Here is a 57,406-nt window from a genome sequence, read left to right as displayed (position 1 = left end):
GCGCCCGCCTCGCGCAGCAGGCCGGCGGCGACCGGCGACAGGCCCGCGGCCTTGCGCAGCCGGGTCGACAGGGAATCGCCGGGCCGGGCCGCCGCGAGGCGTCGGGCCAGGGCGTCGGGGGTCAGGTCGGGTCGCAGGTCGACCTGGAGCACCGTCGAACCCTTCGCCGCGATCGCCTCCCGCAGGCGCCGCGACAGGGCGTAGACCGCCCCGCCCTCGATGCCCGCCCCGCTCACCACCGCCTCGCCGCGGACCGCGACGCCGTCGTGGCTCAGGGCGACCCGCTTGAGCGGCGCGCCGGAGAATTTCGTCCGGAACGGCTCGGACCATGCGACCGCGAAGCCGGCATTGGCCGGGCGCAGCGGCGCGACCTCCGCGCCGAGACCTGCGAGAAGCGGCACCCACGCCCCGTCGGAGCCGAGGCGCGGCCAGCTCGCGCCCCCGAGCGCCAGCAGGGCGGCGGCGGGGCGGAGGCGCAGCCGGTCGTCCGGATGCTCGACGATCAGGGCGTCGCTCTCCAGGCCCACCAGCCGGTGGCGCACCCGGATCCGCACGCCGAGCCGGTCGAGGCGGGCGAGCCACGCCCGCAGCAGCGGCGACGCCTTGAAGCTCTCGGGGAAGACCCGCCCGCTCGACCCCACGAAGGTCGGCTGCCCGAGATCGGCCGCCCAATCCCGCAGCGCCTGGGGCGGGAAGGCGGTCACCGCCGCGTCGAGGCTGCCGGGCGGGTGGTAGCGGCCGAGGAACGCCGGCAGGGGCTCGCTGTGGGTCAGGTTGAGACCGCCTCGGCCGGCGATCAGCAGCTTGCGGCCCGGCGAGGGCATGCGCTCGTAGACGGTGACCGCGCGCCCGGCCACGGCCAGGACCTCGGCGGCCGCGAGCCCGGCGGGGCCGCCGCCGACCACCGCGATCCCGCCCTTCCGCCCATCGTCCCGCTCACTCGGCATGCGCCCGCAGAGCCGCAGCCCGCCCGCCTGTCAAGCGCGATGCAGGGCCCGACCGGGGCGCATCGGGGATCGATCCGCCGGCCGCCCTTGATTCGCCCCCTTCTGCCGCTTAACTCGCCGGCATCGGCTGCGGGCCCCTCTGGCGGACGCTCTGCGTGAGCGTCCGTGATGTCGGAGCCGATGCTTTCCGCCCCGGAAGGAGCATCAGGTCCCGCGCATGAGCGATCTCTTGACCATTGAATGGCTCGGCAAGCCGCTGTGGATGTGGCTCGGCTTCCACGTCCTGATCGCGGCCCTGCTGGCCTTCGATCTCGGGCTGCTGCACCGGGATAAGGAGCACGAGATCGGGGTGCGCGAGAGCCTGGGGCTGACGGGCTTCTACCTCGCCCTCGGCCTCGCCTTCGGCGGCTGGGTCTGGTGGTATCTCGGGCCCCAGGCCGGCGAGGAATACGTCACCGGCCTCGTGGTCGAGAAGTCGCTGTCGATGGACAACGTCTTCGTCATCGCCATGATCCTGACGGCGCTCGGTATCCCGCGGGTCGCCCAGCACCGGGTGCTGCTCTGGGGCATCCTCGCCGCCCTGGTGCTGCGCGGCCTGATGATCGGGCTCGGCGCCGCCCTGGTGCATCAGGTGCACTGGGTGCTGTCGCTGTTCGCGGCCTTCCTGATCTACGCCGGCCTCAAGATCTTCTTCTCCGGGCCTGAGGAGGAGAGCGACTTTAGCGACAGCGCCTCGGTGCGCTGGATGCGCAAGACGTTCCGGATCACCCCGGAGTTGCATGGGCAGAGCTTCGCCGTCCGGCTCCCCGACCCGAAGACCGGCCGACGGGTGCTGTGGTTCACCCCTCTGGCGCTGGCGCTGGTGCTCGTCAACGGCGCCGACGTGATCTTCGCCGTCGACAGCGTGCCGGCGATCTTCGCGATCACCACCGACACCTTCGTGGTCTACACCTCCAACATCTTCGCCATCCTCGGCCTGCGGGCGCTCTACTTCGCGCTCGCGGCGATGGTCGACCGCTTCGCGTACCTGAAGACGGCGCTGGCGCTGATCCTGATCTTCATCGGCGCCAAGATCGTGGTTGCCGACACGTTCGGCCTGCTGCACGTGCCGCCGTGGGTGTCGCTGGTGGTCACGCTGGCCCTGCTCGCGTTCGGCGTCGTCTACAGTTTGTGGCGCACCCGGGGCGAGCCCCCGGCCGAGGCCGTCTCCGCGCATCCCCACCGGGCGACGTGACCGGACGGCGACCGGGCTCGCCCCGGTCGCCAAGAAAATTTTGTGCAACGCAAAAGATTATTTCGACCCTCCTTACCACATAATTGCGCGCACCATGCATCCGGCGCATGGCGCGGCCGGAGAATGGGCGGAAGCCTGCGCCCTAAAGGATGCATAATAAGCCGTCCGTCCTCGTGACACGACATTATGCTGCAATGCAGCAACGACAGAGCGCAACGCACAAAACCATGCTTCACTCCGGTCGTCGGCCCCACCAGGCCGCCCGACCCGGAGATGTTCCATGCGCCCGACCCAGATCCTCGTCCTGACGGCCCTCGCCACGGCCGCGCTCGCTCCCGCGGCCGCCACTGCCGACGACGCCCTTCACCTCACACCGCCGCTCTACCGCGATCAGATCCAGGCCGCCCGCGTCGGTCGCGCCGCGCCGAGCACCACGCCGCAGCCGGTGCCGGCCCCTGTGCCGGTCGCCGCCCGCACCGCGCCCGGCGCCCTGGCCTCCGCCCGGTAAACACAACCCGACGCGGCGTCGGGACACCGACGCCGTCCGAGGCTCCGGACCGCCGGTCGCCCCACAGCCCGCGGAGGATCCCGTAACTCCCTGAAGGGCCGCAGCATACCGATATTGGTCGAGGGCAGCGCGCGGCGAGCGTCGCAAGACACTCGCGGCCCGACCGTGCGGAGGGTCCGCGGCAAGTCGTATCCCGGTTCGATACCAGCACGGCGCAACGGCGACGGCTCGCCGAGCCCGCGTACGGCACCTCGCGGTGCGGCGGCTCCGAGCATCCGTCACGACCCGATGCGGAAGCTCCGGGCGGACTCGACAGATCTGCTGGTAAGGTAGACGATGGCGCGGGCGACGGGGCTCGAACCCGCGACCTCCGGCGTGACAGGCCGGCACTCTAACCGACTGAGCTACGCCCGCGCGGGCGGCCGCCTCAAGGGGCTCCGTGGCCCGGCGACGAGGCGGGGTTTATGGGGGGGGCGTGCCGCTGTCAAGCGCGGCCGCGGCGGTTTCCGCGCCGGGTGCGGACTGCGCGGATCCGTCGTGTTGCCGGAGCGCCGGAGGCCCCCATTTCATTCCCGCTGGCGCGTGGTTTGTGCGACGCGCAACGCCATTGTCATGGGGCGGCGGCTCGACTAAGCCTCCGGCCGAACGCAACCTGGCATAAGAACAATTCCACCGGGGACGCCGTCCGGCCTCTGGCCGCCGGCCTCCGGGGGTCTCGCGGGACTTCTTGGCATGACCGGACTGCTGGCGGACTACCTGCCGCTCATCGTGTTCATCGGCGTCGCGCTGTTCATCGCCGCCGCGCTGCTCGTCGTGCCGTTCCTGGTGGCGTACAAGGCGCCCGACCCGGAGAAGCTCTCGGCCTACGAGTGCGGCTTCAACGCCTTCGACGACGCGCGCATGAAGTTCGACGTGCGCTTCTACCTCGTGGCGATCCTGTTCATCATCTTCGACCTGGAGGTCGCCTTCCTGTTCCCGTGGGCGATCACGTTCGGCGACCTCGGCTGGTTCGGCTTCTGGTCGATGATGATCTTCCTCGGCGTGCTGACGGTGGGCTTCGTCTACGAGTGGCGCAAGGGCGCCCTCGAGTGGGACTGAGCCCCGGACCCGCCGCACATCCGACCGTTCTCTGAGGCGCCGATGGCCCTGATCACCGACACACACCGCACCCCGGCGGTCGCCCCCCAGCCGAAGGGGATCATCGACCCGAACACCGGCCGCCCGATCGGCGCCGACGACCCGACCTTCCTGTCGATCAGCGACGAGCTGGCCGACCGCGGGTTCCTGCTCACCAACGCCGACGAGCTGATCAACTGGGCCCGGACCGGCTCGCTGATGTGGATGACCTTCGGGCTCGCCTGCTGCGCCGTCGAGATGATGCAGATGTCGATGCCGCGCTACGATTGCGAGCGCTTCGGCTTCGCCCCGCGCGCCAGCCCGCGCCAGTCCGACGTGATGATCGTCGCCGGTACGCTGACCAACAAGATGGCCCCGGCGCTGCGCAAGGTCTACGACCAGATGCCGGAGCCGCGCTACGTCATCTCGATGGGCTCCTGCGCCAACGGTGGCGGCTACTACCACTACTCCTACTCGGTGGTGCGCGGCTGCGACCGGGTGGTGCCGGTGGACATCTACGTGCCGGGCTGCCCGCCGACCGCGGAGGCGCTGCTCTACGGCGTGCTTCTGCTCCAGAAGAAGATCCGCCGCACCGGCACGATCGAGCGCTGAGGCGGAGCCATGAGCAACGGCATCTCCATCCTGCCCCACACGCAGGCCGAGGGCGGCGAGGCGGCGCTGCGGACGCTGGCCGAGCGGATCACCGGCGCCCTCGGGCCGGCGGTGGTGTCGCACGCGCTGGCGTTCGGCGAACTGACCCTCGTGGTCCAGGCCTCGGACATCGTCTACGCGCTGACCTACCTGCGCGACGATCCGGCCTGCGCGTTCCGCTGCTTCATCGACATCTGCGGCGCCGATTACCCCCAGCGGGACAAGCGCTTCGACGTGGTCTACCACCTGCTCTCGATGCGCCACAACGCGCGGATCCGGGTGAAGGTGCAGACCGACGAGACGACGCCGGTCCCCTCGGTGATCGAGGTCTTCCCGGCCGCGAACTGGTTCGAGCGCGAGGCCTACGACCTCTACGGCATCCTGTTCTCGGGCCACCCCGACCTGCGCCGCCTGCTGACCGATTACGGGTTCGAGGGTCACCCGCTACGCAAGGACTTCCCGCTGACCGGCTTCGTGGAGGTTCGCTACGACCAGGACCAGGCGCGGGTCGTCTACGAGCCGGTGCAACTGACGCAGGAGTTCCGGAACTTCGACTTCCTCTCGCCGTGGGAGGGCACCGACTACGTGCTGCCCGGCGATGAGAAGGCTTGAGGGCGAATAGCGAATAGTGAGTAGCGAATAGGGGGTGATCGTGGAACGACCTGCGATCACGTCCTACAGGGATCTGAAGGTTTGGCAGGAGGCTATGGCGCTGGCCGAGGCATGTTACGGAGAGACGCGGGAATTCCCGCGCGAGGAGATGTTCGGCCTGACCGCACAGATCCGCCGCGCGGCAACCTCCGTCGCCGCGAACATCGCCGAAGGCCATGGCCGCGAGACCGGAGGATCCTTCGTTCAGTTCCTCCGCGTGGCGCAGGGTTCGCTCAAAGAATTGGAAACGCACATCATTCTGTCCGATCGCGTGGGCCTTCTGGCAGCGGCGCGTGCGGAACCGCTTCTCGGGCGTTGCGAGGAGATCGGAAAGATGCTGCGCGCGCTGATCCGCGCGCTTCAGAAACAAGAGGGGAGCCGGTAGGGATCCGATGATGACGCTGCACCCCTACTCCCTACTCGCTACTCGCTACTCGCTTTCCGGCGGAGCCGGCCTATGACCGAGCACAACATCCGCAACTTCGCGATCAACTTCGGGCCGCAGCACCCGGCGGCGCACGGGGTGCTGCGCCTCGTGCTGGAACTCGACGGCGAGGTGGTCGAGCGGGTCGATCCGCATATCGGCCTCCTGCACCGCGGCACCGAGAAGCTGATCGAGCACAAGACCTACGTCCAGGCGACGCCCTACTTCGACCGGCTCGACTACGTGTCGCCGATGAATCAGGAGCACGCCTTCTGCCTCGCGATCGAGAAGCTCGCCGGGATCGAGGTGCCGCGCCGGGCCAAGCTGATCCGGACGCTCTACTGCGAGATCGGCCGGCTGCTCTCGCACCTGCTCAACGTCACCACGCAGGCGATGGATGTCGGCGCGCTCACGCCCCCGCTCTGGGGCTTCGAGGAGCGCGAGAAGCTGATGATCTTCTACGAGCGCGCCAGCGGCGCGCGGCTCCACGCCAACTACTTCCGGCCCGGCGGCGTCCACCAGGACCTGCCGCCCAAGCTGATCGACGACATCGACGCGTTCTGCGATCCGTTCCTCAAGGTGGTCGACGACCTCGACGACCTCGTGATGGCCAACCGCATCTTCAAGCAGCGCAACGTCGACATCGGCATCGTGTCGGTGGACGAGTGCATGGCCTGGGGCTTCTCGGGCGTGATGGTGCGCGGCTCCGGCATCCCGTGGGACCTGCGCAAGTCGCAGCCCTACGAGGCCTACGATGAGATGGAGTTCGACATCCCCGTGGGGAAGAACGGCGATACCTACGATCGGCAGGTGATCCGCATGGAGGAGATGCGGGAGTCGACCAAGATCATGAAGCAGTGCTGCGCCAAGCTGCGCGAGCCCGCCGGCCAGGGACCGATCGCGGCGATCGACGGCAAGTTCGCCCCGCCGCCGCGCCGGGAGATGAAGCGCTCGATGGAGGCGCTCATCCATCACTTCAAGCTCTACACCGAAGGGTTCCACGTGCCGGCCGGCGAGGTCTACGCCGCGGTCGAGGCTCCCAAGGGCGAATTCGGCGTCTATCTGGTCTCGGACGGCTCCAACAAGCCGTACCGCTGCAAGATCCGGGCGCCGGGCTTCGCGCACCTGCAGGCGATGGACTGGATGTGCCGCGGGCACCTCCTGGCCGACGTGTCCTGCGTGCTCGGCACGCTCGACATCGTGTTCGGCGAAGTGGACCGGTGACGTAGAGATGGCAAACCGCAGACTGGCGCCGGCGTCGGAGCAGCCCGAGAGCTTCGCGTTCACCCCCGAGAACACGGAGTGGGCGCAGAACCAGATCGCCAAGTACCCGGAGGGGCGGCAGGCTTCGGCGGTGATCGCGCTGCTGTGGCGGGCCCAGGAGCAGCACGGCGGCTGGCTGCCGCAGAAGGCGATCGAGGCGGTGGCCGACGAACTCGGCATGCCCAAGATCCGCGTGCTGGAGGTGGCGACCTTCTACACGATGTTCGCCCTGGAGCCGGTCGGCCGGTTCTGGATCCAGCTCTGCGGCACGGTCCCCTGCGATTCCTGCGGTGCCCGCGAGCTGAAGGGGATGTTGGAGAAGCGCCTGGGGCCGCCCGGCCACGTCTCGGCGGACGGCAATTTCTCCTGGCTGGAGGTCGAGTGCCTCGGCGCCTGCTGCAACGCGCCGATGGTGCAGATCAACCAGGACTATTACGAGGATCTGACACCCGAATCCCTGTCGAAGCTGATGGACGACCTCGCCGCCGGCCGCCCGGTCAAGCCCGGCCCGCAGGCCGGCCGTCGCGCCTCCGAGCCGGCGGGTGGGGCCGACACGCTCACCGACCCGACGCTGTTCGACGGCTCGCGGGTCGGGGCGTGGCGCAAGCGCTTCGAGGACACGCACAAGCCCGAGGACGCGAATTCCAAGACCGGCGAGGCCGCCTCCAGCGCGCAGCAGGCCGCCACCGCCCCGAAGCCCGCCAAGCCCGACGCCGGGCGGCCGGTGGAGCGCCCGGCCTCCGACGCGCCGGCCCAGCGCGCGGCCGAGGGCAAGGAGCCGGTCAAGCAAGAGGACAATGCCGACGCCGCCGAGCCCCACCGCTCGACGGCCGAGCGCGGGGCCGCGCCGGACAAGCCCGCGGCCGCGGGCGAGGCGGCCCCGGGCGAGCACGGCCACCAGGGCGCGCACGATCGCGACGAGCCCCCGCAGCAGCCGGAAGCATCCGGCGCGAGCGAGGGCGAACTGGCGGCCGAGGCCGAGGCGGCGCGCGTCGCCGGTGCCCTGGCCAAGCTGCCGAAGGACGCCTCGCCGGAGCAGAAGGCCGACGCGGTGGGCACGCGCCCGCCCGGCCTCGACGCCGCGCGGGCCGGGTCACCGGACGACCTCACCCGCATCAAGGGCATCGGTCCGGGCAACAGCCAGCGGCTCAACGGGCTCGGCATCTACCATTTCGACCAGATCGCCGCCTGGACCCGGGACGAGATCGCCTGGGTCGGCACCTACCTCGCCTTCCCGGGGCGGATCGACCGGGAGGACTGGGTCGGGCAGGCCAAGGCGCTGTCGGGCACGGGGCAGTGAGGACCTGACATGCTGTCGGATCAGGATCGCATCTTCACCAACCTCTACGGCGAGCACTCGCCGGGGCTCGAAGCCGCCAAGAAGCGCGGCGCCTGGGACGGGACCAAGTTCCTCCTGGAGATGGGCCGCGACTGGATTATCGAGGAGATGAAGGCCTCGGGGCTGCGCGGCCGCGGCGGCGCCGGCTTCCCGACCGGCCTCAAATGGTCGTTCATGCCCAAGAAGTCGGACGGGCGGCCGCACTACCTCGTCGTCAACGCCGACGAGTCGGAGCCCGGCACCTGCAAGGACCGGGAGATCATGCGGCACGACCCGCATCTCCTGATCGAGGGCTGCATGCTGGCCTGCTGCGCGATGGGCGCGCACGCCTGCTACATCTACATCCGCGGCGAGTACGTGGCCGAGAAGCATGCGCTCCAGGCCGCGGTGGACGAGGCCTACGCCGCCCGGCTCGTCGGCCAGTCGAACGTCCACGACTACCCGTTCGACATCTACGTCCACCACGGAGCCGGCGCCTACATCTGCGGCGAGGAGACGGCGCTTATCGAGAGCCTGGAGGGCAAGAAGGGGATGCCGCGGCTCAAGCCGCCGTTCCCGGCCAACATGGGCCTCTACGGCTGCCCCACCACCGTTAACAACGTCGAGTCGATCGCGGTCGCCGGCACCATCCTGCGCCGCGGCGGCGCGTGGTTCGCGGGCTTCGGCGCCAAGAACAACACCGGCACCAAGCTCTTCTGCGTCTCGGGGCACGTCAACAAGCCGTGCAACGTCGAGGAGGAGATGGGCATCACCTTCCGCGAGCTGATCGACCGCCATTGCGGCGGCATGCGCGGCGGCTGGGACAATCTGCTCTGCTCGATCCCCGGCGGCTCGTCGGTGCCGCTGGTGCCGGCCGAGCAAATCATCGACGCCAAGATGGACTTCGACACCCTGCGCAACCTCGGCTCCGGCCTCGGCACCGCGGCGGTGATCGTGCTCGACAAGTCGGCCGACATCGTCTCGGCGATCACCCGGATCAGCTACTTCTACAAGCACGAGTCCTGCGGCCAGTGCACGCCCTGCCGCGAGGGCACCGGCTGGATGTGGCGGGTGATGACGCGCATGGCGGAAGGCCGCGCCCAGCGCCGCGAGATCGACATGCTGCTCGAAGTCACCAAGCAGATCGAGGGGCACACGATCTGCGCGCTCGGCGACGCCGCGGCGTGGCCGATCCAGGGGCTGATCCGCCACTTCCGCCCGGAGATCGAGCGGCGCATCGACCGCTACAGCGCCAATCCGCACTCCGACCCCGTGCCGATGGCGGCGGAGTGATGTCATGGCCGATCAGCCGGACAACCTGATACTCGTCTTCCTGCGGCGCATCGACGAGAAGGTCGATCGTCTCAGCGATGACATTCGTGAATTGAAAGGCCGCATGGCCGCCGTCGAGGAGAACTTGGCCGGCGTCCATCGGCGGATCGACCGGGTCGAGCTTCGCATCGAGCGCATCGAGCGCCGCCTCGACCTCGCCGATGCCCCGCACTGAGATGACGCGATGACAAAAATCCTCGTCGACGGCACCGAGGTCGATGTCCCGGCCGAGTACACCCTGCTCCAGGCGTGCGAGGCGGCCGGCGCGGAGATCCCGCGCTTCTGCTTCCACGAGCGGCTGTCGATCGCCGGCAACTGCCGCATGTGCCTCGTGGAGCTCAAAGGGGCTCCGAAGCCGGTGGCGTCCTGCGCCTACGCGGTGAAGGATTGCCGCCCCGGCCCGAACGGCGAGCCGCCGGAGGTGCTGACGCGCTCGGGGCTGACGAAGAAGGCCCGCGAGGGGGTGATGGAGTTCCTCCTCATCAACCATCCCCTCGACTGCCCGATCTGCGACCAGGGCGGCCATTGCGACCTGCAGGATCAGGCGATGGCCTACGGCGTCGACTCGACCCGCTACCGCGAGAACAAGCGGGCGGTCGAGGAGAAGCATATTGGCCCGCTGATCCGCACGGCGATGAACCGGTGCATCCACTGCACCCGCTGCGTGCGCTTCCTCGCGGAGGTGGCAGGCGTGCCCGACCTCGGCGCCATCGGCCGCGGCGAGGACATGGAGATCACGAGCTACCTGGAGCAGGCCATGGCCTCGGAGCTCCAGGGCAACGCCGCCGACCTGTGCCCGGTCGGCGCGCTGGTGCACAAGCCGCAGAGCTACAACGTCCGTCCCTGGGAGCTGAACAAGACCGAGTCGGTCGACGTGATGGACGCGGTCGGCTCGTCGATCCGCGTCGACACCCGCGGCCGCGAGGTCATGCAGATCGAGCCGCGGATCAACGAGGACATCAACGAGGAGTGGATCTCCGACAAGACGCGCCACTGCGTCGACGGCCTGCGGATGCAGCGTCTCGACCGGCCGTACCTGCGCGAGAACGGACGCCTGCGCCCCGCCACCTGGAGCGAGGCGTTCGGGGCGATCGCCGCGCGGGTGAAGGCGGCGGATCCGAAGCGGATCGGCGCGGTCGTCGGCGATCTCGCCGGCGTCGAGGAGATCTTCGCGCTGCGTGAGCTGATGCGCGCCCTCGGCACGCCGAACCTCGACTGCCGCCAGACCGGCGCCGGCCTCGACCCGGCCCACGGCCGCGCGAGCTACGTCTTCAACCCGACCATCGCCGGGATCGAGGGCGCGGACGCGATCCTGATGGTGGGCGCCAACCCGCGCACCGAGGCGTCGCTCCTCAACGTGCGCATCCGCAAGCGCTGGCGCATGGCACCGCTCGCGGTCGGCGTGATCGGCGAGGCGGTCGACCTCACCTACCCGAGCCACTACATCGGCGCCGGCCCGGACTCGCTGGCGGCGCTGGCCCGGGGCGAGCACAGCTTCCTCGACACGCTCAAGGCAGCGAAGGCACCGCTGATCATCGTCGGAGCCGACGTGGAGCCCGGCGTGCTGGCCGCCGCGGCGAAGCTCGCCGGGGATCTCGGCGCGGTCACGCCCGAGTGGAACGGCTTCGGCGTGCTCCATACGGCCGCCGCCCGGGTCGGCGCCCTCGATCTCGGCTTCGTGCCGGGGGCGGGCGGCCTGACCTTCGCGGGCATGCTGGAGGCCGGCGCGCTCGATGTGCTGTTCAATCTCGGCGCCGACGAGCGCGACGTCGCCCCCGGCGCCTTCTTGATCTACCAGGGCACACACGGCGACCGGGGCGCGTCGCGCGCCGACGTGATCCTGCCGGGCGCCGCCTACACCGAGAAGAACGCCACCTACGTCAACCTGGAGGGCCGGGTTCAGGCCGCCAATCGCGCCGGTTTCCCGCCGGGCGACGCCCGCGAGGACTGGGCGATCCTGCGCGCCCTGTCCGAGGTGCTGGGCCACCGGCTGCCGTTCGACTCGCTGACCGCGCTGCGCAAGGCGCTCTACGCCGCCCACCCGCACCTCGCGGCGGTCGGCGCGGTAGAGCCGGGCGACGTGGCCGGCGCGGTCGCGGTGCTGGCGGGCCTCGGCGACAGCGCGGGCGGGGCCGCCTTCGCCTCGCCGGTGGCCGACTTCTATCTCACCAACCCGATCGCCCGCGCCTCGCGGGTGCTGGCCGAGTGCTCGCGGCTCGCCCGCGAGCGCGCCGGCCAGGCGCAGCCGCTGGCCGCGGCGGAGTAGGAGCGCCCGATGACCCCGCTCGAGATCCTCGGGACCGTGCTCCTGCTCGTGCTCAAGAGCTTCGTGCTCCTGGCGGCGCTGCTCGTGTTCATCGCCTACGCGCTGCTCGCCGACCGCAAGATCTGGGCGGCGGTGCAGCTCCGGCGCGGCCCGAACGTCGTCGGCCCCTTCGGCCTGTTCCAGTCGTTCGCCGACCTGCTGAAATTCGTGCTCAAGGAGCCGGTCATCCCGGCGGGTGCCAACAAGGCGATCTACCTGCTCGCGCCGCTCGTCTTCGCGATGCTGGCGCTGTCGGCCTGGGCGGTGATCCCGCTCGCCGATGGCTGGGCGATCGCCGACATCAACGTCGGCATCACCTACATCTTCGCGATCTCGTCGCTCGGGGTCTACGGCGTGATCATGGGCGGCTGGGCGTCGAACTCGAAATACGCCTTCCTCGGAGCGCTCCGCTCCGCTGCCCAGATGATCTCCTACGAGGTCAGCCTCGGCTTCGTGATCATCTGCGTGCTGCTCTGCGCCGGCTCGCTGAACCTGACGCGCATCGTGCTCGCACAGGACACGGCGCTCGGCCTGTTCGGCTGGTACTGGCTGTGGCTGTTCCCGATGTTCATCGTGTTCTTCGTCTCGGCGCTCGCCGAGACGAACCGTCCGCCCTTCGACCTGCCCGAGGCCGAGTCGGAGCTGGTGGCGGGCTACATGGTCGAGTACTCCTCGACCCCGTACCTGCTGTTCATGCTCGGCGAGTACGTGGCGATCATGACCATGTGCGCGCTGGGGACGGTGCTGTTCCTCGGCGGCTGGCTCTCGCCGATCCCGTTCGCGCCCTTCACCTGGGTGCCGGGCCTGATCTGGTTCGTGCTAAAGGCGAGCTTCCTGTTCTTCATGTTCGCGATGGTGAAATCCATCGTGCCCCGATACCGCTACGACCAGCTCATGCGGCTCGGCTGGAAGGTGTTTTTGCCGTTGTCCCTCGTGTCGGTGGTGGTCGTGGCCTTCGTCCTGAAGCTCACCGGCCTCGCCCCCGGCGCCTGACGTCACGAGATTTGGAGATCGGAGCATGAAGCTCGATCAGATCGCCAGGAGCCTGCTCCTGAAAGAATTCGTGTCGGGGATGATCCTCGGCATGCGGTACTTCTTCAAGCCGAAGGCGACGATCAACTATCCGTTCGAGATGGGTCACCGCGGTCCCCGCTTCCGGGGCGAGCATGCCCTGCGCCGCTACCCGAACGGCGAGGAGCGCTGCATCGCCTGCAAGCTCTGCGAGGCGATCTGCCCGGCGCAGGCCATCACCATCGAGGCGGGGCCCCGGCGCAACGACGGTACCCGGCGCACCACCCGCTACGACATCGACATGGTGAAGTGCATCTACTGCGGCATGTGCCAGGAAGCCTGCCCCGTGGACGCGATCGTCGAGGGGCCGAACTTCGAGTTCTCGACCGAAACCCGGGAAGAGCTGCTCTACGACAAGCAGAAGCTGCTCCTGAACGGCGACCGCTGGGAGCGCGAGATCGCCCGCAACATCGCGATGGACGCGCCTTATCGCTGAGGCGGGCCGGGGCGCGGTTGTGCCCCCACCGGCCGGGTTCTATAGACGGGGCCGCTCCGGCGGCCCGACGCCACCGTGACAGAAGGGGCCGCGTCAGCGGCCGAGCGCGACCCCCGCATGACCGCAGCAGCCGCCTTCTTCTACCTGTTCGCGAGCCTCGCTGTGGCCTCGGGCTTCATGGTGATCGCCGCGCGCAATCCCGTCGCCTCGGTGCTCTTCCTGATTTTGGCCTTCGTCAACGCGGCCGGGCTGTTCGTGCTGATGGGCGCCGAGTTCCTCGCGATGATCCTCGTGGTCGTCTACGTCGGCGCGGTCGCGGTGCTGTTCCTGTTCGTGGTGATGATGCTCGACGTGGACTTCGCCGCGCTCCGCCAGGGCTTCCAGGACTACCTGCCGATCGGCGGCCTGATCGGCGCGGTGTTCCTCGTCGAGCTGCTGCTGGTGGTGGGCACGTGGAGCATCGACCCGGGCCTCGTGCAGGCGCCGCTGGGCAACGTCGCCTCCGGCGAGAACCTGACCAACGCCCAGGCGCTCGGCCGGGTGATCTACACGGAATACGCCTACTTCTTCCAGATCGCCGGCCTGATCCTGCTCGTGGCGATGATCGGCGCGATCGTGCTGACGCTGCGCGACCGGCCGGGTGTCAAGCGCCAGAACATCACCGTCCAGAACAATCGCACGCAGCAGGCGGCGGTCGAGACGCGCAAGGTGCCCTCGCGGCAGGGCGTCGAGGTCTGAGGCGGGCGGGGGGAATCGAACGATGATCGGCCTGAGCCACTACCTGACGGTCGCCGCGATCCTGTTCACGATCGGCGTGCTCGGCATCTTCATCAATCGCAAGAACATCATCGTCATCCTGATGTCGGTCGAGCTGATCCTGCTCGCGGTCAACATCAATCTCGTCGCCTTCTCGACGCATCTGAACGACATCACCGGTCAGGTCTTCGCCCTGTTCGTGCTGACCGTCGCGGCGGCGGAGTCGGCGATCGGGCTGGCGATCCTGGTGGTGTTCTTCCGCAACCGCGGCTCCATCGCGGTCGAGGACGTGAGCATGATGAAGGGCTGAGGCGTCCCGCTTCGCCCTTCCCCTGAACGCGCGGGCGGCGACGCCGTCCCGCGAGGCCGGACTGCAAGAGCACGATGTATCACGCGATCGTCTTCTTCCCGCTCATCGGCGCCCTGATCGCCGGCCTGTTCGGCCGGCTCATCGGGACGAAGGCCTGCGAGTACATCACCACCTCGCTCCTCGCCTTCACGGCGCTGATCGCCTGGGGCGTATTTCTCGACGGCGGCCACGCCGAGCGGGTGCAGGTGGCGCACTGGTTCTCGGCCGGCGACTTCACGGTCGACTGGGCCTTCAAGGTCGACACCCTGACCCGGGTGATGCTGGTGGTCGTCACCACGGTCTCGACCCTCGTGCACCTCTACTCGATCGGCTACATGGAGGAGGATCCGCACCGGCCGCGGTTCTTCGCCTACCTGTCGCTGTTCACCTTCGCCATGCTGATGCTGGTGACGGCCGACAACCTCGTGCAGATGTTCTTCGGCTGGGAAGGCGTCGGCCTCGCGAGCTACCTGCTGATCGGCTTCTGGTACGAGAAACCCTCGGCCAACGCCGCGGCGATGAAGGCGTTCATCGTCAACCGCGTCGGCGATTTCGGCTTCTCGCTCGGCATCTTCCTCGTCTTCGTCCTGTTCGGCTCGGTCGCCTTCGACGGGATCTTCCCGAAGGTCGACGAGGTCAGCAAGCTGACCTTCCACTTCCTCGGCTACGACTGGAACGCCATGACGCTGGCGTGCCTGCTCCTGTTCATGGGGGCGATGGGCAAGTCGGCGCAGTTCCTGCTGCACACGTGGCTACCGGACGCGATGGAGGGCCCGACCCCGGTCTCGGCGCTGATCCATGCCGCGACGATGGTCACCGCCGGCGTGTTCATGGTGGCGCGCCTGTCGCCGCTGTTCGAGGTCGCCCCCAATGCCCTGATCGTGGTGACGGTGATCGGCGGCATCACCTCGTTCTTCGCGGCCACGATCGGGCTCGTGCAGAACGACATCAAGCGGGTGATCGCCTACTCGACCTGCTCGCAGCTCGGTTACATGTTCGTCGGCCTCGGGGTGGGCGCCTACGCCACCGGCGTGTTCCACCTGTTCACCCACGCCTTCTTCAAGGCGCTGCTGTTCCTGGGCGCCGGCTCGGTCATCCACGCGATGCACCACGAGCAGGACATGCGGAACATGGGCGGCCTGCGCCCCTACATTCCCTTCACCTGCGCGATGATGGCGATCGGCTCTCTCGCGCTGATCGGCTTCCCCTTCACCGCCGGGTACTACTCGAAGGACGCGATCATCGAGGCGGCCTACGCCTCGACCCGCCCGGGCCACACGCTCGCCTTCCTGTGCACGGTGATCGCGGCGTTCTTCACCTCGTTCTACTCCTGGCGCCTGTTCTTCCTGACCTTCGAGGGTCCGGCCCGCTGGGGCGCGCACGCCGCCCACGCGCATCAGGACGCCCACCACGCCGTGCCGGCGGTGGCCCATTCCGTGGCCGCGCACGCGGCCGACGGCCCCCCCGGCCACACCGAGGGCGTCGCCCACGACGACCGCGGCCACGACCTCGAGCCGGCGCACAAGAGCGACGTGGTGGCCGACGATCATCACGGCCACGGGCACCACGGCGACCACACCCCGCACGAGAGCCCGCTGGTGATGACCCTGCCGCTGGCGGTCCTCGCCTTCGGCGCCCTGTTCGCCGGCCTGATCTTCAAGGACCGCTTCATCGGCGAGGGCATGGAGGCGTTCTGGGGCCACGCGCTGGCGCATGGTCCTGAGAACCACATCATGCACGAGATGCACCACGTGCCGGCACTCGTGGCCTATTCCCCGCTGGTGATGCTGACCCTCGGCTTCGTGCTCGCGTGGTGGATGTACATCAAGCGTCCGGAACTGCCGAGCGCGCTCGCTGCCCAGCAACCGGTGCTGTACCGCTTCCTGCTCAACAAGTGGTACTTCGACGAGATCTACGATCGGATCATCGTCCGTCCAACAAAGGACTTCGGCATCTTCTGCTGGCGGACGCTCGACATCAAGATCATCGATGGCTACGGGCCCAACGCCATCGCTTCGCGGGTGCTCGACGTGGCCCGCGGCGCCGTCCGGTTCCAGACCGGCTACCTCTACCACTACGCCTTCGTCATGCTCATCGGCGTGGCGGGCCTGATCAGTTGGTACATGATGTCCGGCTTGCCGAAGGGAACGCACTGATGCTCGGGCTCGGCATCCTCTCCGGGCTGTTGATCGTCCCGCTGTGCGGCGCGGCCTTTCTGCTGACGCTGAACGGCGACGAGGCCACGGTCGCCCGCAACAGCCGCTGGGCGGCGCTGGCCACCACGGTCGTGACCTTCCTGCTCTCGCTGGTGGCGTGGAGCCGCTACGACACAACCTCGGCGGCCTACCAGCTCGTCGAGAGCCACCCGTGGCTCACCGAGACCATCCGGTTCAAGCTCGGCGTGGACGGCTTCTCGATGCCGCTCGTCCTGCTCACCACCCTCCTCATGCCGATCTGCATCGGCGCCTCCTGGGTCGGCATCCAGACCCGGTTGAAGGAGTACTTCGTCGCGTTCCTCGTCCTCGAGACGATGATGATCGGCGTGTTCGTCTCGCTCGATCTCGTCGTGCTGTACCTTTTCTTCGAGGGCACCCTGATCCCGATGTTCCTCATCGTGGGCATCTGGGGTTCGAAGGGGCGGATCTACGCGACGTTCAAGTTCTTCTTCTTCACCCTGTTCGGCTCGGTGCTGATGCTGCTCGGCGTCATCGCCATGTACTGGGAGGCCGGCACCACCGACATCCCGCAGTTGCTGCAGCACCGCTTCCCCGCCCACATGCAGACGTGGCTGTGGCTTGCGTTCTTCGCGGCCTTCGCGGTGAAACTCCCGAAATGGCCACTGCACACGTGGCTCCTGGACGCCCACGTCGAGGCGCCCACCGCCGGCTCGGTGATCCTGGCGGGCGTGCTCCTGAAGATGGGCGGCTACGGCTTCATCCGGATCTCGTTGTCGATGCTGCCGCTGGCCTGCCGCGAGTTCGCGCCGCTGGTGTTCGCGCTGGCCATCTGCGCCATCATCTTCGCCTCGGTGGCGGCGATGATGCAGACCGACATCAAGAAGCTCGTGGCCTACTCCTCGGTCGCCCACATGGGCTTCGTCACGCTCGGCCTGTTCACCATGACCGAGCAGGGCATCCAGGGCGCGTGGTTCCTGATGATCTCACACGGGCTGGTGTCGAGCGCGCTCTTCCTCAGCGTCGGCGTGCTCTATGACCGGATGCATACCCGCGAGATCGCCGCCTACGGCGGGCTGGTGAAGCGCATGCCGCTCTACGCCGTCGCGATGATGGTATTCACCATGGCCAACGTCGGCCTGCCCGGCACGTCCGGGTTCATCGGCGAGTTCCTCGCGATGGTCGGCGCGTTCAAGGCCAACCCCCACGTCGCGTTCTTCGCCGTCTTCGGCATCATCCTGTCGGCCTGCTACGCCCTGTGGGTCTACGCCCGTGTGGTGTTCGGCAAGCTGGAGAAGCCGAGCCTTCGGAACATCAAGGATCTGGACACCCGCGAGATGCTGATGCTCGGACCGTTGGTCGCGCTGATCATCTACTACGGCGTGCACCCGGGACCGATTCTCGACACATTCGCTCCGTCTACCGACGCGCTGATGGTGAGCATGAAGGCGGCCCTGTCCAACACCCAGACCGCGGCGGCCGCGCTGCCGGTCCCGCGCTGAGCCGCCCGATGCCGACCGTTCACTCCGTCCTACCCTCGCTCGCCCCGCTGATGCCCGAGATCATCCTCGGGGTCGGCGTGATGCTCCTGATCCTCTACGGCGCGTGGCGCGGCGAGCGCTCCGCCGAGAGCGTCAGCATCGGCGCGCTGGTGCTGCTCCTCGTCGCCCTGTCCGTCGTCCTGTCCCAGCCCACGCAGGGGCGGATCACCACCCTGTCCGGCGCCTTCGTCTCCGACACCTTCGCAAAGGTGATGAAGACGCTGGTGCTGCTGGGCTCCTCGGCGACGATCCTGCTCGCCCACGACTACTTCCGCCGCGAGCGCATCGAGCGCTTCGAGTTCCCTGTGCTGATCGTGCTGTGCACCATCGGCATGATGGTGATGGTCTCGGCCAACGACCTGATCGCCCTCTATCTCGGGCTGGAGCTGCAATCGCTCGCCGCCTACGTCATCGCCGCGATCCACCGCGACGACGTGAAGTCGACCGAGGCGGGGCTGAAGTACTTCGTGCTCGGCGCCCTCTCGTCGGGCATGCTGCTCTACGGCGCCTCGCTGCTGTACGGCTTCACCGGCACCGTCTCGTTCCCCGGCATCGTCTCGGCGCTGAACGAGAACGCGGGCTTCGGCGCCATGCTCGGAATCGTGTTCGTCGCGGCCGGCGTATGCTTCAAGCTGGCGGCGGTGCCGTTCCACATGTGGACGCCGGACGTCTACGAGGGCTCGCCGACACCGGTCACCGCCTTCTTCGCCTCGGCGCCGAAGATGGCGGCGGTCTCGATGACCGTGCGGGTGTTCATCGGCGCGCTGCCGGACGTAACCGCGATCTGGCAGCAGATCTTCATCTTCGTGGCGATCGCCTCCATGGCGCTCGGCTCGTTCGCGGCCATCGGCCAGCGTTCGATCAAGCGCCTGATGGCCTATTCCTCGATCGCCAACATCGGCTACGCCCTGATCGGGCTCGCCGCCGGCACCGAGCAGGGGATCAGCGGGCTGGTCATCTACATGGTGATCTATCTCGCGATGACGCTCGGCGCCTTCGCGATCATCCTGTCCCTGCGCCGCCGCGACGTGATGTTCGAGTCGATCGACGACCTGTCAGGGCTGTCGCGCACCCATCCGTGGCTCGCCTTCTGCCTCGCGATGATGATGTTCTCGCTGGCCGGCATCCCGCCGCTGGCGGGCTTCTTCGCCAAGTTCTACGTGTTCGCAGCCGCCATCAAGGCGGGGCTGGTGACGCTGGCGGTGATCGGCGTGGTCACCAGCGTGGTCGGCGCTTTCTATTACCTGCGCATCGTCAAGATCATGTACTTCGACGAGGCGAAGGAGCCCTACGAGGCGATGGCGCCGGGCCTGCGCGTGGTGCTCGCCCTGTCGAGCGTCGTGGTGATGCTGTTCTTCCTGGTGCCGGGGCCGCTCGTCGGCGTGGCAGGCCGGGCGGCCAAGTCGCTGTTCTAGAGTGCTCTCCGCCGACGTGGCTGCCGGTTCGGCGCAAGAGGGCACGGCACAGCGGGGACCGTCGGCGTACCGCCTCGGCGAGGCGGCGCGGGCAGGGGGGCATCGCCTCCACGTCCACGACCGCCTCGGCTCCACCAACACGGAAGCGCTGGAGCGGGCGCGCGCCGGCGAGGCCGGCCCGCTCTGGGTCGTGACCCGCAGCCAGGAGGCGGGACGCGGCCGGCGCGGGAACGCCTGGGCCTCGCTCCCCGGCAACCTCGCGGCGAGCGTGCTGTGGCCGGTGCCGCGGGTCGCGCCGGAGCATCTCGCCGAACTCGGCTTCGTGGCGGGCCTCGCTCTGGTCGGCGCGATCGAAGCCGCCTGCGGCACCCTGCCGGACTGGGATGGAGCGGATCCCGCACGATCTGTGCGGCTGAAGTGGCCGAACGACGTGCTGCTCGGTCACGGCAAGCTCGCCGGGCTGCTGCTGGAGGCCGAGACGCTTCCGGGCGGGCGGCGCGCGGTGGTCATCGGCTTCGGCGTCAACGTCGCGGCGGCCCCCGAGGGCTTGCCGGCCAAGCCGCAGCCCACATGCCTCGCCGCGATGGGTTACGCGGGCGGCGCGGAGACGCTACTGGAGCACCTCTCCGACCATCTGGCCGCGCAGGCGCGCGCCTGGGACGGGGGACGGAATTTCTCGCTCGTGCGCGCGCGCTGGCTCGCGCGGGCCGCGGGTCTCGGGTCCGAGATCGCGGTGACGAGCGGCGGGCAGATCCTGCGGGGTCTGTTCGAGACGATCGACGAGGGGGGGCGGCTCGTGATCCTCGGCCCCGACGATAGCCGGCGCATCGTGACCGCCGGCGAAGTGCATTTTGGAACGGCCGCGACGGCGGCGTGATGTTGGACGACGATAGAGATGGTGATGGGTCAGGAGGAGCTGGTCTTCCTGCCGCTCGGCGGCGTGGGCGAGATCGGGATGAATGCAGGGCTCTACGGGTTCGGCCCGGAGAAGGGCCGCAAGTGGATCATGGTCGATTGCGGGATGGGCTTCGCGGGCGAGGAGGCGATGCCTGGCATCGACCTGATGTTCCCCGATCTCACCTTCATCGAGCAGCGGCGCAAGGACCTGCTGGGGATCTTCATCACCCACGCACACGAGGACCATATCGGCGCGATCTCAGAGCTGTGGCCGCGCCTGAAGGTGCCGGTCTACGCGACGCGCTTCGCCAAGAACCTGCTGGAGACGCGCCGCCTCTCCGAGCCCGGCGCGCCGAAGGTCGACCTGCGCGAGATCAAGCCCGGGCGGCGGCTGACGGTGGGTCCGTTCGAGGTGGAGTTCGTGCCCGTCTCGCACTCGATCCCCGAGTCGAACGCGATCGCCATCCGCACCGCGGCCGGCCTCGTCGTCCACACCGGCGACTGGAAGATCGATCCGACGCCGGTGGCGGGCGACGTGACCTCGCCTGAGGCGTTCACGGCGCTCGGCGACGAGGGCATCCTGGCGCTCGTCTGCGATTCCACCAACGTCGTGCGCGAGGGCTTCTCGCCGAGCGAGCGCGAGGTCGCGGCGACGCTGAAGACCCTGATCGCCGAGGCGCCGCACCGCGTGGCGGTGACCACCTTCGCCTCGAACGTCGCCCGCATCCGCGCGGTGGCCGAGGCGGCGCAGGCTTGCGGGCGCGAGGTGATCGCGGTCGGCCGCGCCATGGACCGGGTGATCGACGTGGCCCGCGAGTGCGGCTACCTCGACGGCCTGCCCGAGTTCCGCCGCGCCGATTCGTGGAAGAACATTCCCCGCGACCGGGTGGTGGCGCTGCTCACCGGATCGCAGGGCGAGCCCCGCGCCGCGCTCGCCCGGGTGTCGCGCCGCGACCACCCGGACATCGCGCTCGCCGACGGCGACCGGGTGATCTTCTCCTCGCGCGCCATCCCCGGCAACGAGCGGGATGTGGGCGCGATCATCAACGACCTGATCGAGCAGGGCGTGGAGGTCGTCACCGACCGGACCGCTTTGGTCCACGTCTCGGGCCACCCGCGCCGGGACGAGATGGTCGAGATGTACCGCTGGACCCGGCCCGGCACGGCGATCCCGGTCCACGGCGAGGCGCTGCACCTCGACGAGCACGCGCGCTTCGCCCGGGCTCAGGGCGTGCAGAACGTCGTCAAGGCGCGCAACGGCAGCGTCGTCCGCCTGAGCCCCGGCAAGCCCGAGGTGGTCGATCACGTGAAGGCCGGCCGCCTGTTCAAGGACGGCAACGTGCTGATCGACGATAAGGACCGGGCGATCCCCGAGCGGCGCAAGCTCTCGCAGGCCGGCCTCGTTTCGGTGGCGATCGCGATCGACGAGGACGGGGTGGTGCTGGGCGAGCCGGCGGTGGACATCATCGGCCTGCCCAACCGCGGCCGCTCCGGCGAGGGGCTGATCGACGTGGTGGTCGAGGCGGTCTCGCGCACCCTGTCCGGCCTGTCGCGGGGCAAGCTGAAGGACTCGGAGGGCGTCGAGAAGAGCGTGGACCGCGCCGTGCGTCAGGCCGTCAACGAGGTCTGGGGCAAGAAGCCCGCCTGCCACGTGCAGGTGGTGGAGGTGTGATAGCTTAGGGCTTGTTTCCCTCCCCCTCGCGGGGAGGGGCACCGCGGGGAAGGAAACGAAAAGCATGATCGGGCGGCTCAACCACGTGGCCATCGCCGTGCGGGACCTCGACGCGGCCTGCGCCGTCTACCGCGATACGCTCGGCGCCCGGGTCTCGGAGGCGCTGCCCCAGCCCGAGCACGGGGTCACCGTGGTGTTCGTCGAGTTGCCCAACAGCAAGGTCGAGCTGATGGCGCCGCTCGGCGAGGGCTCGCCGATCGCGGCGTTCGTCGAGCGCAACCCGAACGGGGGCGTCCACCACGTCTGCTACGAGGTCGACGACATCCTCGCCGCCCGCGACCGGCTGAAGGCGCAGGGCGCCCGGGTGCTCGGCACGGGCGAACCGAAGATCGGCGCCCACGGCAAGCCGGTGCTGTTCCTGCACCCGAAGGACTTCCTCGGCACCCTGGTCGAGCTGGAGCAGGTGTGACGCGGCTCGACCACGTCCTGGCGCGCTCGACGCCCGCGACGCTCGCCGCCGTGGCGGCCCTCGTCGCCGCCTTCGTCGCGGCGGCGGTGACCCTGTTCAAGCTGACGGTGGGGGGCGCGCTCGCCCTGTACTTCGTGGTGTGGTGGACGCTGCTCTTCGCGATCCTGCCCCTGCGCAACCATCCCGAGACCCGCCCCGAGCACGTGGTGCCCGGCCAGGATCCCGGTGCCCCGGCCGCCCCGCGGCTGCGGGAGAAGGCGATCTGGACGACGCTGCTGGCCGGCGTGGTCTTCCTCGCCGCCCTGTCCGTCTTCCCCTTAGCGGGCCTGTAACGCGACGCGCGTCGACACGGTCCCCGTCCGCCCGAAACCGGGACGGAGAACAACGTACCGTGAGCCGGGAAGAGGCTCACCGTGCGTTGTTCTGAGCGGCGCCGCCAGACGGGCGCACGCCGGATTCGGAAGGCCTCGCGGACGCAGGCCTGCCGCGGCGGGGGCCGCAGACAATAAAAAAAGCAAGGCCCGGGGCCTTGCTTTCTAAGCTTCAGTGGCTCGACCTTGAATTGTCCTACGCATTAGACTGCGTGGCGGTCGCTTTTCCTCCCGAGACTCGGACCCTGCGCCGCCTCTGCCCGGCGTCGCAAACATCGCGGCACGCTTATAGGAACAACAATTCGTCCTGTCACCGGGTGAGAGCCAAAAATCTGCGCTTTTTTGCCTGGACGCGAGCACAACGCTCTCGGACCGGGCAGGGGCGGACCGGCCGCATCCGCCGTGACCCGGCGGCGCTTGTGTTTTACAAGCTTGCCGTGTTGTGTGCCCCGGCGCCGCGCCCGGGGCCCGGCACCGCCCCCGTTCCAAGATCCGCCATGCGCCTCTCCCGCTACTTCCTGCCGACCTTGCGCGAGACGCCCAAGGAGGCCGAGATCGTCTCCCACCGGCTGATGCTGCGCGCCGGCCTCGTGCGCCAGGAGGCGGCCGGCATCTACGCGTGGCTGCCGCTCGGCCTGCGGGTGCTGGAGAAGGTCTGCGCCGTGATCCGCCGCGAGCAGGACCGCTCGGGCGCCGTCGAGATCCTGCTGCCGACCGTGCAATCGGCCGATCTGTGGCGGGAGTCCGGGCGCTACGACGCCTACGGCAAGGAGATGCTGCGCCTCAAGGACCGGCACGAGCGCGAGATGCTCTACGGTCCGACCGCCGAGGAGATGGTCACCGAGATCTTCCGGGCCAGCGTGCGCTCGTACAAGGATCTTCCGAAGAACCTCTATCAGATCTCGTGGAAGTTCCGCGACGAGGTGCGCCCGCGCTTCGGCACCATGCGCTCGCGCGAGTTCCTGATGAAGGACGCCTACTCGTTCGACTTCGACCAAGCCGGCGCCCGCCACGCCTACAACCGGATGTTCGTGGCCTACCTGCGCACCTTCAGCGGCCTCGGCCTCAAGGCGATCCCGATGCGCGCCGATACCGGCCCGATCGGCGGCGACCTCAGCCACGAATTCATCATCCTGGCGCGGACCGGCGAGAGCGAGGTCTTCTGCGACACCGCCTATCTCGACTTCGAGATCCCGCCGGAGAACGTCGACTTCGACGACGTGGCCGGCCTCCAGGGCCTCGTCGACGCTTGGACCTCGCACTACGCCGCCACCGAGGAGATGCATGAGCCCGAGGCGTTCGCCGAGGTGCCGGAGGGGAACCGGCTGAGCGCCCGCGGCATTGAGGTCGGGCACATCTTCTACTTCGGCACCAAGTATTCCGAGCCGATGGGCGCCAAGGTCGCCGGTCCCGACGGGATCGAGCGGCCGGTCCACATGGGCAGCTACGGCATCGGCCCGAGCCGGCTCGTAGCCGCGATCATCGAGGCCAGCCACGACGAGGCCGGGATCATCTGGCCCGACGCGGTGGCGCCGTTCGACGTGGCGCTGATCAACCTCAAGGTCGGCGATGCCGGGACCGACGCCGCCTGCGCGGAGATCCAGGGCGAGCTGGAGGCTGCGGGCCTCTCCGTGCTCTACGACGACCGCGACGAGCGGCCTGGCGCCAAGTTCGCGACCATGGACCTGATCGGCCTGCCCTGGCAGGTGATCGTCGGGCCGAAGGGGCTCGCCGACGGCAAGGTCGAGCTGAAGCGGCGCGCCGGCGGCGAGCGCGAGAGTCTCGCGGCCGTCGACCTGCTCGCCCGGATCCGGCGCGCCTAAGCCGTGCCCGCGATGGCCGGCGCGGCGCTCGAGCGGCTGAAGGGGGCCGCGTCCGCCTTCCGGGGCGGCACCGCGCCCTTCGCCCCGTTCGAGTGGATCCTGGCCGGGCGCTACCTGCGGGCTCGGCGCCGGGGCGGGGGCGTCTCGGTGGTCGCCTTCTTCTCCGTGCTCGGCATCGCGCTGGGCGTGGCCACCCTGATCATCGTGCTCTCGGTGATGAACGGCTTCCGCGCCGAGCTGCTGTCAAAGATCGTCGGCATCAACGGCCACGTCTTCGCTACGCCGATCGAGAAGACCTTCACCGACTGGAGCGACCTGTCCGAGCGGCTGTCGAAGGTCGCAGGCGTGCGCGCGGCGATCCCGATCGTCGAGGGGCAGGCCTTCGCCTCCTCGCCCTATGGCGGCTCGGGGGTGCTGGTGCGCGGGGTGCGGGCCCAGGACCTCGACGCGCTCGCCTCCGTCTCCTCCTCGATCCGCGGCGGCACCCTGGAAGGGTTCGACGACGGCAGCGGCGTGCTGATCGGCCGGCGGCTCGCCGACGGACTCGGCCTCCAGGCCGGGGACACGATCACCCTCTCGACGCCCAAGGGCGCCTCCACGCCGTTCGGCACCGCGCCGCGGACCAAGAGCTACACGGTGAAGGCGGTGTTCGAGGTCGGCATGACCGAGTTCGACCAGACCTTCGTGTTCATGCCGCTCAGCGAGGCGCAGACCTTCTTCAACCGGGACGGCGACGTCTCGATGATCGAGATCTACGTCGACGATCCAGACCACGTGCTCGACATGCGCGAGCCCCTGGAGATGGCGGCCGAGCGGCCGATCCTGCTCACCGACTGGCGCCAGCGCAACCGCACCTTCTTCGGGGCGCTGGAGGTCGAGCGCAACGTTATGTTCCTGATCCTCAGCCTGATCGTCGTGGTGGCGACCCTCAACATCGTCTCCGGGCTGATCCTGCTGGTGCGCGACAAGTCGAGCGACATCGCCATCCTGCGCACCATGGGCGCCACCCCCGGCACGGTGATGCGGGTATTCCTGATCAACGGCGCGCTGATCGGCGTGGTCGGGACCCTGTGCGGCCTCGGGCTCGGCATCCTGATCACCCTCAACATCAAGCCGATCCAGCGCTTCCTCTTCCCCGGCGCCTGGGACCCGACCGTGCGGTTCCTGGCCGAGATCCCGGCGCAGATGAACCCGCGCGAGATCACCGCGGTGGTGGTCACCTCGCTGCTGCTGTCGCTGGTGGCGACGCTGTACCCCTCCTGGCGCGCCGCCCGGCTCGATCCGGTGCAGGCGCTGCGCTACGGCTGACGCACCGGATGACCGACGAGAGCCAGCCCGCCGGCGCGCAGCCGGTGCCGGCCCTGTTCTTCGCCCGCGTCGAGCGGCGCTATCGGCAGGCGGAGGGCGCGCTGGAGATCCTGCGCGGCGCCGACCTCGCCATCTGGCCGGGGGAGCTGGTGGCGCTGGTGGCGCCGTCGGGCGCCGGCAAGTCGACGCTCCTGCACCTCGCCGGCCTGCTGGAGCGTCCGGACGGGGGCGAGGTCTATATCGGCGGCCGGCCGACGGCGGCGATGGGGGACGCGGAGCGCACCCGCCTTCGCCGCGAGGAGATGGGCTTCGTCTACCAGTTCCACCACCTGCTGCCGGAGTTCTCGGCGCTGGAGAACGTGGTGATGCCGCAGCTCATCCGCGGCTTGAAGCGCGCCGAGGCGAAGTCCCGGGCCACCGAGCTGCTGGGCTTCCTCGGCCTCGGGGAGCGGCTACCCCACCGCCCGGCCGAGCTGTCGGGGGGCGAGCAGCAGCGCGTCGCCATCGCCCGGGCGGTCGCCAACGGGCCGCGGCTGCTGCTCGCCGACGAGCCCACCGGCAACCTCGACCCCGGCACCGCCGGCCACGTCTTCTCGGTGCTGATGGCGCTGGTGCGCGCTTCCGGGCTCGCGGCCCTGGTGGCCACCCACAACATGGAGCTGGCCGCGCGCATGGACCGCCGCGTGACCATCCGCGACGGGCTGATCACGCCGCTCGACTGAGGGCGGTCCCGGGCTGAACCGCTCGGTTGTCCGCGCCTATGTCGTCCTCGCGAGTGCGGCGACCCGACCCAGGACCGCTTGAGGCCATCGGACGTGGTGCCGCTGGATTGCCCGCTGCCCCTCACGAAGACGGAGTGGCGCTAGGCGGAGAGGCGCGATCCCGAACCCTTCGACCGGAAGCCGTATCACTCCGCCGCCCGCCGCGCCTCCTCCGGCCCATCGGAGACGCCGAACCGGCCGATGCTGCTCTCCAGCCGCAGGGCGGCGTTGATCAGCGCCATGTGCGAGAAGCCCTGCGGGGTGTTGCCCCGCTGCTCGCCGGTCGCCGGGTCGATCTCCTCCGCGAACAGGCCGACATCGTTGCCCCGGGCGATCAGCCGCTCGAACACCGCCTGCGCCTCGGCGGTCCGCCCGTCGAGGGCGAGGCAGCCGACCCGCCAGAACGCGCAGGCCGTGAAGGCGCCCTCGTCGCCCTTCAACCCGTCCTCCATCCGGTAGCGGTAGATCAGGTCGCCCGCGCCGAGGTCGCGCTCAACCGCGGCGAGCGTCGAACGGGTGCGGGGGTCGGAGGGGTCGAGCGCGCCGAACAGGGCGACCCGCAGCACCGCCGCGTCGAGGTGATGCGAGCCGTAGGCGCCGGTATACGCCTGCTGCGCGTCGCTCCAGCCCTTCTCGTGATACTCGGCACGGATCTCGGCGGCCACGCGCTCCCACAAGGCGATCTTCTCAGGCGGCACGCCCGCGATGTTGCGGGCGATGCGGGCGGCGTCGGTCAGCGCCACCCAGATCATCGCCTTGGAGTGGAGCTGCTGGCGCGGGCCGGTGCGCAACTCCCAGATGCCGTGGTCGGCGTCGTGCCGGTGGCGGATCGCCCGGGCGGTGAGGTTGTCGAGCACCTCGGGCAGGCGGTCGTTGACCTTCTCCGGCGGGTCGTAATCCACCGCCTCCAGGAAGATGCACAGCGCCCGGATCAGCTCGCCGTAGATGTCGTGCTGGTCCTGCCCCTCCGCGGCGTTTCCGATCACCACCGGACCGACGCCGTTCCAGCCGGAGAGGTGGTCGAGCACCTCCTCCCGCGGCATGCCCTCGCAGATCCCGTACATCAGCCGGGTCTCGCGGCCGAACGTGCCGTCCTGCTCGCGCAGGAAGCGCAGGAATTCCGAGGCCTCGCGCACGTAGCCCAGCATCACGAAGGCGGTGACCGTGAAGGCGGCGTCGCGCATCCACGTGAAGCGGTAATCGTAGTTGCGGTCCCCCGGCACCGCCTCCGGCAGGCCGGCGGTGGCCGCCGCGACGATGCCGCCGGAGGGCGAGTAGGTCAGCAGCTTGAGGCACAGCGCCGAGCGCAGCACCGCCTCGCGATAGGGACCCCGATAGGTGCAGCGCCCGCTCCAGCGCCGCCAATATTCGATGGTGGTCGCCAGCCGCCGCCGCGCGCCTTCCAGATCCTCGATGCAGGCGTCCTCGCGATCCTCGCCGTGGGTGAGAACGAGGTAGGCGGTCTCGCCCGCCGTCAGGCGGAACCGGACCTCCGCGACGTCGTCGTCCGCGACAAGCGTCGCGGGATGCGCGTTGACACGCAGGCGCCAGTCTCCGGCCTCGAACAGCACCGAGCCGGCCTCCGCGACGGGCGTGCAGGGGCGGCGGGCGTAGTCGAAGGTCGGGCGGACGACGAAGCGGCCCTCCACCGTGCCTTCGTCGCAGGTCAGGAGCCGGATCAGCCGGCTCTCGCCCTCGCCGTCGGGCCCCTCCTCGGGCTCGGGGCTCGGCGGATCGACCGGCATCAGGTCGGTGAGGCGGGCACGCCCGGTCCCCGTGGTGAAGATCGTCTCCAGGATGTTGGTCTCGGGGAGATAGCGGCGCGCCGTCTCCTCCAGCCCGGCGAAGGCGACCGTGCAGGCGCCGCCCTTCTCGTCGTCGAGGAGCTTCAGGAACAGGGCCGGCGAATCGTGGCGCGGCCAGCACAGCCAGTCCACCGAGCCGTCGCGGGCGATCAGCGCGCAGGAATGGGTATCGCCGACGAGGGCGTAATCGCTGATGGGCTTCGACACGGCGCTTCCGGAAGACGGTCGGCGGCGACCGCCGCGGGGCACGATGCTGTGCCGAGGGAAGGTAGCCGACCGCCGCCGCGCGGGGAGGGCGCCTCGACGATTCGCCGCACGGGCTCCGCGGGGGTCCCGCGGGCGTCAGGCCCGCGGCAGCATCCGGTCGCTGATGATCCGGCGCTGGATCTCGCTGGTGCCCTCGAAGATCGTGGTCAGGCGCGCGTCGCGCCAGTAGCGCTCGACCCGGCGCTCCGTGGTGTAGCCGTTGCCGCCGTGGAGCTGCATCGCCTGGTTGGTAACCCGCACGGCCATCTCGGTGGCGAGCAGCTTCACCATCGCCGATTCCGACTCGGCCGGCTCGCCCTGGTCGAGGAGATGCGCGACCTGCTGCCAGAAGGCGCGGGCTTGCGCGACCTCGGCGGCCATGTCGGCCAGCGCGAACCGCAGGGCCTGGAAGTCGCCGATCTTGTGGCCGAACTGCTCGCGCTCCTGGAGATAGGCCTGCGTGTCCTCCACGGCGGCGCGCGCCACGCCGACCGCCCGGGCGGCGGTGTGCACCCGGGCGATGTTGAGCCCGCGCTGCACGGCGGCGAAGCCCCCCGAATCCGCGTCCGCCCCCTGGTCGCCGTACAGGCCGGTGAGGCGGTCGCTCTCGGGCACGCGCACGCCGTCGAGGTCGAGCTCGAAGGTGCGGAAGCCGTGATAGCCGATCTTGTCGATCACCCGGGCGGTGATGCCGGCCGGGAAGGTGCCGCGCTCCTTGACCACGAGGAACGGCTCCAGCCCGGCCGAGCGCGACTCGCCGTCCTCCGGTTCCCGGGTCCGGGCCAGCACCTCGATGAAGTCGGCGCCCTCCGCGAAGCCGGCCCAGCGCTTGCGCCCGGTCAGCACCCACACGTCGCCGTCGCGCACCGCCCGGGTCTGGACCCCGGCGAGGTCCGAGCCGGCCCCGGGCTCCGAGAGCGAGATCGAGCCGATCCAGTCGCCCTTGGCCGAGCGCCGCATCAGCGCGGCGCGCCGCTCGGGGTCGAGGGTCTGGGTGCCGAGGCCCTGTCCGCGGGCGAGGATCGAGCCGACCGACAGCCACGCCCGGGCCAGCTCCTCCGAGACGAGGCAGTACTCGAACACCCCGAGTCCCATCCCGCCGTGCTCCTGCGGGATCGTCAGGCCGAACCAGCCCTTCTCCGCCATCGCCGCGATCAGCGACCGGGGCATCTCGGCCTTCTGCCGGTCGAGTTCGTCGGCCAGCGGCAGCACCACGTCGTGGGCGAAGGCCCGGGCCTCCGCCTGGAGCGCCGCGCGCGCCTGCGTCCGCCACGGCGAGGCCAGTTCCGGCGGCTGCGGTTCAATCCTGTCCGACGCGCCCAAAGCGTTTCTCCGTTCTTCGCGGGTCGGGAAACACCGGGTTACAAATTGGTTCCACCGCGCATCTTCGAATATCACGGACGCGGGTGCATAAGATCAGCATGACGCTCGCCGAACCGCTCGTGCAGTCTCACCCGATGACCGCGCCCGCCACACCCCACATCCTCGTGGTCGAGGACGACCGGGAAATCTCCGCCCTGGTCGCCCGCTACCTGCGCGGCAACGAGTGCCGCGTGACGCTGGCCGGCGACGGCCGCGAGATGGAGCGGGCGCTGTCGGAATCGCGCATCGACCTGATCGTGCTCGACCTGATGCTGCCGGGCGAGGACGGCCTGAGCCTGTGCCGGCGCCTGCGCGAGACGTCGCAGGTGCCGATCCTGATCCTCACCGCCAAGTCCGAGGAGGTCGACCGGATCCTCGGACTCGAACTCGGGGCGGACGACTACCTCGCCAAGCCGTTCAACCCGCGGGAGCTGCTCGCCCGCATCCGCGCCATCCTGCGCCGCGTCGCCGCCGAGGCGCCGGACAGCGACGAGCGCCGCCGCCTGCACTTCTCCGGCTGGACGCTGGACGTGTCGCTCCGGCAGGTGCTGTCGCCGGAGGGCGCGCGCATCGCGATCACGGGCGCCGAGTTCGACCTGCTGCACGCGCTCTGCCTGCGCCCGGGCCGGGTGCTGTCGCGCGACCAGCTCCTCGACCTGACGCAGGGGCGGGCCGCCGGCCCGTTCGAGCGCAGCATCGACGTTCTGATCTCGCGCATCCGCCAGAAGATCGAGCGCGACACGCGCAACCCGGAGTTCATCCGCACGATCCGCTCGGGAGGCTACCTGTTCACGCCGGAGGTCACGCGCTCATGACGCTCGCCCGGCTGCGCCCGCGCAGCATCGCGGGGCAGATCGCCCTGCTGGTGGTCGCGGCCATCGCCGTCGCCCACACCGTGGCGACGCTCGCCTTCCTGCTGCTGCACGAGCCGCAGAACCCCGACGCGATGCCGGGCGTGGCCGCCGGGCGCCTCGGGACGCTCGCCCGCCTGCTCGACGCCGCCGACCCGGCGGTGCGGCCCGCGCTGATCGCCGGCGCCCGCAACCTGCCGATGGTCAACGTCGCGCCCTGGGACGGCCAGGCGCCGCCGGAGGCCGGCCCCGCGCCGGACCACCCGGTGATCCGGCGGCTGCGCGCCTCCTTCGCCCGGCCGCTCGACGTCGTGAACCTCGGCGGGGCGGGGACGGATTCCGGCCACCTCCTGCGGCTCGGCATCACCACGCCCGGCGGCGCGACCCTGCAAGCCACGCTGCCCGACGACCCGCTGCGCCCGAACCGCCACGGGGCGCTGATCTTCACGGTGGTGTTCCTGGCGCTGACGCTGGCGCTGCTCTGCGTCTGGGCGACCCGGGCGCTCACCGCCCCGCTGGCCCGGCTCGCCGGCGCGGCGGAGGCGTTCGGCGCCCGCGACGACCACGTCGCCCTGCCCGAGGCCGGCCCGCGCGAGGTGCTCGCCGTCTCGCGGGCGCTCGACCGGATGCGGGCGCGGGTCCGCCGCCTGATCGACGACCGCACCCAGATGCTCGCCGCCATCAGCCACGACCTGCGCACGCCGATCACCCGCCTGCGCCTGCGCGCCGAGTTCATCGAGGACGAGGCGGCCCGCGCGGCGACGCTGCGCGACCTCGACCAGATGAACGGCCTCGTCGAGGCGGCCCTGTCCTTCGTGCGCGACGGGCAGGCGCGCGATGCCGGCAGCCTCAGCCTCGTCGACCTCGCCTCGGTGGTGCAGACCGTCTGCGACGGCTTCGCCGACATCGGCGCGCCCGTCACCGTCGCGCGCAGCCGCCACGTGCTGGTGCGGGGGCGGCCCGACGAGCTGCTGCGGGCGCTCACCAACCTCGTCGACAACGCCGTGAAGTACGGCGGCCGGGCCACGCTGCGGATGGAAGCGTCCGAGCGCGGCGTGCGGGTCAGCGTGCTCGATCCCGGCCCCGGCATCCCCGAGGCCGAGCGCGAGCTGATGCTCCAGCCGTTCGTGCGCGGCGACCGGGCGCGCAACCTCAACGCGGCCAGCGGCTTCGGCCTCGGCCTGTCGATCGTCCAGGCGATCGTCGAGGCCCATGACGGCCGCCTGACCCTGGAGAACCGGCCGGAGGGAGGCCTGTGCGCGGCGATCGAATTGCCGCTGGCGGCGCAGACATTTGCCGGTAGACTTCGCCCGAGTCATCTGGGACCTATCGATCAAATTGAAGACGCGCGAGCCGCGTGATTTTTCTTGAGAACGCGTTTTGCTGCAAGCACTTAGAACAAAACAGGAACTGCGTCAACGACAACACCCCCCGCCTGTTGCATAAGTTACTGATTCTGCTATAAATTTGATATGGATTCGACGTACTTCCTCAATGGCGGCTTCAAGCCGACCATGAAGCGCTTTGCTGATCTGGATGGCCCAGATTTCTTCCCAACTCCGGGCTGGGCAACTTATGCGCTAATTGATAACGAACGCTTCGATGGCGATCTTTGGGAATGCGCTTGTGGCAATGGCGCAATGTCCGCCGTACTAAGTAAGATAAATAATCAAGTATCCAGTTCAGATCTTTATGACAGAGGCTTCGGCGAGATAGGTCACGATTTTGTGTCGAGCAAAAGGCGATTTGATAATATCGTCACAAACCCCCCCTACAACAGCGCAGAGGGTTTTGTAAAAAGCGGACTGCAAAACTCAGGCCGGAAGTTTGCGTTGCTTTTGAGGCTGGCCTTTCTTGAGGGAGCTAACAGACAACGAACAATCTTTGAAACTAATCCTCCAAGTCGAGTCTGGATTTTTAGCGAGCGCATAACCTTTTATCCACACGGGGCTGTGCAGAAAGGTACTGGCACCACCGCCTATGCATGGTTTGTCTGGGACAAAGATGCACCCAGCCGAACAGAATTAAAGTGGTTTAAGCCAGGTTATAAGCAAAAATACTCCCCGACCGGCCTAGCGTGAAATCAACTTCCGCCCCTTATCAGTAATGCACAGTCCGCGCACAGGATCATAGGTTGCATAACCCTCCGCGACGATATTACCTTCGTCATTCCTGTGCGAAACTTGATTTCTAACTATTTGACTAAACCGAGTATCGTTGCGATTGTTGAGAATTTCGAGGTCTTCTTCTGATAAGGTCATTACTCCTTCGAGATAAGCCAGCCTTGCTGCGGTATCCATACACCCATTTGTTGCCAGCCCTTTAAGGGTAGGAACCAAAATATCTGCCTCAAGAGTACGAGCCATAATGCGCCTTCCAGAACGCTATCTGAAATTTATCATAGCAATCTAAAGGCAAATTTGCAACATTTGGACTTGTTCCGCGTCCGCCCTCACACCGACATCCACGGGAGCACGTCGGCCTCGACCATCTCGGACCGGGAGCCCGACAGCACCACCTGGCCGCGATCCATCACCGCGTATGTGTCGCACAAGTCGCGGGCCCACTCGAAATACTGCTCGACCAGCACGATCGCCATCTCGCCCTTGCCGCGCAGGTAGGTGATCGCCCGGCCGATATCCTTGATGATCGAGGGCTGGATGCCCTCGGTCGGCTCGTCGAGCACCAGGAGCTTGGGGCGGGTCACCAGGGCGCGGGCGATGGCGAGCTGCTGCTGCTGGCCGCCCGAGAGGTCGCCGCCGCGCCGGTGCAGCATGTCCTTCAGCACGGGGAAGAGGTCGTAGATCTCGCCGGGCACGTGGCGGTCGCGGCGCTTGAGCGGCGCGAAACCGGTCTCGAGGTTCTCCTTGACGGTGAGCAGGGGGAAGATCTCGCGGCCCTGCGGCACGAAGGCGACGCCCGCCCGGGCCCGGTCGTAGGGGGCGAGCCCCTGGATCGGGCGGCCGGCGAGGCGGATGGCGCCGCCGCGGACCGGCTGCTGCCCGACGATCGCCCGCATCAGCGAGGTCTTGCCGACGCCGTTGCGCCCGAGCACGGTGGTGACCTGCCCGGCCTCGGCGTTCAGCGAGACGCCGCGCAACGCCTGCGCGGCGCCGTAGTACAGGTCGATGCCCTCGACGCTCAGCATGATCGCGTACCACAGTGCGTTGCGGCGCAGTTTCCCTCCCCCCTCTGCGGGGGAGGGTGGCCCGCGAAGCGGGTCGGGAGAGGGGAGCGACAGTGCCGGACAGGTCGCGACGGGCCCTTCATCCTGAACCGTCGCGCTGCCCCTCTCCCGACCCGACCTGACGCGAGGGGCGCCTTCTTGCCCACCCTCCCCCGCAGAGGGGGGAGGGGGCCCGTCGGCGCACCTTTCGCCACATGAAGACGCCGTCCCATCATCGCCCCAGATACACCTCGACCACCCGCGGGTCGGCGGAGACCGCGTCGATCGAGCCCTCGGCCAGCACCGCGCCCTCGTGCAGGCAGGTGACGCGGCATTCGAGCGCCCGGACGAAGTGCATGTCGTGCTCGACCACCACCACGGCGTGCTCGCCCGCGATGCGGCGCAGGAGGTTGGCCGTCTCGGCCGTCTCCGCGTCGGTCATGCCGGCCACCGGCTCGTCCACCAGCAGGAGCTTCGGGTCCTGCGCGAGCAGCATGCCGATCTCCAGCCACTGCTTCTGGCCGTGGCTGAGATCGGCCGCCGGGCGGTCGCGGTGGGGCAGCAGGCCGACCGTCTCCAAGAGGGCGTCGATCCGCCCCCGCTCCACCCGGTTGCGCCAGCCGAACAGGGAGCTGAACCCGGCGCGCGGCCCCTTCAGCGCCAGCAGGATGTTGTCGGAGAGCGTGTGGCTCTCGAATACGGTGGGCTTCTGGAACTTGCGGCCGATGCCGAGGTCGGCGATCGCCGGCTCGTCGAGCGTCAGCAGGTCGTGGGTGCCGTCGAACAGGGCGATACCGGTATCCGGCCGGGTCTTGCCGGTGATGCAGTCCATCATCGTGGTCTTGCCGGCACCGTTCGGGCCGATGATCGCCCGCATCTCGCCGCGGCTGAGGGTGAGCGACAGCCCGCGCAGGGCCTTGTAGCCGTCGAACGTCACTCGCAGGTCGTCGAGATACAGCAGCGCGTCCGTCTGTCGTTTCTTGTTGGCCGGGCCTGTTCCGAGGCCCGGCGGCGTCGCGTGCGCGGCCGGGGGTTCGAGGGTGGCGGTACTCACGAGCCCTGGCCTTCTTCCGCGAGCTTCGGGGCGATGGCGGGCTCCGGCGGGAGCTTGGCCGCCGCGCGCCGGCCGCCGAGCCGCTCGACGGCGGTGCCGACGAGGCCGCGCGGCAGGAACAGCGTCACGACCACGAACAGGGCGCCGAGCGCGAACAGCCACGCATCGGGCATCGCCCCGGTCAGCACGGTCTTGGCGTAGTTGACCAGCACCGCGCCGAGCGCCGCGCCGACCAGCGTGCCGCGGCCGCCGACCGCGACCCAGATCACCGCCTCGATCGAGTTGCCCGGCGCGAACTCGCCGGGATTGATGATGCCGACCTGCGGCACGTAGAGGGCGCCGGCCACGCCCGCCATCATCGCCGAGACGGTAAAGGCCAGCGTCTTGTAGTGCTCCGGCCGGTAGCCGAGGAAGCGGGTGCGGCTCTCGGCGTCGCGCACCGCGATCAGGATCTTTCCGTAGGCCGAGACGGTCATGAACCGGGCGATCAGGTAGCCCAGCGCCAGGGCCACACCGGTGGCGACGAAGATCCCGACCCGGAAATTCTGGGACTGGACGGAGAAGCCCAGCAGATCCTTGAAGTCGGTCAGCCCGTTGTTCCCCCCGAGCCCCATGTCGTTGCGGAAGAAGGCGAGCATCAGCGCGTAGGTCAGCGCCTGGGTGATGATCGACAGGTAGACCCCCGTCACCCGAGAGCGGAAGGCGAGCCAGCCGAACACGAAGGCGAGCAGGCCCGGCACCAGCAGCACCATCAGCGCGGCGAAGGCGAAGTGGTCGAAGCCGTACCAGTACCAGGGCAGTTCCTTGTAGTTCAGGAACACCATGAAGTCGGGCAGCACCGGGTTGCCGTAGACCCCGCGCGGGCCGATCTGGCGCATCAGGTACATGCCCATCGCGTAGCCGCCCAGCGCGAAGAACGCCCCGTGGCCGAGCGAGAGGATGCCGCAATAGCCCCAGACGAGGTCGAGGCTGACCGCGAGCAGGGCGTAGGCGAGGTATTTGCCGAACAGGGCCACGAGGTAGGTCGGCAGGTGCAGCCCCGAGCCCTCGGGCACGACGAGGTTCAGCACCGGCACGGCGACGCAGAAGGCGCCGAGGGCGGCGAGGAAGATCCAGCCCTTCGGGTCGATGAGGCGGCTGCGGGGGGACATGCCGGGGTTCCCTGCGCGGACGCCGCTCACGATTCCACCGCCCGGCCCTTCAGCGCGAACAGCCCGCGCGGGCGCTTCTGGATGAACAGGATGATGAAGACGAGCAGGCCGATCTTGGCGAGCACCGCGCCGACATAGGGTTCGGCGAGCTTGTTCACGACGCCCAGCGTCAGCGCCGCGACCAGCGTCCCCCAGAGGTTGCCGACGCCGCCGAACACCACCACGAGGAACGAGTCGATGATGTAGCCCTGGCCGAGATTGGGCGAGACGTTATCGATCTGCGACAGCGCCACCCCGGCGATGCCGGCGATGCCCGAGCCGAGGCCGAAGGTCAGGGCGTCGACGTAGGGCGTGCGGATGCCCATCGCCGCGGCCATGCGCCGGTTCTGGGTGACGGCCCGGGTCTTCAGGCCGAACGCCGTCTTGCGCAGGACGAACAGCAGCCCGAAGAAGACGGCCATCGCGAACACGATGATCCACAGCCGGCCCCAGGTGACCGACAGCCCGTAGAAATCGAAGGCGCCGCTCATGAAGGCCGGCGCCCCGACCTCGCGGTTGGTCGGGCCGAAGAGCGAGCGCACCGCCTGCTGGAGGACGAGACTCACGCCGAAGGTGGCGAGCAGGGTCTCCAGGGGGCGGCCGTAGAGGAAGCGGATGACGAACCGCTCGATCAGCACGCCGACGAGGCCGGCGACGAGGAAGGCGCAGGGGATGCTGATGGCGAGCGACCAGCCGAACAGGCCCGGCATCTTCGCCCGGATCAGCTCCTGCACGAGGTAGGTCGTGTAGGCCCCGAGCATCACCATCTCGCCGTGGGCCATGTTGATCACGCCCATCACCCCGAAGGTGATGGCGAGCCCGATCGCCGCGAGCAGCAGCACCGAGCCCAGCGAAACCCCGTACCAGACGTTCTGGAGGGCGCCGACGATCGCGAGCCGGGTCTCGATCGCCGCGATGCCGCGGGCGGCCGCCGCGCGCACCGCCTCGCTCGGGTCGGAGCCGAGCCCGCGCAGGATGCCCATGGCGTCGCCGTCGCCGCGGGCCTGGATCGGGGGGACCGCATTCAGGCGGTCGACCTCCGGCGTGCCGGGCCGGGCGAGCAGCACGGCGGCCCGCGCCTCGGTCATCGCTTGGCGGACGCCGGCATCCTTCTCGCGGGCCAGAGCCGCGTCGAGGGCGGGGAGCGCGGCCGCGTCGCGGGCCTTGAACACCGCGTCGGCGGCGGCGCGGCGGCGGCCGGTCTCGGGGCTCGCGAGGTCGAGCTGGCCGCGGGCCGCCTCGATCGCCCGGCGCACCCGGTTGTTGGCCTTCACCGGCTTGAGATCGGCGGCGTCCGCGGCGGCCGCGCCGGTGCGCGCGTCGACCACGGCGCCGCCCTGTCTGATGAAGAGGGCCTTGTCGGCGGGCCGGACGAGGAGCCGGCCGTCGGCGAGCGCGGCGAGGATCGCCCCGGCGCGCGGGTCGCCGCTCGCGGCGAGGCCGGAGACGCCCGCCTCGATCTCGGCGTAGCCGTCGCCGGCGAGGCCCGCGTAGGGGTCGGCGTTCTGCGCCAGCGCGGGGGCGGACAGCAGCAGGAACAGGAGGGCGAGGAGGCGGGTCATCGGGACTCGGAAACAGCGGCCGGACTCTCCTCCCCCTTGCGGGGAGGAGGTGGAGGTGGGGGAGGTGCGGAAGGCACCGGATCGCTCAATCCTGAACCACCCCCATCCCGAACCCCTCCCCGGAAGGGGAGGGGCAAACGCGGATCACGCGCCGCCGCACTTCTTGGTCGTGGTGTTGTAGTTGCCGCAATTGAGCTTCACCCAGTCGGCTTCGAGGTCCTTCGAGCCTTCGAGCTGCTTCGACCACGCCTCGCCGGGGATCAGCTCCTTGGTCTTCCACACCACGTCGAACTGGCCGTTGCCCTCGATCTCGCCGATGAAGACCGGCTTGGTGATGTGGTGGTTGGGCAGCATCTTGGCGGTGCCGCCGGTGAGGTTCTTCTGCTCGATACCCGGCAGCGCGGCGATCACCTTGTCCGGATCGGTGGTGCCGGCCTTCTCGACCGCCTTCACCCACATGTTGAAGCCGATGTAGCTCGCTTCCATCGGGTCGTTGGTCACGGCCTTTGGGTTCTTCTTGAAAGCCTGCCACTTCTTGATGAACTCTTCGTTCTCCGGCGTCTTGATCGACTCGAAGTAGTTCCACGCGGCGAGGTGCCCGACGAGCGGTTTGGTGTCGATGCCGGCCAGCTCCTCCTCGCCGACCGAGAAGGCCATCACCGGGATGTCGGTGGCCTTGATGCCCTGGTTGCCGAGCTCCTTGTAGAACGGCACGTTGGCGTCGCCGTTGACGGTCGAGACCACGGCGGTCTTCTTGCCGGCGGAGCCGAACGCCTTGATCTTCGACACCTCCGTCTGCCAGTCCGAGAACCCGAACGGGGTGTAGTTGATCATGATGTCCTCGTCCTTGACCCCCTTGGACTTGAGGTAGGCTTCGAGGATCTTGTTGGTGGTGCGCGGGTAGACGTAATCCGTGCCCTCCAGCACCCAGCGCTTGGTGCTGCCGCCATCCTCCGACATCAGGTAGTCGACCGCCGGGATCGCCTGCTGGTTCGGCGCGGCGCCCGTGTAGAACACGTTGCGCTCGCTCTCCTCACCCTCGTACTGGACGGGGTAGAAGAGGATGTTGTTGAGTTCCTTGAACACCGGCAGCACCGACTTGCGCGACACCGAGGTCCAGCAGCCGAACACGGCGGAAACCTTGTCCTTCGCGATCAGCTCACGGGCCTTCTCGGCGAAGAGCGGCCAGTTCGAGGCCGGATCGACCACCACCGGCTCCAGCTTCTTGCCGAGCACGCCGCCCTTGGCGTTCTGCTCGGCGATCAGCATCAGCATCACGTCCTTCAGCGTGGTCTCGGAGATCGCCATCGTGCCCGACAGCGAGTGCAGGATGCCGACCTTGATGGTCTCCTGCGCCCGCGCGGCGCCCACGGCGCTCATCGCGAGCCCGGCGGCCAGAGCGGCGGCCGAGCCCCAGGTCTTCAGAACTTTCACGGGCGGTCCCCTTCGTCGTCCACACTGAGACGCCGGGCCCCTACGCAAGCCGGATGCCAGATTTTTGGGCAGTCCGCGGAATGGACCTCCGGGACGGGGGGCGACCGACCACGGAACGGGCACCCGCCATCGCGCCGTGGTCCGGGCTCTGCTAGAGGCGGTCGCCTGAGGGCTGTTCATCGAGCGATTGGATCGGAGGCCGTCAGGCGGACCGGGAGCGGCCTTGCCGTCGCGTGGGTCGTCAACGGTGAGCGCGGCAATGACGGAAGCAGGGGGTGAGATCGGGCGGCGCATCGCGCTGATCGGCGCGCCGGTTGAGGTCGGGACCAGCGAGCCGGGATCGCTGATGGGCCCGGCCGCGCTGCGCACCGCCGGCCTCGCGCGCACGCTCGCCGATCTCGGCCACGCGGTGACCGATCGCGGCGACGTCGCGCCGGACGTCCCGGCCGGCGCGCGCGGCTTCGCGGCGGTGACCGCCTGGACTCGTGCCCTGTCCCGCGCCGTGGCGGCGGCGTTGGACGCGGGCGAACTGCCGGTGGCGCTCGGCGGCGACCACAGCCTGTCGCTCGGCACCGTCGACGGCGTTCTCCGTCACTGCACACGAAATGGGCAACCGCTCGCCGTCCTCTGGCTCGATGCCCACGCGGACTTCAACACGCCTGAAACTTCACCATCCGGCAACGTCCACGGCATGCCGCTGGCCGCCCTGTGCGGCGAGCCGGGCTTTTCGGACCTGTTCGCCGAGCCCGCGCCGCCGCCGCTCGATCCGGCGCGGGTCCACCTGTTCGGCCTGCGCTCGATCGATGCCGGGGAGCGCGCGCTGGTGAGCGCCCGCCGGGTCGGCGTCACCGACATGCGCACCATCGACGAGTTCGGCGTGGTCGCGCCCCTGCGGCGGGTGCTGGAGCGGGTCGCGGGGGAGGGCGCCCACCTCCATGTCAGCCTCGACGTCGACTTCCTCGATCCCGCGATCGCGCCGGGCGTCGGCACCACCGTGCCGGGCGGAGCCACCTTCCGCGAGGCGCACCTGATCATGGAGATGCTGCACGATTCCGGCCTCGTGCGCTCCCTCGACGTGGTCGAGCTGAACCCGTTCCTCGACGAGCGCGGGCGCTCGGCGCGGGTGCTGGTCGAGCTGGTGGCGAGCCTGTTCGGCCGGCGCATCCTCGACCGGCCGACCCCGCCGGTCGCGGCCGTGCCGGCCGAGCCCCCCGCCCGCGCCTGAGTCACGTGTCGGGACCTGCGATGCACGGCAGCCTCGACCCGAACCCGGTCCGCGCGGATCCGGCGCCGCGGCGGCAGCGCTCGGACGGGCGGGTGCGCCTCGCCGTCGGCCCGATCGGCGGGGCGACGCGGATCCGGGATCTCGCCGAATCCGGACCGCTGCGCCTGCGCTTCCCCCGTGGGGATGGGGCGCTGGAGGCGGTGCTGGTCAACACCGCCGGCGGCGTCGCCTGCGGCGATTGTTTTTCGGTTTCCCTGGATCTGGAAGCGGACGCGGACCTCGTGTTCACCACCACCGCGGCGGAGAAGGTCTACCGCTCGGACGGCCCGGACAGCCGGATCGGCAACGCGGTGACGCTTGGGGCCGGCGCCCGGCTGGCGTGGCTGCCCCAGGAGACCATCCTGTTCGACCGCGCCCGGGTGCGCCGCCGCCTCGACGCCGACCTGACGGGCGATGCCGGGCTCCTCGCCGTGGAGATCGTCGCCTTCGGCCGCGCCGCCCGCGGCGAGCGGATCGCGGCGGGCTTGTTCGAGGACGTGTGGCGGGTGCGCCGGGACGGGAGGATCGTCTACGCCGACGGCTTCCGCCTGGACGGGGCGATCGGCGATCTCCTCACCCGGCCGGCGATCGGCGGCGGTGCCCGCGCCTGCGCCACCCTGCTCGACTTTGGCCCCGACGCCGAGGCGCGACTGGAGGAAGCCCGCGGATTCCTGGACGCCCTCGCGCCGCCGGGGATCGAGGCGGCGGCGAGCGCCTGGAACGGCCACCTCGCCGTGCGCGCGCTGGCGCCGGCCGTCGGCCCCCTGCGGAGCCTCGTCGGCCGTTTCCTCGCCGCCTACCGCGGCCTGCCGATGCCGCGGGTGTGGCAGAGCTGAGAAAGGCCGCCGATCCGGCTCGCGCGGCCGTTGCCTGCCGCGCCCGACCTCTGCTAGAGACCCGGCATCGGGGCTGTCCGCCAAGCCCCGCGCGGCCCGGCCGCGACGGATCACGGCCTCGTGGCGGAGTGGTTACGCAGAGGACTGCAAATCCTTGCACCCCGGTTCGATTCCGGGCGAGGCCTCCACCTTCTCTTTCATCTCCATCTGCCCGGCCCGCGGCCCGCGCCGTGAACCCGGACCCGGCCGGCGCGTTCCTGCCCCGTCACGGCAGGAGATCCCATGCGCCTTCCCCTCGCGGCCCTCGTCGCCGGCCTCGCCCTCGTCACCGCCGCGCAGGCCCAGACAGCCGCACCGGACGCGGCCGGCACCGCCGGCATGACGACGCGCCGCGCCCCGGATTCGGGGCCCGGGACGCCCGGGGCCAACCCGCCGGCCGCCTCGGTCGGCGGCGCCATCGGCGGCCGCGACGCGGCGGCGCAGACCGGGAGCCCGGCCGGGGACAAGCCGGCGCGCGGCTCGGAGTCGAAGTAGCGGTCCCCGTCCCCGAGCCCCGTCCGCAGGCGGCGCTTGCGCTCGCGCCGCGGGCGCTGTTCAAGTCGCCGTGCGGCCGCGGTTCGGCCGGCGGTCAGCGGAGACGTGCGGTGCGTGAGCGTGGATGGAGCGGGGCCGGCCTCGCCCGCGGGGTGCTGCTCGGAGGCCTGATCGGGGGTCTGATCGCCTGGGGCCTCGCGGCCCCGGCCCAGGCGGACTGCCTGCGGAAGATCTACAACCGGTCGAGCCTCGTCCTCGTGGCCCGCCAGGACGGCGGACCGCCCGCGACGCTGCTCCCCGGCCAGTCCCTGACGGTGCGGCTCGCCCGGCCCGGTCAGGTCGCCCTCTCCGCCTATTGCGGCGTCCCCGGCCCGAACGGCGCGCTGACGCCGGTGACCTCGGCGAGCTTCGACTACGAGGCGGTGCTCGACCGCTGCTTCTACCGGTTCGGCCAGCCGCTCTTCGTGCCGCAGCTCGGCCGCGGCTTCTTCGGCACGCAGGACACGGCGCCGTTCACGGTCAACAATCCCCGCCAGGGCGACGTGATCCTCGGGCCGCTCGACGCGCCGTCCTGCCCCAACGTGCTGAGCCGCGGAGGCTGATCGCTCAGAGATAGTGCCGGAACACGGTGTGGTCGGCCTCGGCGGTGCCGGGCAGCACCGCGGCGCCGCGGTTGGCGGACGACGGCCGCGGGCAGGTCCGGCGCGGGGCGGCCTCGCCCAGCGTCGCGCGGGCCGGGCCGCGGGCCGGGACGACGCGGAGCGCCGCCAGCGCGGGGTGGAGAAACCGGAACGGACGAGCGAGCATGGGGCGCCTCCGCCGCGCCGATCCCGACGCCGCGCCACCGTCGCACGGGCGGCGGCGGCCGGACGTGCCGGAGCGCACATCGCGGCCGCCGCGGCGGGGGGTTTCAGCCCCGGCGCGGACGCCGCCCCGGCGGCGCGGATCGTCTGGCGCGGGGGTGACGACGGTCCTATGCTGCGGGCAGCCGGAGTTCCGCGGGACGGCGCCGCGGGGCTCGCGGCGCAACGAGGACGTGCGTATGCTCACACAGACCAGCAGCTCGATCCTGCGCGGCGACCTCGGGGTCGAAGAGATCACCGAGACCGACAACGTCGTGCGCTGGGACGGCGAGCGCCTCTACGTCGAGCACGACGTCTACCACAACGGCCAGCTCGTCCACCGCAAGTACCGGCGCACCGTCACCGAGCCCGTCGCCCGGGCCCTGTGGGAGATCATCAACCGCGCCAAGCAGTAGGCGCACCGTCCCGTCAGGGCGCCGACCCCTCAGGCCGCGAGCGCTCCGGCCCCGGCCGCCGGGGCGTCGAGGCGGGCATGAGCGGCGTCGAAGGCGGCGCGGATCGTGGCGGTCGCGTCCTCGACCGCGACGAGGACGGTGAGCTTCTGGGCGCTGGCCCGGTCGGCGAGGTCGCGGGCGGTGGCGGCCAGCGTCCGCTCCAGGGCCAGAAGCTCCGCCTCGGGGTCGCGGCCGGCGTCGCGCGTCGCCGCGGAAAGGCGCTGCAAGGCGGCCTCCAGGGCATGACGCAGGACGAGCGTGCGCACGCGCTCCTGTAGGCGCGTTCTGTCATCGAACTTCATGGGGGTGTCCGCCGGTCTGCGAGCCGGCGCAGAGTGGCACCGCCCCGCGGGCGCCGCAGCCACCTTTTTGCCACAGGCGGGAACGGGCGCGGGCGGCGGGATCGCGGTGGTCACGGCTCCCGGGAACGTGATCGCTCCCTCGGTCTCCGCGGCCGTCCCCGCTCAGAAGATCTCGTGCACCGCGAGGCTGTCGCCGATGCCGCGCAGGCTGCGCTCCTGCGCCCGCACCCGGCGATTCGCGAGCAGCGCCGCGGAACCGGCATGGCCGACCACCGGGGCCGTGGCGAACACCGCCTCGGCGCCCGCGAGTTCCTGCACCCGGGCGGCGATGTTGACGGTCTGGCCGAAATAATCCTGCCGGTCGTTGGAGCTGACCGCGAGGCAGGGGCCCTCGTGCAGGCCGATCTTGAGGATCAGCTCGTCGGCGCCGCGCGCGGCGTTGAACGCGGCCATGGCGTCGCGCATCGCGAGCGCCGCGGCGAGCGCCCGGTCGGGGGTCGGGAAGGTCGCCATCACCGCGTCGCCGATGGTCTTCACCACCGCGCCGGACTGTGCGGCGACGATGCCTTGCAGGATGCGGAAATGCGCCCGCACGAGGTCGTAGGCGACGAGGTCGCCGACCCGCTCGTAGAGCGCGGTGGAGCCCTTGAGGTCGGTGAACAGGAAGGTGAGGCTCGTCACCTTCAGCCGCTGGTCGATCTCCAGCGTGTCGGTGCGGTAGAGATCGCGAAACGTCTGGTTGCTGAGGAGCCGCTTGGCGCTGAGGAACGGGCGCCGCCCGCCGATCAGCGCCTGGAGCGCCTCGTCCGCCGCGAACACCCCGGGCAGCACCCGCGCCGCGGTGCGGTTGTCGAGGGTGAGCCGCACCGGGCCGGGGCGCAGGGTGTCGCGCGTGGCGCAGCCGCGCGCGTCGGTGAACACCACCGTGATGTCCTGGCGCTCCCCGGTCGGCTCCCCCTCCACGGCGATGGTGTGCGTGGCGTGGGTGACGGGATCGAGCACGAGCGCCGGCGCGGCGAGGCGCAGGGACAGGATGATCCGCTCGCCGGCCCCGAGCTCGGCCGACTCGATCAGGGCGCGGCCGGCGAGCTGGGTGAAGGCGGCGGCCTCGGGGAAGGCCACGCCGGTGCCGAAGAAGATCTGCCGGTGGTAATCCCAGAACGCGAGCCCGGCGGGATCGTGGGCGGCGATGCGGCGGATCCGCGGGCTGACGCAGAAGCTCACCTCGACGGTGTCGTCGAGGACCGCCTCGGCATCGAGCGCGCAGAAGGCGCAGTGGTAGGCGTCCCCCCGCACGCCCTTCAGGGTCGCGTTGGCGTCGAGGATGCCGCCGCAGCTCGGGCAGAGCACGTTCCAGGTCATCTCGAACAGGCCGAGGCGGGCGGCGTGCAGCAGCGCGCCGATCACCGGCTCCTCCGGCAGCCCGCGCGTGGCGGCGAAGGCCAGGGCGTTGACGGCGGCCAGCTCCGCGTCGCTCCCGTCGCGGATCAGCGCGGCGAGCGCCGAAGCGGCCTCCGGCTCGGCCGCGCGGTTCAGACCGTCGAGGAGCGCGTCGGTGTCCTGCATGCGCGCATCCTAAAACAGAACGCGAACATGTGCATCCCGTCGATGGCCGGAATCACCGCTCCGTATCAGTGTCAGCAGGGCCTGATGGAGGGTGTCGGGCGGGACCGGCTTGTGAATGAGCGGGACGCCGCTGTCCAAGGCCTCGCGCAGGCGTGCGGGCGCCGTGTCGCCGGTAATCAGGATCGCCGGGACCGGACGGCCCCAATGCCGCCTCAGCATCGCGATGGCGTCGGCCCCCGTCAGGCTCCCGCGCAACCGGTAATCGCAGATCAGCGCATCCGGCGCCGGCTCGTCCGGGAGGCGCGCGATGGCCTCGCCCGGCATCTCGAAGGCCCGGCATCGACAGCCCCAGCCGGAGAGGAGCGCCACCATCGCCCCGCGCACGATCGCGTCGTCATCGACGATCAGGATGCGCGCTCCCGCCAATGCGCCGCTCGCCGGGCGGTCGGACGGGTGATCGGCGTCGGCCTTCGGCTCGACGGTGATCGCCCGGGGCACGCGGATGCGGAACACGCTGCCGCGCCCCTCGCGCGACGCGAGCGAGAGCGGGTGGTCCAGGGCGGTGGCGAGCCCGCGCGCGATCGCCAGACCCAGCCCGAGCCCCTTGCGGCGGTCGCGTTCGGGGTTTCCGAGCTGGTGGAACTCGCGGAAGATCTCCTCCCGCTGGTCGTCCGGGATGCCGATGCCGGTATCGTAGACCTCGATCGACACACCCGTGCCGCGGCGGCGGCAACCGATCAGGAGACCGCCCCGATCCGTGTAGCGGATCGCGTTGAGGACGAGGTTGCGCAGGACGGGTTCCAGCAGCGCGGCGTCCGAGAGAATCGCGAGATCGGTCGGCCGCACGCGGTAGATGAGCTGCTTGGCATCGGCCAGGTGGGCGAGGTCGTTCTCGATCTTGTCCAGGAGCGGCTGGAGTTCGAACGCGGCCGGCCGCGGCGTGACGACGCCCGCTTCGAGGCGCGAGAAATCCAAGAGCGTGTCGAGCATGTCGGTGGAGGCGAGGGTGGCGGCCTGGGCGCTCTGGACGATGCCCCGCTGACCGCTCGCCAGATCGGTCTGGCTCAGCGCCTGGAGGAAAAGGCCGAGGGCGTGGATGGGTTGGCGCAGGTCGTGGCTGGCCGCGGCGAGGAACTGCGACTTGGCGGCGTTGGCGCGCTCGGCGTCCTGGCGGGCGCGGTGCGCCGCGCCGGTTTCCGCGCGCAACCGCTCGATGAGGGCGGTATTCTCGAAGCGGAGCGTGATCGCCTCACGGACGCGGCGGCTGGCGAGGACGACCTGGCCGTACTGGCCGACCACGAAGAGGATCGAGCAGAGTGCCAGGGCGTGGTAGGGCATGCCGCCCAGCGACCACAGGGCGGTGACCGCCAGTATCGCTATGGGGACGACGAGCGCCAGATAGAGATGGCGCCGGGGCGCCAGCAGCGAGACGCCGTTGCTGCACGCCGCGCCCATCAGCGACAGGGTGAGGATGCTGACCTCCGGCACCCGGAGGGGGAGCGCGATCCAGAGCAGAGACCCCAGGATCGAGCCCTCGACGACCTTGCTCAGGAAGAGGATGCGCTCGACGCGGCGATCGTGGGCGGGGTGGCTCGCGCCGCGCCGCGCACGATACGCGAACACGGCCGCCGAGATCCGCTCGACCAAGAAGGCGGCATACCAGCCGACCAGGACGGCGTGCGGCACGAGCGTCCACAGCACGACGAGCATCAGCGTCGCGACCAGGAAGCCGACCGCGACCGACTGCGCGACGCCCTCCAGCACGAGCCGCAACTGCTCGGCGTGGACGCGATCGTCCCGCGCCCCGGTCACCGGATCAGGCCAAGCTGCCGCGCCCTGAAGATGGCCTCCGCGCGCCGGGCGACGCCCAGGACCGCCAGCAGCCCCTGGATGTGGCCGCGGACCGTGTGCTCCGACAGGCCGAGCCGGCGGCCGATCATCTTGTTCGACAGCCCGCGTCCGAGCAGAGCGAGCACATCGATCTGCCGGGGCGTCAGCGACGGGCAAGCGCCGCAGACGGGCGATGACGCGGCGGCCGGGCCCAGCATCTCGCGCAACACCGCCATCATCCGCTCGGGCCGATCCGCCTTGGACAGGAACGCGACGGCTCCCTGGGCGAGCGCGGCGCCGACCGTGCTCGGCAGGTCCTGCCCGGAGACGACGACGATGCGGGCCGCGGGCCATCGGTGCCGGAGCAGGCTCATGCCCCGGAGGCCGTCGATGCCCGGCAGTTGGATGTCGAGGAGGATCACGCTCGGCGCGATGGCGTCGGTCGACAGCGCCTCGTCCAGCGAGGCGCTGTCGCGGATGGGAACATCGACGAACGCCGTCGACAGCATGGCCACGATGCCGGACCGGAACAACGCGTGGTCGTCGATGATGAGGATCGCTTCCCGCGCCATAGAGCGTCAGTCTAGCGGCAATGCAGGGGCGGTGTCACGGCGCGTCGACCCGTGCCTGACCAGTCCATATGGACTGGTGCACGATCCCGCAACGAACGGCTAAGGTTGTCTCGACGGACCTGATCGTCACCGCCGCCTCGCGCCTCGACCCCTCTCGACGTTCCCCGCCCGACGGGGATGCTCACGCCCTTGAGCCCCGATGTCCGACGACACCCGCGACAGCGCCACCCTCGGCTCGACCGGCGACCGTCGAGGCGCGCGGGCAGCGCAGGGGCGATACCTGCGCCGGGCGCTGGCGGCGAGCACGGCGCTGGTGACGGCGGCGCTGCTGCCGGGGGTGCCGGACCTCGTCGGCCTCCCGAGCCCGGCCCGCGCGGCCGGCGGCGCGGGCGGCGCCAGCAGCGACGGCGGGACCGGCGGCGCGGGGGGCACGGGCTACGTCGGCGGGTCGGCCGACCCGGGCCAGACGGGCGGCACCGGTGGCAGCGGCTACGGCGCGGGCGGCGGCGGCGGCAGAGCGGGCGGGGGCGCGGGGGGCGCGGGCGGCGGCACCGGGGCTGGCGCGGGCGGCGGCACCAGTACGAACCCGGGTAGCGCGGGCGGGGATGCCACGGGCGATGGCGGCGGCGGCGGCGGCCAGGGCGGCTTCCACGCGTCCGACTCCGTGACGCTGAACAACACCGGCAAGCTCACCGGCGGCACCGGCGGGGCGGGCGGCGGGGCGGGCGGAACCACCGGCGACAACGGTGGCGCGGGTGGGGGCGGAGCGGGCGGCTACGGTGCAGTGGTAACCGGGTCCGGGACGAGCGCCAGTCCGCTGGCCAGCAGCAACGCCGGTGCCGTCCAGGGCGGAAACGGCGGGGCGGGCGGCTCCTATGTGGGGGGAATAGGTTTCTTCCCTTACGGGGGCGGTGCGGGCGGGGATGGCGGCGTCGGCGCGTTCCTGGCGGGCGAAGACGTCACGTTCACCAACCTCACCAGCGGTACTCTGACCGGCGGCAGTGGCGGCAGTGGCGGCAGCTTTGGCTACCGCGTCGGCGGTGCGGGCGGGGCGGGTGGGGCGGGCGCGGCGTTCGCCGGCACGGGCGCGATCCTCACCAACAACGCCAGCATCACCGGCGGAAACGGCGGAAACGGCGGCGGCGGCTTCGGCGTCGGCGGTGCGGGCGGTGCGGGTGGGGCGGGCGCGGCGTTCGCCGGCACGGACGCGACCCTCACCAACAGCACCGGCGCCACCGTCACCGGCGGAAACGGCGGAAACGGCGGCGATGGCGACGGCGGCGGTGCGGGCGGGGCGGGCGGGGCGGGCGGGGCGTTCGCCGGCTCGGGCGCGACCCTCACCAACAACGCCAGCATCGCCGGCGGAAACGGCGGAAACGGCGGCTATGGCTACGACGTCGGCGGGGCGGGCGGGGCGGGCGGGGCGGGCGGGGCGGGCGCGGCGTTCGCCAATACGGGCGCGACCCTCACCAACAACGCCGGTGCCAGCATCACCGGCGGAAACGGCGGCAGCGGCGGCGGCGGTCCCGGGGCGGCCGGCGCGGGCGGGGCGGGGGTGAGCGGGCTCGGCCTGACCGTCATCAATGCCGGCACCATCCGGGGCGGCGCGGGCGGCGCGACCGGCACCGGCACGGGCGCCAACGGCGGCGTCGGCATCACCGGCTCCGACCTGACCATCGTCAACGCCGGCACCATCGCGGGCGGCCTGTCCGGCAACGGCGCGACACGGGCCAACGCCATCACCTTCACCGGCGGCACCAACCGCCTGGAACTCCAGGCCGGCTACACCCTCACCGGCGCCGTCGTCGTCCAGACCGGCAACGGCGCCACCGGCACGCTCGCCCTCGGCGGCACGCGCAACGCCAGCTTCAACGTCGTCGGCGCGGTCGGGCCGACGGCCCAGTACCAGGGCTTCTCCGCCTACGAGAAGACCGGCACGGGCACCTGGACGCTCACCGGCACGACCGCCGCCGTCACGCCCTGGACGATCAACCAGGGCACCCTGGCGGTCTCGCGGGACGACAACCTCGGCGCGAGCGCGGGGGCACTGGCCTTCGGCGGCGGCACGCTAGCCACCACCGCGAGCTTCGCCATAACCCGCAACGCCGCGCTGAATGCCGGTGGCGGCACCGTCGCCCCGGCGGCGGGCACGACCCTGACCTGGGGCGGCGCGATCTCCGGCCCGGGCGCCCTGACCAAGGCCGGGACCGGCACGCTGGTGCTGACGGGCGCCAACGACTACACCGGCGCCACCACGGTCTCGCGCGGCGCACTCAATATCCGCAACGCCACAGCGCTGGGCGCGGCGGCGGCAGGCACGGCGGTGTCGTCGGGGGCGGCGCTGGAGTTGCAGGGCGGGATCAAGGTGGAGGCCGAGGCGCTGTCGCTGGCCGGCGCGGGCGTGGTCAGCAGGGGGGCGCTGCGCAGCGTCTCGGGCGACAACGAATACGCCGGGGCGATCACCCTGACCGGCGACGCCCGGATCAACGTCGACGCGGGCACGCTGACCCTGTCGGGGACGATCGCCGGCGCGGGGCCCAATCAAGGCCTGACGCTGGGCGGGGCGGGCAACGGCACCCTGTCCGGCACCGCCGCCGGCAGCCTCGACACCCTCGTCAAGGACGGGACGGGCACCTGGACGGTGACGGGCAAAGGCACGTTCGACCGCAACGCGAGCGTGAGCGTGAGAGGCGGCACCCTGCGGCTGCAGGAGGGCGGCACCCTGTCGAACTTCTCGGGCTTCGTCGACGCCGCCGGCACGGCGGCGGTGGCCGTGGTGACGGGCGCGGGCTCGACCTGGACCAACGGCGGCAACCTCTTCCTCGGCTACAGCGGCGCGGGCACGCTCACCGTCTCGGCCGGCGGCACCGTGAGCAGCGCCACCGGCACCCTCGGCAAGGACGCCACCGCCACCGCCACCGCGACCGGGACGGCGACGGTGACGGGGGCGGGCTCGACCTGGGACAACACCGGGGGCCTCACCGTCGGCAGCGCGGGCACGGGCACGCTCACCGTCCAGGACGGCGGCCACGTGTCGAACGTCGACGGCGTCCTCGGCCTCAGCCTCAACGCGACCGGGACGGCGAAGGTGACGGACCCGGGCTCGACCTGGACCAACCGCGGCTACCTCTACGTCGGCAACCTCGGCAAGGGCACGCTCACCGTCGCCGCCGGCGGCGGCGTCGAGAACACGGATGGCGTGCTCGGCGGCTTCGACGGCTCGTCGACCGGCACGGCGACGGTCACGGGCGCCGGCTCGACCTGGACCAACAGCGCCAGCCTGACCGTCGGCAACCGCGGCACGGGCACGCTGACGATCGCCGAGGGCGGGACGGTGTCGGTCGGCGGCGGCACCGGCACGGTGACGGTCGCGAGCCAGGTCCGGTCGACCGGCACCCTGAACATCGGCGCGGCCGACGGCCAGACGGCGGTCGCCGCCGGCAGGCTGCAAGCCGGCAGGGTGGCGTTCGGCGCGGGCAACGGCACGCTGGTCTTCAACCACACCGCCCCCGCCGCCGCACCCCTGACCTTCGCTCCCGCCATCATCGGCAACGGCAGCGTCAAACAGATCGCCGGCACCACCGTGCTGACCGGGGCCAACACCTACACGGGCGGCACCACGATCAGCGCCGGTACGGTGCAGCTCAACCACGTGACAGGTGAGATCATCGACGCGGCCGGCACCGGCACGATCACGGTCGGCAATGCCGCGCTCGAACTCGCCCAGACCGGAACTCTGGCGAACAGCCTCACCCTGAACGGCTCGACCGCCTCGCGCATCGGGGCCGCCCCCGGCACCATTGTGACGCTCACCGGCCCCTTCTACGGGGCTGGAGCGCCGCGGGTCATCTTCGGTTCGGCGACCGATACGGGAACTCTCGTGTTCGCGGCGAACGGCGGCAGTACCAACGGTGGTCAAACTTATGAGATTGCTGGCGGGACGCTGCGTTCGGGAGGTTTCCTTCCTTCTGCCCTCGAATCCATTGCTGCGACCCAGATCGACGCGGGCGGGACGCTCGACCTCAATGGCATCGACACCACGATCCGCAACTTGCAGGGCGGAACTACCACCACCGGCGGCGTGCTGACCAACGCCGTCGGCGCGACCACCACGATCGGCGGCGGTCGCTTCGCCGGCCAGATCAACGGCGGGGGCAACGTCACCTTCTCCGCCCCCGTGCCCGGCTTTCACACCGGCATCACCACCCTGTCGGGCACGAACGGCTACACGGGTGCGACCACGATCGGCGCGGGCGCCACACTGAACCTATCGGGCTCGGGCTCGATCAGCCAGTCGCGCGGCGTGGCCAACAACGGCACCTTCGACATCTCCGGCACCGCCGCGGGCACTTCGATCAGGACCCTGTCGGGCACCGGCGGCACGACGCTCGGCGCGCAGACCCTGACCATCACCGCCGGCTCGACCAGCTACGGCGGCGTCATGAGCGGTACGGGCGGCCTGACCGTGACCGGCGGTACGCAGACGCTGACCGGCGCCAACACCTACACCGGGGCGACCAGGATCACCGGCGGCACGCTCGCGTTGTCGCTCGGCGGCTCGATCGGCGCCTCCAGCACCGTGGCGCTGGCCACCGGCGCCACCTTCGACATCTCCGGGCACACCGGTGGCGCGTCGATCACCGGATTGTCGAACACCGCCGCCGGCCAAACCGGCACGGTCACGCTCGGGGCCAACACCCTGACGCTCACCGCCGCCAATGCGGAGTTCGGGGGGACCATCTCCGGCACCGGCGGCCTGACGCTGACCGGCGGTACTCAGACGCTGTCCGGCGCCAACGCCTATGCCGGCGGCACCAGCGTCACCGGCGGCACGCTGGCGCTGACCGGGGCTGGCACGCTCGGCAGCACGACGGCCGCGACCACCGTAGCCGGCGCCACCGCCGTACTCGACCTCGGCGGCACCAGCCAGACGCAGGCCACGGTCGGCATCGGCGCCGGCGGCACGGTGCGGAACGGACGCCTCGCCGCGGCGGTCTCGTCCTCCGGCGGCACGCTGGCGTCCATCACCGGCCCCGCCTCGCTGTCCACCACCGGCGGCATCACCGTCTCGACGGCCAACGGCTACACCGGCGCCACCGCGGTCGGGGACGGCTCGACCGTCCAGGCGGGGGGCGTCAACGGCTTCTCGGCCAACTCCGCCTACACCCTGTCGGGCGCGGGCATCCTCGACCTCGCGGGCGCGAGCAACGCCGTCGGCGCGCTCGCCAGCGCCTCGACGGCGGCGCGCGTGACGAGCAGCGCGGGCGGAAGCCCCGTGCTGACGGTCGGCACCGCCGCCCCGAGCACCTTCGCCGGGGTGATCCAGGACGGGGCGGGCACGCTCGGCCTGACGGTCGGCGGGCCCGGCACCCTCGTCCTGGCGGGCGCCAACACCTACACAGGCGCCACCACGATCAAACCAGGCGCCACGCTGCAACTCGGCGCGGGTGCCACCGCCGGCTCGATCGACGCCACCGCCGCCATCCTCAACGACGGCGCGCTGGTCGTGAACCGCAGCGGCACCCTCACCCTCGCCGCCCCGATCTCGGGCACCGGCACGGTGACCCAGGCCGGCCCCGGCACCACGGTCCTGACCGCCCGCAACACCTATACCGGAGCGACCACCGTCGACGCCGGGGTGTTGCAGATCGACGGCGTGCTCACCGCCTCCGACGTGACGGTCAACCGCGGCGGCACGCTCAGCGGTTCGGGCAAGATCGGCGACCCGCTGATCAACGCCGGCGGCACGCTGGCGCCGGGCAGCACGACGAGCATCGGCACCCTGTCGATCACCGGCCCGCTCACCTTCGCGCCGGGCTCGTTCTACACCGTCAAGATCACCCCCAACGCCAACGACCGCACGACGGTCACCGGCACCGCCACGCTCCAGGGGGGCACGGTGCAGGTGCTGGCGGGATCCGGCACCTACACGCCGAATCTGCGCTACACTCTCCTCTCGGCCACCGGCGGGGTGAACGGCCGGTTCTCGGCCCTCCAGACCACCAGCAACCTCGCTTTCCTGTCGCCGTCGCTGAGCTACGACGCCAACACCGTCTATCTCGGCTTCGCGCAGACGGCAGCGATCACCACGGTGGCCTCGACGCCGAACCAGACCGGACCGGCGGCGGCGCTCAACGGCGTGGCGCCCACCGTGACCACGGTGGTGACCACCAACCCCGTCACCGGTGAGACGACGACCCAGACGGCGATCGGCAACGTCACCCCGGCCGCGCAGGTGGCGGTCGCGGTGCTGAACCAGACGGCGCCGGGCGCGGTGCAGGCGCTGAACAGCCTGTCGGGCGAGGTGCAGGCGTCCGCGGTCAGCGCGATCACCCAGACCGCCTTCGTGGTGCAGGAGGCGATCCTCGACCATCTGCGCTTCGGCGAGGGCAACGGCCCCGGTGGCTCGGGCTTCGGCGGTCCCGGCCTGACCGGTGCGATCGGCCAGCGCTTCGCCCCCGGCACGACGCTGCCGGCGATGTACACCGCGGACGGGGTCGGCGGCCCGGCGGTCGGGCTCGTGCCGGTGCGGCCGCTGCCGCCGAGCTACGGCGTCTGGGGTCAGGCGTTCGGGGCGTTCGGCGACGCCGGCGACCGCAACGCGGCGCGTCTCACCCGGCAGGTCGGCGGCTTCGTGCTCGGCGCCGAAACTGGGACAGGCGTGCTGGGCGGTGCCTTCAGCGCGTGGCGGGCTGGCGTGGCGGCGGGCTACAGCTTCACCGCCTTCGACGTCTCAGCGCGCCAGTCCACCGGTCAGGTCGAGAGCGGGTTCGGCGCCGTCTACACCCGCGGCCCGCTCGGCCCTCTCCAGATCCGCCTCGGGGCGGCCTACGCCGGCAACGCGCTGGACACGCGCCGCGCCGTGATCTTCCCCGGCTTCTCGCAGTCGGTGTCCGGCAAGGCCGGCGGCGACACCGTGCAGGGCTTCGGCGAGGTCGGCTACCGGATCGGCGGGCTCGCAGGGTACCTCGAGCCGTTCGTGGGCGGGGCGGCGGTGCACATCCGCCGGGACGGGTTCGCGGAGACCGGCGGCGCAGCGGCGCTGACCGTGTACGGGCGCAGCTACGACGTGCAGACGGCGACCGCCGGTCTTCAGGGTCAGGCTGTGATCGCCGATCTGTTCGGGGGGGCGGGCCCGCTGATGGCGCGGGGTCTGGTCGGCTACCGGCGGGCGTTCGGGGACGTGGTCCCGCAGGCGCTGCTGGCGTTCGGGGGCGGGGGCCAAGCGTTCCTGACCGCGGGCGTGCCGGTGGCGCGGGACGCGGTGGTGGCCTCGGCGGGTCTCGACTGGCAGGTGGTCCAGCGCACGACGGTGGGCCTCGCCTACAACGGTCAAGTCGGCGAACGGGCGAAGGACCACGCCGTCAAGGGCAGCCTCACCTACCGCTGGTGAGCGGCCGAGAACTCCGCCACCGCGCTCATGCGACTGAGCGAGGACGCACTGGCGGATCGATGCGCGCGGGAGGCGCATGCGCCCAGCCGCCTCGTCTCCCGCGGCCATCGCGACGCGTGAGCGGGTTTACAGACCTCTTGTCCGGAGCGGACCAGCGATGGGACGCGCGTCTCGCGGCGTGCCTGCCCGAAGGGCCGCCACCCATACGTCAAAGCCGCACGAAATCGTTCGACTGGACGAGATCGTTCGACTGGGCGTCTGCTAGAGCGAAAAGCTCAATGACATCGATGGTAGCGAGGGAGGGATTTGAACCCCCGACACAAGGATTATGATTCCTCTGCTCTAACCAACTGAGCTACCCCGCCACGGGCCGCGCGCGGCTCCTGACGGGCCGGGGGCGTCCTGCCGCGGGGTATAGGGAGAGGCGGCGCGCGGTGTCAACGGTCTCGTGCGCGGCGTCCTCAGCCCGGAACGGGTGGGCGCCGGAGGGCGCGGGCGAACAGGGCCAGCGCCAGCAGGAAGACGGCCAGCCCGAGCCACGCCGCGGCGGCGGCGAAGCCGGGGCCGGCCACCGCCAGGGTGGAGGAGTGGCCCGAGGCGGCATCGACCGCGGCGAGGCCGACGCCGACGAAGCTCTCGCCCACGAGGAAGCCGGAGGCGATCAGCACGCCGCGGCGCCGGGAGGCGTCCTCGGCGTCGGGGCCGGCCCGCCGCAGCCCGCGGGCGCAGAGGAACCCGAGCAGGCCGCCGACGCCGATCGTCATCTCCACCGAGAGCGGCAGGTACATGCCGATCCCGACGGTCAGCGCCGGGAAGCTCAGGCCCCGGCGCTTCAGGACGACCTCGGCGGCCACCGCCGCGGCCCCGACGGCGCAGCCGAGCAGCAGCATCGACCAGGGCAGGGTGTCGCCGACGATGCCCTGCGCGATCTGGGTCACCAGCGAGGCCTGGGGCACGGTCAGCGCCGTCCCGGGGTCCATGCCGTCGCGCGGCAGGGCCCCGACGAAGCCGTAGGCCTCGTAGAGGAGGGCGAGCAGCGGGGTGATCACCAGCGCACCGACTGCGACGCCGAGGATCAGCACCGCCTGCTGGCGCCAGGGGGTGGCGTCGACGATGCGGCCGGTCTTGAGGTCCTGGAGGTTGTCGTTGGCGATCGAGGCGGTGGTGACGATCACGGAGGCGGCGAGCAGCACCGCGGCCACCGCGAAGCGCTGCGCCTCCGGGCCCGCCGCGGGGCCGAGCACCAGCGGGATCGCCAGGGCACCGACCATCGCCGTGAGGATGCCGATGCCGGAGATCGGGCTGGTCGAGGAGCCCAGCAGCCCCGCGAGGTAGCCGCAGGCCGCGGCCATCGCCGCGCCGAAGCCGTAGCAGAACAGCACCGCCGCGGCGGCCAGCGCGTAGAGGGCGGTCCCGTGCAGGCCCATCGGCGCGGCGAAGCGGACGAACAGGGCGATCAGCGGCACCGCCAGCAGCGCCGCCGCGAGCGCCACCCAGGGCAGCGGCAGGTCGCGCTCCTGCCGCGGCAGGTCGCGGGCGGGCCGGCGGGCGGCCGTGAGCGCCGCGCGGACGCTTTCCCAGATCGGGGCCGCCAGCGCCGCGACGGTCCAGAAGCCGCCGACCGCGATGACCCCGGCGCCGACGAGCCGGACATGGGACCCCCACACCGCCTGCGCCGCCGCGCCGGGATCGGCGGCCGCCTCGGGCATGTGCGCGGTGAGGATCGGGACGATCACGCCCCAGGCGAGAACGACGCCGGTCAGCAGCGCGAGGCAGGCGCCGATGCCGACGAGATAGCCGATGCCGACCAGCGCCAGCGAGTACCCGGTGCCGAGGCTGAACGCGGCGCCGCCGACCTGGAAGGCGGTCAGCACCCCGTCGGCGAGGACGCGCAGCCCGTTGGTGGCGAAGGCCACGAGGCCGGAGCCCGCCGCCGCGGTCAGCAGGGTCGCGAGGCCGCCCCCGCCCGTGTCCTGACCGGTCTTGATGACCTCGGCGGCGGCGACGCCCTCGGGGTAGGGCAGGTCGGCCTCGACGACCAGCGCGCGGCGCAGGGGGATCGAGAACGCCACCCCCAGCCAGCCGCCGATCAGGCAGACGAGGCTCGTCTCCCAGAACGGGAAACCGTGCCAGTGGCCGATCAGCACGAGGCCGGGCAGCACCAGGATGACGTTGCACAGCGTGCCCGCCGCCGAGGCCTGGGTCTGGACGATGTTGGTCTCCAGGACCCCCGCCCCGCCCACCGCCCGCAGCGCCCCCATCGCGATCAGAGCCGCCGGGATCGAGGACGAGAACGTCATCCCCGTCTTCAGACCCATGTAGACGTTGGCCGCCATGAACACGACGGTGA

Annotated in this window: 49 protein-coding genes and 3 tRNA genes (1 of these 52 cut by a window edge); 35 read left to right on the top strand and 17 right to left on the bottom strand. The window is 70.7% G+C overall.

Translation table 11 applies throughout. From position 1 onward, the window contains the following. Positions 1-947, bottom strand: the 5' portion of a protein-coding gene (locus Q8W71_RS23675) for a TIGR03862 family flavoprotein (protein ID WP_305527873.1). The gene continues 283 nt to the left of window position 1, outside the view; 947 of the gene's 1,230 nt are visible here — the first part of the coding sequence; its start codon is at positions 945-947; its stop codon lies beyond the left edge, outside the window. A 217-nt stretch (positions 948-1,164) separates the two neighbouring features. Between Q8W71_RS23675 and Q8W71_RS23670 the strand changes: the two genes are divergently transcribed. Both Q8W71_RS23670 and Q8W71_RS23665 read left to right on the top strand, forming a co-directional pair. Further along, positions 1,165-2,181, top strand: coding sequence for a TerC family protein (locus Q8W71_RS23670; RefSeq protein ID WP_305527872.1), 1,017 nt, complete (start codon positions 1,165-1,167; stop codon positions 2,179-2,181). A 280-nt stretch (positions 2,182-2,461) separates the two neighbouring features. Further along, entirely contained in the window at positions 2,462-2,689 is a 228-nt protein-coding gene (locus Q8W71_RS23665; RefSeq protein WP_305527871.1) for a hypothetical protein, read from the top strand. Between the two features lie 337 nt (positions 2,690-3,026). On the opposite strand, the gene Q8W71_RS23660 is transcribed toward Q8W71_RS23665, so the two are convergent. Next, a tRNA-Asp gene (locus tag Q8W71_RS23660) sits at positions 3,027-3,103 on the bottom strand. A gap of 318 nt (positions 3,104-3,421) precedes the next feature. On the opposite strand from Q8W71_RS23660, the gene Q8W71_RS23655 reads away from it, so the two are divergent. The 23 genes from Q8W71_RS23655 (at position 3,422) to Q8W71_RS23545 (ending at position 26,753) form a co-directional block, all read left to right on the top strand. Continuing rightward, entirely contained in the window at positions 3,422-3,787 is a 366-nt protein-coding gene (locus Q8W71_RS23655) for an NADH-quinone oxidoreductase subunit A (protein WP_305527870.1), read from the top strand. Positions 3,788-3,829: 42 nt separating this feature from the next. Beyond that, positions 3,830-4,417, top strand: a complete 588-nt coding sequence (locus Q8W71_RS23650) for a NuoB/complex I 20 kDa subunit family protein (RefSeq protein ID WP_305527869.1) — start codon at positions 3,830-3,832, stop codon at positions 4,415-4,417. A 9-nt stretch (positions 4,418-4,426) separates the two neighbouring features. Next, on the top strand, positions 4,427-5,068 hold the full coding sequence (locus Q8W71_RS23645; protein WP_305527868.1) for an NADH-quinone oxidoreductase subunit C: 642 nt from the start codon (positions 4,427-4,429) through the stop codon (positions 5,066-5,068). A gap of 40 nt (positions 5,069-5,108) precedes the next feature. Next, a complete protein-coding gene (locus tag Q8W71_RS23640; RefSeq protein ID WP_305527867.1) occupies positions 5,109-5,492 on the top strand; it encodes a four helix bundle protein in 384 nt (127 codons plus the stop codon). Positions 5,493-5,564: 72 nt separating this feature from the next. Beyond that, positions 5,565-6,755, top strand: a complete 1,191-nt coding sequence (locus Q8W71_RS23635) for an NADH-quinone oxidoreductase subunit D (protein ID WP_305527866.1) — start codon at positions 5,565-5,567, stop codon at positions 6,753-6,755. A gap of 7 nt (positions 6,756-6,762) precedes the next feature. Continuing rightward, on the top strand, positions 6,763-8,094 hold the full coding sequence (nuoE, locus tag Q8W71_RS23630) for an NADH-quinone oxidoreductase subunit NuoE (protein WP_305527865.1): 1,332 nt from the start codon (positions 6,763-6,765) through the stop codon (positions 8,092-8,094). A gap of 9 nt (positions 8,095-8,103) precedes the next feature. Next, the gene (gene nuoF, locus Q8W71_RS23625; RefSeq protein WP_305527864.1) at positions 8,104-9,405 is read left to right on the top strand and encodes an NADH-quinone oxidoreductase subunit NuoF; all 1,302 of its coding nucleotides are present in this window, start codon (positions 8,104-8,106) and stop codon (positions 9,403-9,405) included. Positions 9,406-9,409: 4 nt separating this feature from the next. Then, positions 9,410-9,619, top strand: coding sequence for a hypothetical protein (locus Q8W71_RS23620; protein ID WP_305527863.1), 210 nt, complete (start codon positions 9,410-9,412; stop codon positions 9,617-9,619). Between the two features lie 9 nt (positions 9,620-9,628). Continuing rightward, on the top strand, positions 9,629-11,710 hold the full coding sequence (gene nuoG / locus Q8W71_RS23615) for an NADH-quinone oxidoreductase subunit NuoG (protein WP_305527862.1): 2,082 nt from the start codon (positions 9,629-9,631) through the stop codon (positions 11,708-11,710). A gap of 9 nt (positions 11,711-11,719) precedes the next feature. Beyond that, a complete protein-coding gene (gene nuoH / locus Q8W71_RS23610) occupies positions 11,720-12,742 on the top strand; it encodes an NADH-quinone oxidoreductase subunit NuoH (RefSeq protein WP_305527861.1) in 1,023 nt (340 codons plus the stop codon). 25 nt (positions 12,743-12,767) lie between these two features. Next, positions 12,768-13,256: an NADH-quinone oxidoreductase subunit NuoI gene (gene nuoI / locus Q8W71_RS23605; protein ID WP_305527860.1), complete on the top strand. Its 489-nt coding sequence runs from the start codon at positions 12,768-12,770 to the stop codon at positions 13,254-13,256. A gap of 117 nt (positions 13,257-13,373) precedes the next feature. Continuing rightward, a complete protein-coding gene (locus Q8W71_RS23600) occupies positions 13,374-13,994 on the top strand; it encodes an NADH-quinone oxidoreductase subunit J (protein ID WP_305527859.1) in 621 nt (206 codons plus the stop codon). 22 nt (positions 13,995-14,016) lie between these two features. Next, positions 14,017-14,322, top strand: coding sequence for an NADH-quinone oxidoreductase subunit NuoK (gene nuoK, locus Q8W71_RS23595; RefSeq protein WP_305527858.1), 306 nt, complete (start codon positions 14,017-14,019; stop codon positions 14,320-14,322). 74 nt (positions 14,323-14,396) lie between these two features. Further along, the gene (gene nuoL, locus Q8W71_RS23590) at positions 14,397-16,517 is read left to right on the top strand and encodes an NADH-quinone oxidoreductase subunit L (protein WP_305527857.1); all 2,121 of its coding nucleotides are present in this window, start codon (positions 14,397-14,399) and stop codon (positions 16,515-16,517) included. Next, positions 16,517-18,037 (top strand): NADH-quinone oxidoreductase subunit M, encoded by a 1,521-nt coding sequence (locus Q8W71_RS23585; RefSeq protein ID WP_305527856.1) that lies wholly within the window; start codon positions 16,517-16,519, stop codon positions 18,035-18,037. Before nuoL ends, Q8W71_RS23585 begins: the two co-directional genes overlap by 1 nt. Positions 18,038-18,045: 8 nt before the next feature. Further along, positions 18,046-19,491: an NADH-quinone oxidoreductase subunit NuoN gene (gene nuoN, locus Q8W71_RS23580; RefSeq protein ID WP_305527855.1), complete on the top strand. Its 1,446-nt coding sequence runs from the start codon at positions 18,046-18,048 to the stop codon at positions 19,489-19,491. Positions 19,492-19,507: 16 nt separating this feature from the next. Further along, the gene (locus Q8W71_RS23575) at positions 19,508-20,368 is read left to right on the top strand and encodes a biotin--[acetyl-CoA-carboxylase] ligase (protein ID WP_305527854.1); all 861 of its coding nucleotides are present in this window, start codon (positions 19,508-19,510) and stop codon (positions 20,366-20,368) included. 18 nt (positions 20,369-20,386) lie between these two features. After that, complete coding sequence (locus Q8W71_RS23570; RefSeq protein WP_305527853.1) at positions 20,387-22,060, top strand: ribonuclease J; 1,674 nt, start codon at positions 20,387-20,389, stop codon at positions 22,058-22,060. A 64-nt stretch (positions 22,061-22,124) separates the two neighbouring features. Continuing rightward, positions 22,125-22,529, top strand: a complete 405-nt coding sequence (gene mce, locus Q8W71_RS23565; RefSeq protein ID WP_305527852.1) for a methylmalonyl-CoA epimerase — start codon at positions 22,125-22,127, stop codon at positions 22,527-22,529. After that, positions 22,526-22,861, top strand: coding sequence for a DUF1467 family protein (locus Q8W71_RS23560; RefSeq protein ID WP_305527851.1), 336 nt, complete (start codon positions 22,526-22,528; stop codon positions 22,859-22,861). The genes mce and Q8W71_RS23560 overlap by 4 nt, the downstream gene beginning before the upstream one ends. Positions 22,862-23,397: 536 nt before the next feature. Beyond that, positions 23,398-24,723 (top strand): proline--tRNA ligase, encoded by a 1,326-nt coding sequence (proS, locus tag Q8W71_RS23555; RefSeq protein WP_305527850.1) that lies wholly within the window; start codon positions 23,398-23,400, stop codon positions 24,721-24,723. A 12-nt stretch (positions 24,724-24,735) separates the two neighbouring features. Beyond that, complete coding sequence (locus tag Q8W71_RS23550) at positions 24,736-26,031, top strand: lipoprotein-releasing ABC transporter permease subunit (protein ID WP_305527849.1); 1,296 nt, start codon at positions 24,736-24,738, stop codon at positions 26,029-26,031. Positions 26,032-26,039: 8 nt separating this feature from the next. Next, positions 26,040-26,753, top strand: coding sequence for an ABC transporter ATP-binding protein (locus Q8W71_RS23545; protein WP_305527848.1), 714 nt, complete (start codon positions 26,040-26,042; stop codon positions 26,751-26,753). 185 nt (positions 26,754-26,938) lie between these two features. Here the strand turns inward: Q8W71_RS23545 and Q8W71_RS23540 are convergent, their stop codons facing one another. Both Q8W71_RS23540 and Q8W71_RS23535 read right to left on the bottom strand, forming a co-directional pair. Beyond that, positions 26,939-28,804, bottom strand: coding sequence for a glycoside hydrolase family 15 protein (locus Q8W71_RS23540; protein ID WP_305527847.1), 1,866 nt, complete (start codon positions 28,802-28,804; stop codon positions 26,939-26,941). A 135-nt stretch (positions 28,805-28,939) separates the two neighbouring features. Next, the gene (locus Q8W71_RS23535; RefSeq protein WP_305527846.1) at positions 28,940-30,166 is read right to left on the bottom strand and encodes an acyl-CoA dehydrogenase family protein; all 1,227 of its coding nucleotides are present in this window, start codon (positions 30,164-30,166) and stop codon (positions 28,940-28,942) included. A gap of 98 nt (positions 30,167-30,264) precedes the next feature. Between Q8W71_RS23535 and Q8W71_RS23530 the strand changes: the two genes are divergently transcribed. The 3 genes from Q8W71_RS23530 (at position 30,265) to Q8W71_RS23520 (ending at position 33,137) form a co-directional block, all read left to right on the top strand. Further along, a complete protein-coding gene (locus Q8W71_RS23530) occupies positions 30,265-31,020 on the top strand; it encodes a response regulator (RefSeq protein ID WP_370875516.1) in 756 nt (251 codons plus the stop codon). Continuing rightward, positions 31,017-32,417 carry an ATP-binding protein gene (locus Q8W71_RS23525; protein ID WP_305527845.1) on the top strand — a complete coding sequence of 467 codons (1,401 nt, stop codon included), beginning with the start codon at positions 31,017-31,019 and terminating at the stop codon, positions 32,415-32,417. Before Q8W71_RS23530 ends, Q8W71_RS23525 begins: the two co-directional genes overlap by 4 nt. 111 nt (positions 32,418-32,528) lie before the next feature. Then, positions 32,529-33,137, top strand: a complete 609-nt coding sequence (locus tag Q8W71_RS23520) for a hypothetical protein (RefSeq protein ID WP_305527844.1) — start codon at positions 32,529-32,531, stop codon at positions 33,135-33,137. Here Q8W71_RS23520 and Q8W71_RS23515 read toward each other — a convergent pair. The 6 genes from Q8W71_RS23515 to urtA form a co-directional block, all read right to left on the bottom strand. After that, the gene (locus Q8W71_RS23515; protein WP_305527843.1) at positions 33,129-33,422 is read right to left on the bottom strand and encodes a hypothetical protein; all 294 of its coding nucleotides are present in this window, start codon (positions 33,420-33,422) and stop codon (positions 33,129-33,131) included. The two genes, Q8W71_RS23520 and Q8W71_RS23515, sit on opposite strands and share 9 nt — an antisense overlap. 86 nt (positions 33,423-33,508) lie before the next feature. Next, a complete protein-coding gene (gene urtE, locus Q8W71_RS23510) occupies positions 33,509-34,204 on the bottom strand; it encodes an urea ABC transporter ATP-binding subunit UrtE (protein ID WP_305527842.1) in 696 nt (231 codons plus the stop codon). A 250-nt stretch (positions 34,205-34,454) separates the two neighbouring features. Then, positions 34,455-35,276: an urea ABC transporter ATP-binding protein UrtD gene (urtD, locus tag Q8W71_RS23505; RefSeq protein WP_305527841.1), complete on the bottom strand. Its 822-nt coding sequence runs from the start codon at positions 35,274-35,276 to the stop codon at positions 34,455-34,457. Beyond that, positions 35,273-36,427 (bottom strand): urea ABC transporter permease subunit UrtC, encoded by a 1,155-nt coding sequence (urtC, locus tag Q8W71_RS23500; protein ID WP_305527840.1) that lies wholly within the window; start codon positions 36,425-36,427, stop codon positions 35,273-35,275. The genes urtD and urtC overlap by 4 nt, the downstream gene beginning before the upstream one ends. Positions 36,428-36,453: 26 nt before the next feature. Then, positions 36,454-38,028, bottom strand: coding sequence for an urea ABC transporter permease subunit UrtB (gene urtB / locus Q8W71_RS23495; protein WP_305527839.1), 1,575 nt, complete (start codon positions 38,026-38,028; stop codon positions 36,454-36,456). 144 nt (positions 38,029-38,172) lie between these two features. Beyond that, a complete protein-coding gene (gene urtA, locus Q8W71_RS23490) occupies positions 38,173-39,408 on the bottom strand; it encodes an urea ABC transporter substrate-binding protein (protein ID WP_305527875.1) in 1,236 nt (411 codons plus the stop codon). Positions 39,409-39,721: 313 nt separating this feature from the next. Between urtA and rocF the strand changes: the two genes are divergently transcribed. The 5 genes from rocF to Q8W71_RS23465 all read left to right on the top strand — a co-directional run bounded on the left by rocF (position 39,722) and on the right by Q8W71_RS23465 (position 42,698). Next, a complete protein-coding gene (rocF, locus tag Q8W71_RS23485) occupies positions 39,722-40,687 on the top strand; it encodes an arginase (protein WP_305527838.1) in 966 nt (321 codons plus the stop codon). A gap of 20 nt (positions 40,688-40,707) precedes the next feature. Next, a complete protein-coding gene (locus Q8W71_RS23480; protein WP_305527837.1) occupies positions 40,708-41,562 on the top strand; it encodes an urease accessory protein UreD in 855 nt (284 codons plus the stop codon). 114 nt (positions 41,563-41,676) lie between these two features. Then, positions 41,677-41,750 (top strand) — tRNA-Cys (locus tag Q8W71_RS23475). 94 nt (positions 41,751-41,844) lie between these two features. After that, entirely contained in the window at positions 41,845-42,096 is a 252-nt protein-coding gene (locus Q8W71_RS23470) for a hypothetical protein (RefSeq protein WP_305527836.1), read from the top strand. Positions 42,097-42,206: 110 nt separating this feature from the next. Continuing rightward, a complete protein-coding gene (locus Q8W71_RS23465) occupies positions 42,207-42,698 on the top strand; it encodes a hypothetical protein (RefSeq protein ID WP_305527835.1) in 492 nt (163 codons plus the stop codon). Between the two features lie 4 nt (positions 42,699-42,702). On the opposite strand, the gene Q8W71_RS23460 is transcribed toward Q8W71_RS23465, so the two are convergent. Then, on the bottom strand, positions 42,703-42,903 hold the full coding sequence (locus Q8W71_RS23460) for a hypothetical protein (protein WP_305527834.1): 201 nt from the start codon (positions 42,901-42,903) through the stop codon (positions 42,703-42,705). Between the two features lie 235 nt (positions 42,904-43,138). Between Q8W71_RS23460 and Q8W71_RS23455 the strand changes: the two genes are divergently transcribed. After that, positions 43,139-43,354, top strand: a complete 216-nt coding sequence (locus Q8W71_RS23455) for a hypothetical protein (RefSeq protein WP_305527833.1) — start codon at positions 43,139-43,141, stop codon at positions 43,352-43,354. A 29-nt stretch (positions 43,355-43,383) separates the two neighbouring features. Here the strand turns inward: Q8W71_RS23455 and Q8W71_RS23450 are convergent, their stop codons facing one another. From Q8W71_RS23450 to Q8W71_RS23435, 4 genes are all read right to left on the bottom strand, one after another. Continuing rightward, positions 43,384-43,695 carry a hypothetical protein gene (locus Q8W71_RS23450; protein WP_305527832.1) on the bottom strand — a complete coding sequence of 104 codons (312 nt, stop codon included), beginning with the start codon at positions 43,693-43,695 and terminating at the stop codon, positions 43,384-43,386. 162 nt (positions 43,696-43,857) lie between these two features. Next, entirely contained in the window at positions 43,858-45,261 is a 1,404-nt protein-coding gene (locus Q8W71_RS23445) for an adenylate/guanylate cyclase domain-containing protein (protein WP_305527831.1), read from the bottom strand. Positions 45,262-45,270: 9 nt separating this feature from the next. After that, the gene (locus Q8W71_RS23440) at positions 45,271-47,073 is read right to left on the bottom strand and encodes an ATP-binding response regulator (protein ID WP_305527830.1); all 1,803 of its coding nucleotides are present in this window, start codon (positions 47,071-47,073) and stop codon (positions 45,271-45,273) included. Further along, on the bottom strand, positions 47,070-47,663 hold the full coding sequence (locus tag Q8W71_RS23435; RefSeq protein WP_305527829.1) for a response regulator: 594 nt from the start codon (positions 47,661-47,663) through the stop codon (positions 47,070-47,072). The genes Q8W71_RS23440 and Q8W71_RS23435 overlap by 4 nt, the downstream gene beginning before the upstream one ends. A 199-nt stretch (positions 47,664-47,862) precedes the next feature. Between Q8W71_RS23435 and Q8W71_RS23430 the strand changes: the two genes are divergently transcribed. Beyond that, the gene (locus tag Q8W71_RS23430) at positions 47,863-55,056 is read left to right on the top strand and encodes an autotransporter-associated beta strand repeat-containing protein (protein WP_305527828.1); all 7,194 of its coding nucleotides are present in this window, start codon (positions 47,863-47,865) and stop codon (positions 55,054-55,056) included. Positions 55,057-55,344: 288 nt separating this feature from the next. Here Q8W71_RS23430 and Q8W71_RS23425 read toward each other — a convergent pair. Together Q8W71_RS23425 and Q8W71_RS23420 are read right to left on the bottom strand one after the other, a co-directional pair. Next, a tRNA-Met gene (locus Q8W71_RS23425) sits at positions 55,345-55,421 on the bottom strand. 96 nt (positions 55,422-55,517) lie between these two features. Further along, the coding region (locus tag Q8W71_RS23420; protein ID WP_305527827.1) for an OPT family oligopeptide transporter at positions 55,518-57,406 on the bottom strand (1,889 nt) is incomplete at its 5' end.

It is taken from the genome of Methylobacterium amylolyticum, assembly GCF_030700245.1.
GTDB lineage: Bacteria > Pseudomonadota > Alphaproteobacteria > Rhizobiales > Beijerinckiaceae > Methylobacterium.
Note: the sequence above shows the minus strand (reverse complement) of the source record. Positions and strands in the feature narration are given on the sequence as shown.

Bases quoted from the DNA above. Each gene is read 5' to 3' on its own strand.
- Q8W71_RS23525 (WP_305527845.1), top strand. From the start codon at position 31,017: ATGACGCTCGCCCGGCTGCGCCCGCGCAGCATCGCGGGGCAGATCGCC.
- Q8W71_RS23545 (WP_305527848.1), top strand. From the start codon at position 26,040: ATGACCGACGAGAGCCAGCCCGCCGGCGCGCAGCCGGTGCCGGCCCTG.
- rocF (WP_305527838.1), top strand. From the start codon at position 39,722: ATGACGGAAGCAGGGGGTGAGATCGGGCGGCGCATCGCGCTGATCGGC.
- Q8W71_RS23450 (WP_305527832.1), bottom strand. From the start codon at position 43,695: ATGAAGTTCGATGACAGAACGCGCCTACAGGAGCGCGTGCGCACGCTC.
- Q8W71_RS23550 (WP_305527849.1), top strand. From the start codon at position 24,736: ATGGCCGGCGCGGCGCTCGAGCGGCTGAAGGGGGCCGCGTCCGCCTTC.
- urtC (WP_305527840.1), bottom strand. From the start codon at position 36,427: ATGTCCCCCCGCAGCCGCCTCATCGACCCGAAGGGCTGGATCTTCCTC.
- nuoE (WP_305527865.1), top strand. From the start codon at position 6,763: ATGGCAAACCGCAGACTGGCGCCGGCGTCGGAGCAGCCCGAGAGCTTC.
- nuoK (WP_305527858.1), top strand. From the start codon at position 14,017: ATGATCGGCCTGAGCCACTACCTGACGGTCGCCGCGATCCTGTTCACG.
- mce (WP_305527852.1), top strand. From the start codon at position 22,125: ATGATCGGGCGGCTCAACCACGTGGCCATCGCCGTGCGGGACCTCGAC.
- Q8W71_RS23670 (WP_305527872.1), top strand. From the start codon at position 1,165: ATGAGCGATCTCTTGACCATTGAATGGCTCGGCAAGCCGCTGTGGATG.
- Q8W71_RS23430 (WP_305527828.1), top strand. From the start codon at position 47,863: ATGTCCGACGACACCCGCGACAGCGCCACCCTCGGCTCGACCGGCGAC.
- urtA (WP_305527875.1), bottom strand. From the start codon at position 39,408: ATGAGCGCCGTGGGCGCCGCGCGGGCGCAGGAGACCATCAAGGTCGGC.
- Q8W71_RS23460 (WP_305527834.1), bottom strand. From the start codon at position 42,903: ATGCTCGCTCGTCCGTTCCGGTTTCTCCACCCCGCGCTGGCGGCGCTC.
- nuoN (WP_305527855.1), top strand. From the start codon at position 18,046: ATGCCGACCGTTCACTCCGTCCTACCCTCGCTCGCCCCGCTGATGCCC.
- Q8W71_RS23480 (WP_305527837.1), top strand. From the start codon at position 40,708: ATGCACGGCAGCCTCGACCCGAACCCGGTCCGCGCGGATCCGGCGCCG.
- urtE (WP_305527842.1), bottom strand. From the start codon at position 34,204: ATGCTGAGCGTCGAGGGCATCGACCTGTACTACGGCGCCGCGCAGGCG.
- Q8W71_RS23650 (WP_305527869.1), top strand. From the start codon at position 3,830: ATGGCCCTGATCACCGACACACACCGCACCCCGGCGGTCGCCCCCCAG.
- Q8W71_RS23635 (WP_305527866.1), top strand. From the start codon at position 5,565: ATGACCGAGCACAACATCCGCAACTTCGCGATCAACTTCGGGCCGCAG.
- Q8W71_RS23585 (WP_305527856.1), top strand. From the start codon at position 16,517: ATGCTCGGGCTCGGCATCCTCTCCGGGCTGTTGATCGTCCCGCTGTGC.
- nuoI (WP_305527860.1), top strand. From the start codon at position 12,768: ATGAAGCTCGATCAGATCGCCAGGAGCCTGCTCCTGAAAGAATTCGTG.
- Q8W71_RS23600 (WP_305527859.1), top strand. From the start codon at position 13,374: ATGACCGCAGCAGCCGCCTTCTTCTACCTGTTCGCGAGCCTCGCTGTG.
- nuoF (WP_305527864.1), top strand. From the start codon at position 8,104: ATGCTGTCGGATCAGGATCGCATCTTCACCAACCTCTACGGCGAGCAC.
- proS (WP_305527850.1), top strand. From the start codon at position 23,398: ATGCGCCTCTCCCGCTACTTCCTGCCGACCTTGCGCGAGACGCCCAAG.
- Q8W71_RS23445 (WP_305527831.1), bottom strand. From the start codon at position 45,261: ATGCAGGACACCGACGCGCTCCTCGACGGTCTGAACCGCGCGGCCGAG.
- Q8W71_RS23620 (WP_305527863.1), top strand. From the start codon at position 9,410: ATGGCCGATCAGCCGGACAACCTGATACTCGTCTTCCTGCGGCGCATC.
- Q8W71_RS23570 (WP_305527853.1), top strand. From the start codon at position 20,387: ATGGTGATGGGTCAGGAGGAGCTGGTCTTCCTGCCGCTCGGCGGCGTG.
- nuoL (WP_305527857.1), top strand. From the start codon at position 14,397: ATGTATCACGCGATCGTCTTCTTCCCGCTCATCGGCGCCCTGATCGCC.
- Q8W71_RS23455 (WP_305527833.1), top strand. From the start codon at position 43,139: ATGCTCACACAGACCAGCAGCTCGATCCTGCGCGGCGACCTCGGGGTC.
- Q8W71_RS23520 (WP_305527844.1), top strand. From the start codon at position 32,529: ATGGATTCGACGTACTTCCTCAATGGCGGCTTCAAGCCGACCATGAAG.
- Q8W71_RS23470 (WP_305527836.1), top strand. From the start codon at position 41,845: ATGCGCCTTCCCCTCGCGGCCCTCGTCGCCGGCCTCGCCCTCGTCACC.
- urtB (WP_305527839.1), bottom strand. From the start codon at position 38,028: ATGACCCGCCTCCTCGCCCTCCTGTTCCTGCTGCTGTCCGCCCCCGCG.
- nuoG (WP_305527862.1), top strand. From the start codon at position 9,629: ATGACAAAAATCCTCGTCGACGGCACCGAGGTCGATGTCCCGGCCGAG.
- Q8W71_RS23530 (WP_370875516.1), top strand. From the start codon at position 30,265: ATGACGCTCGCCGAACCGCTCGTGCAGTCTCACCCGATGACCGCGCCC.
- Q8W71_RS23665 (WP_305527871.1), top strand. From the start codon at position 2,462: ATGCGCCCGACCCAGATCCTCGTCCTGACGGCCCTCGCCACGGCCGCG.
- Q8W71_RS23435 (WP_305527829.1), bottom strand. From the start codon at position 47,663: ATGGCGCGGGAAGCGATCCTCATCATCGACGACCACGCGTTGTTCCGG.
- nuoH (WP_305527861.1), top strand. From the start codon at position 11,720: ATGACCCCGCTCGAGATCCTCGGGACCGTGCTCCTGCTCGTGCTCAAG.
- Q8W71_RS23515 (WP_305527843.1), bottom strand. From the start codon at position 33,422: ATGGCTCGTACTCTTGAGGCAGATATTTTGGTTCCTACCCTTAAAGGG.
- Q8W71_RS23655 (WP_305527870.1), top strand. From the start codon at position 3,422: ATGACCGGACTGCTGGCGGACTACCTGCCGCTCATCGTGTTCATCGGC.
- Q8W71_RS23645 (WP_305527868.1), top strand. From the start codon at position 4,427: ATGAGCAACGGCATCTCCATCCTGCCCCACACGCAGGCCGAGGGCGGC.